A 57,180-nucleotide genomic window follows, 5' to 3' on the forward strand; every position below is an offset into this window, starting at 1 on the left:
CTCGTAGCGGAGCTACTAGGGCTTTTGACCGGTGCGGCGAGAGGGCGTGCCGGGCGTCGCGACGCCGCGGAGATCCATCAGAAGAGCCCTAGCCGGCCCGGTACCGCCCCGGCGTGACCCCGAACTCCCGGCTGAACGCGTGCGACAGGGCGTACGGCGTCCCGTACCCCGTCTCCCGCGCCACCGCCGCCAGCGGCGCGTCCGTCTCCCGCAGCCGGGTCGCCGCCAGCGTCAGCCGCCACCACGTCAGATAGGCCATCGGCGGCCGCCCGACCAGGGCCGTGAACCGCCGGGCCAGCGTCGCCCGGGACACACCCGCCTCCGCGGCCAGGCGGTCGTTCGTCCAGGCGGCGGCCGGGTCGGAGTGCAGGGCGCGCAGGGCCGACGTGGTCACCGGGTCGCTGAGCACGGAGGGCCAGGCCCCGGCGCTCGCCCGGTCCATCCACGCCCGGACCATGTAGATCAGCAGCAGGTCGAGCAGGCTCGGCAGGGCCAGGCAGGACCCCGGGCGCCGCTCGTCCAGCTCCCGCGCCAACAGGTCCACGGCGGCGCGGAGTTCGGGATGCGAGCCGACCCGGTTCGGCAGATGGACGACCTGCGGCAGCTCCTTCAGCAGCGGGTGCACACGGCTGCGGTCGAGCCGGTACTTGCCGCACAGCAGCTCCACCTCACGCCCGCCCGGCACCCCCTCCGGCCGCCGCATCTCCTCGAACGGCACCGCACGCGCCGTATCGCTCGGAGCGTCCGCCAGCACATGCCCCGCCCCGTGCGGCAGCAGTACGACGTCCCCCGCGCCCAGCGTCACCGGCTCACCGCCCCCGTCCGGCTGGAGCCAGCAGCCGCCCGCGAGGACGACATGGAACCCGGCGCCCTCGTAAGGCGCGAGCCGCGTGCACCAGCTGCCGCCGACCCGCAGCCGGTTCGAGGAGGGCTGTCCGATGCGTACGGCGGAGATCGCGTCGCTCACCACGTCCATGACGGCAGCCTACTCCGCGATGCGATCGGAAGTGAGACGCTTGCGTATCCGATCGAGCAGATGAGGCATTGGAATGCTCATCAGTGCCTCCTACCGTCATTGGCATGGCTGATGAGAACACGCAGAGCTTTGTGATCGGTGACGTCGAGGTCGTCCGGGTCGTCGAGTGGCAGGCGCCGTACGCGCCCGCCCGGGACCTCGTTCCGGGCGTCGGCCCCGAGGTGTGGCAGGCCCACCGGGAGCTGCTGGCCCCCGACCACTGGGAGCCCGACAGCGACCGGGCCGTGGTCGCGCTGCAGACGTGGGTGGTGCGCAGCGGGGGGCGCACCGTGCTAGTCGACACCGGGGTCGGCAACGGCCGCGAGCGGCCGGGCAACCCCCTCTTCCACCAGCGGGAGGGCGACTTCCCGGGCCGCCTGGCACGAGCCGGCGTACGGCTGGAGGACGTCGACGTCGTCGTCAACACGCACATCCACGGGGACCACGTCGGCTGGAACACCCAGGACGTGGAGGGTGGTTGGGCGCCCACCTTCCCCAACGCCACGTATCTCCTCCCGGCCGCCGACGACCGCCACTTCGGCCCCGACGGCGGCTACGGCGGCGGCGTGCGCCCGGACGACCAACTGACCTACGAGGACAGCATCGCGCCCGTGCACAAGGCCGGACAGGCCGTGCTGTGGGACGGCGAGTACCGAATCGACGACCACCTGACCCTGGAGTCCGCCCCCGGTCACACGCCCGGCTCCGCCGTTCTGCGCGTCGCATCCCGCGGTGAACGGGCCGTGTTCGTGGGCGACTTGCTGCACAGCCCGGTCCAGATCCTGCACCCCGAGTGCAGCAGCTGCTTCTGCCTGGACCCGCGGCAGGCGGTGGTCAGTCGTCGCCGGATTCTGGAACGGGCCGCCGATCAGGGCGAGTTGGTGATCCCCGCGCACTTCGGTGGAGCGGGCGTCGTGGAGGTACGGCGGCAGGGCGCGTCCTTCGACCTCGCCGACCGGACGCCGTAGGCCCTCGTCGACAAGGCCGCGTCCCGCACTGTACTGATGGGGCATGAGTGCAGGCGGCGAACATACGCGCGGCGGTCGGCTGGTCGGCGGGCGCTACCGGCTGACCGAGCGCATCGGCTCCGGCGGGATGGGCACCGTCTGGCGGGCGTACGACGAACTCGTGCAGCGGGACGTCGCCGTCAAGCAGCCGCGGCTGCCGGGCGACCCGGAGGACGAGGCCCACCGGCGGGCCGCCGGCCGCCTCTACCGCGAGGCCCGCGCCGCCGCCCGCGTCGACCACCCGGCCGCCGTCTCCATCCATGACGTCGTCGTGGAGGAGGACGGACTCCCTTGGATCGTCATGGAGTTGATCCGCGGCGAGTCCCTCCACCAGGTCCTCGAACGCGGCCCGGTCGACGCCCCCGAGGCCGCCCGCATCGGCCTCGCCGTCCTCGGGGCGCTGCGCGCCGCGCACGCGGTCGGGATCGTCCACCGCGACGTGAAACCCGCCAACGTGCTGCTCGGCCCGCACGGCCGCGTCGTCCTCACCGACTTCGGCATCGCGCATGTCCAGGGCGAGGAATCCCTCACCGTGAGCGGGGAGTTCATCGGCTCGCTGGAGTTCGTGGCACCGGAGCGGATGTCGGGGCGTGGCGCGGGACCAGCCTCCGACCTGTGGTCCCTGGGGGTGCTGCTCTACACGGCCGTAGAAGGAGAGTCCCCGTTCCGCCGTGCGACGGTGGAGTCCACGCTCGCCGCGGTCATCGCCGCCGAACCGCCCGAGCCGAAGCAGGCCGGGCCGCTGGGCCCGCTGATCGCCCGCCTGCTGGTGAAGGACCCCGAGCAGCGGCCGGAGGCGGAGGAGACGGCCGCGGCGCTGGAGGCGGTGGCGGAGGGCCGGCCCGTACCGGAGGCAGGTCCGGGCGACGGGGTGACGGAGGCTCAGGACACCTCGGGGCTACGGGCGTTCGCGGACGACGTGGGCACCGTACGACTGGGCGCAGCGGCCGTACCGGAGCCGGAGCCGACACCTTCCTCGGCGCCCGGACCCATGGCGGAGTCCACCCCGCTCCCGAGCCGGGGGCCGGGGCGCTTCGCCCCGCGCCGCCGCGCCGCCCTCGCGCTGCTCGGTGCCGTCCTCGTGGGCGGCACCTGGTTCGCCGCCTCCTACTTCGGCGACTCCGAGGGCAGAACCGCCACGGAACGGACCGCCACACTCACCGAGGCACCGGCCGCCACCTCCGCAAGCCCCACCGCGGCAACCTGGACCGCCCATCGCGAGAAGGCGATGAACGCCGTCCTCTCCCTTCCGAGCCAGTACCGCGAGTCGGCCCGGGAAGGCGGCGCAGCCGACCAGCCCCGCCTGGTGGAGTACGACGAAGTCGAAAGCGACCCCTATCTCCGCCTCACCCAGTGGGACAAGGCGCCCCGCTCCCCGATGGCCCAGGCGCAACAGGCGCACGCCGACTGGAACTCCTACGGCGACGCGCACACCCAGTACACCCGCACCTCCTTCCATGGCTACGAAGCGGTCCTCGCCGACACCACCTACGGCATGGACGACTCCCCGACCCGCGTGATGCAGCTGATGATCCTCACCGACGACGGACGCATGTACGAACTCCGCGTCGACATGCCCAAGGGCACCGCGGACGAGAAGAAGGGCACCGCACTCTTCAAGGGCGCCCGTGACCGCCTCGTGATCGGAAAAAGCTGAACCACCTCCGGTCGTGCCCGCACAACCCCCTGATCAGCGCAAACCTTGCCAGTGTCCACTGGCGCCGTGTGAGCACCCGGTGAAGCCGCGTTACCGACGGGTACCCAAAGCCCCCGTCGCGTCATACCCTGCGCCTCATGACGGAAGCGCATGCCCAGGCCAAGACCGGCACGAACCCCCTCGCCCCCGCCCCCGAGGGCGTCCGCACCGCCGCCGACGTGGTCACGCCAGAGCTGGTCGCCCAGCTCACCAAGGGCGTGGTCGGCTCCGGGCGCACCGCCAACCACACGCCGTTCACCGGCGAGAAGCTGGCCGACCTGCCGGAGTCCACACCCGAGGACGTGGCCAAGGCCTACGAGGCGGCCCGCGCGGCACAGGCCGTGTGGGCACAGACGCCGGTCCGGCAGCGCGCCGCGGTCCTGCTGCGCTTCCACGACCTGGTGCTGGCCCGCCAGGCGGAGGTCCTCGACCTGATCCAGCTGGAGACCGGCAAGGCCCGCCTGCACGCCCACGAGGAGGTCCAGGCCGTCGCGGTCGCGGCCCGCCACTACGGCCGCCGCGCCGCCGCCTACCTGAAGCCGAAGCGCCACGCGGGCGCCATGCCGACCCTGACGAAGGTCACCGAACTCCGCCACCCGCGCGGCGTGGTCGGCCAGATCGCCCCCTGGAACTACCCCCTGGAGCTCTCGGTCGGCGACGCGCTCCCGGCCTTCGTGGCGGGCAACGCGGTGGTGATGAAGCCGGACACCGAGACCTGCCTCACCGCTCTCTGGGCCCGCGACCTGCTCATCGAGGCCGGTCTCCCCGCGGACGTCTTCCAGGTCGTCCTCGGCGAAGGCCCGGTCGTCGGCCCGGAAGTGGTCCGGCACGCCGACTACGTCTCCTTCACCGGCTCCACCCGCACCGGCCGCGAGGTCGCCCAGGGCGCAGCCGCCCGCCTGGTCGGCGTCTCCCTCGAACTCGGCGGCAAGAACGCCATGCTGGTCCTGGAGGACGCCGACATCGAGAAGGCCGCCGCCGGTGCGGTCCGCGCCTGCTTCTCCTCCGCGGGCCAACTCTGCATCTCCATCGAGCGCTTGTACGTCCACGAGTCCATCGCCGACACCTTCCTGGAGCGCTTCGCGACGCGCACCAAGGCCATGCGCCTCGGCAAGTCCCTCGCGTACGGCGCCGACATGGGCTCCCTGGTCGGCGAACGCCAGCTGGAGACGGTCACCCGCCATGTCGAGGAGGCGGTGGCGAAGGGCGCGAAGGTCGTCGCCGGCGGCACCGCCCGCCCGGACATCGGCCCGTACTTCTTCGAGCCGACCATCCTCGACGGCGTCACCGAGCCCATGTCGGTGTGCACCGAGGAGACCTTCGGCCCGGTCGTCTCGATCTACCGCTTCAAGACCGACGACGAGGCGATCGAGCACGCCAACTCCACGCCGTACGGACTGAACTCCTCGGTCTGGACGAAGAACGGCAGCCGCGGCAGCGAGGTCGCCGCCCGCCTGCGCACCGGCACGGTCAACGTCAACGAGGGCTACGCCCCCGCCTACGGCAGCGTCCAGTCCCCGATGGGCGGCATGAAGGACTCGGGCCTCGGCCGCCGCCACGGCTCGGAGGGAATCCTCAAGTACACGGAGGCCCAGACGGTCGCCCAGCAGCGCCTGCTCCCCATGGCGCCCTCGCTGGGCATGAACGACGAGAAGTACGCGGAGTTCATGAGCCGCAGCCTGAGGCTGATGAAGGCCCTGCGCTTCAAGTAGAAACACCCGTTCTCAACGAGGAGAGCACGTGTCACAGGACACCTACGACTACGACGTCATCGTCGTCGGCTCGGGCTTCGGCGGTTCCGTAACCGCCCTGCGCCTGACGGAAAAGGGCTACCGCGTAGGTGTCCTGGAAGCAGGCCGCCGCTTCACCCGCGACTCCCTCCCCAAGAACTCCTGGGACCTCAGGAACTACCTCTGGGCCCCCAAGCTCGGCATGTTCGGCATCCAGCGCATCCACCTGCTGGGCAACGTCATGGTCCTGGCCGGCGCAGGCGTCGGCGGCGGCTCCCTCAACTACGCCAACACCCTCTACGTACCGCCGAAGCCGTTCTTCGACGACCCGCAGTGGCGTGACATCACCGACTGGCAGGAGGAGCTGAAGCCGTACTACGACCAGGCGCAGCGCATGCTCGGCGTACGGCTCAACCCGACGATGACCCCGTCCGACGTCCACCTGAAGGCGGCGGCCGAGCGGATGGGCGTCGGCGACACCTTCCACATGGCCCCCGTCGGAGTCTTCTTCGGCGACGGGAAAGACGCCGAGGGCAAGTCGAAGGCGGCGCCCGGCGGGCAGGTGGACGACCCCTACTTCGGCGGCGCGGGCCCGTCCCGCAAGGCGTGCACCGAGTGCGGCGAGTGCATGACCGGCTGCCGTCACGGCGCGAAGAACACTCTCAACGAGAACTACCTCTACCTCGCCGAGAAGGCGGGCGCGGTCGTGCATCCGATGACCACGGTGGTCTCGATCACGGACGACTCGCAGGGCGGATACGCGGTGGCGACCCTCCCGACCGACGACCGCCGCAAGTCGTCGAAGAGCCGCACCTTCAAGGCCCGCCGGGTGGTGCTGGCGGCCGGCACCTACGGCACCCAGACCCTGCTGCACCGTATGAAGGCGGGCGGCCAACTCCCGTACATCTCGGAGAAGTTGGGCGAGCTGACCCGTACGAACTCGGAGGCGCTGGTCGGCGCCCAGACCGACAACCGCCGCTACCGCAAGGCGACCGGCGAGCCGAAGGTCGACTTCACCCGCGGAGTCGCCATCACCTCGTCCATCCACCCGGACGAGAACACCCACATCGAGCCGGTCCGCTACGGCAAGGGCTCCAACTCGATGGGCAGCCTGTCCATCCTGCAGGTGCCGTACGCGGAGGGCTCGTCGAGGGTCATGGGCTGGCTCGCGAACGCGGCCCGCCACCCCCTTCTCGTGCTGCGCTCCCTCTCCAACCGCCGCTGGTCGGAGAAGACCATCATCGGCCTCGTGATGCAGTCGCTGGACAACTCCCTGACGACGTACCTGAAACCGGACGGCGTCGGCAAGGGCCTGCTCACCGCCCGCCAGGGCCACGGCGCCCCCAACCCCAAGCAGATCAAGGCCGCTTCGGAGAGCGCGTCCGTCATCGCCGCCGACATCAACGGCTTCGCGGGCTCGAACGTCGGCGAGCTCATGGGCACCCCCCTCACCGCCCACTTCCTCGGCGGCTGCCCCATCGGCTCCTCCCGCGAAACCGGCGTGATCGACCCGTACCACCGCCTCTACGGCCACCCGGGCATCTCCGTCGTCGACGGCGCCGCCGTCTCGGCCAACCTGGGTGTGAACCCCTCCCTCACGATCACCGCCCAGGCCGAGCGCGCGATGTCGTACTGGCCCAACAAGGGCGAGGAGGACCCGCGTCCGGAGCAGGGAGCGGCGTACGAGCGCCTGAAGCCGGTCGAGCCGCAGGCCCCGGCGGTCCCGGCGGAGGCGTTCGGCGCGCTGAAGCTGCCGTTCCTGGGGATGCCGGCGGTGCCGCCGAAGAAGTGACGGCAAAGAGAGAAGGACCCGCACCCCCCTCCGAGTGCAGGTCCTTCTCTTTCTTGCAGTGAGCTCTGGTTACGCGTTCGCGCCGGCCCTGCGGCGACGCACCGCGAACACCGCGCCGGCACCGGCGACGACGGCGACACCGCCGACGAGGCCGATCACGGGCAGTGCGGAGCTGGAACCCGTGTCGGCGAGGTTGCCGGTCGGCAGGTCGGAGACCTCACCCTGCGGCTTCTTCACCGAGTCCTTGCTGCCCTTGTCGCTCGGGGTGGCGGAGCCCGGGTCGGGGTTGGCCGAACCGGCCTTCAGCACCTCGAAGTCGTACTGTGCCCATCCCTCGGCGATGCAGTCCTGTCCCTCGACGTTGTCGAGGTAGGCGCCGGAACCGAAGGAGTAGGCGTCGCCCGCCGGGGCCTTGGAGCTGATGCTGACGCGCAGGTCGACCGACTGGCTCTTGCCGGCCTTCAGCTCGTCGACGTAGAAGAAGTAGTCACCGGCCCAGTCGTCCGAGCCGATGCGGTCCCAGGAACCCGTCTCGGGGTTCTTGAACTCCAGGTCGACGTACGGGCTCAGGAACTTCGACTCGTCGACCTCGTAGTTCTCCACCTCGGCGTAGAAGGCGACGCCGTCGATGGTGGTCTTCGACTCGTTGGTGACGACCAGCTTGAAGTTGTGGAACCCGTCACCCGCGACGATCTTGCCCGGCAGGCCCTTGATGTCCGCGGACACCTTCGCGTCGCTGAAGTCCTCGTCGAGGTCGTCGCAGTACGGGACGTCCGGGTCGCTCGGGTCCTCGCTCGGCTCGGCCGTCTCGGAGGGCTCGGGCGAGGTCGACTCGCTCTCGGTGGCGCTCGGGCCGGGCGTCGTGGACGTCGAGTCGGTCGGCGCGGCAGAGGTGGTGCTGTCGGTCGGCAGACCGGTGTCCGTCGGCGTCGCGGTGGCGGTGTCGCTCGGCGTCTCGGTCGGCGTCTCGGTCGCGGTCTCGCTGGCGGGCGCGGCGGGCGTCTCGCCGTCGGCGAACGCGGCGGGCGCGGACAGCAGCGCGAGGGGGGCGAGAACCGCGGTCGCGGCCGCGACACCCATGGCACGGCGAAGCTTCATGAAAACCTCAAGGGAGTCCAGTGTGGAGGGCTCCGCGTGTGGGGCGCGGGTGTGGCCCTTGGTTCGTCAGGTTGGATCCGTGAACCCTGTGAATGGTTGTGCCTGCCTTCACAGATTTTTTATGTGCCCTGCATCACGTACGCTCTGCTGCTCGACAGACGCCCCACAGTTCGAGTGACGCAGACGTGACGCAGAAAGGTGCCCGCGCCGTGGTCGACAAACCGTCCGACGAGCCGAGATCCGGTTCCGGCGAGGACCCCTCCATACCCGACGAGGTGTGGGAGCAGTTCCTCAAGGACCACGGCTCCGCGCCCAAGGAGCCCTCCGCACGCGCCCGCATGGTCACCGAGCGGCTGCGGCAGCAGGACGCCCGGGGCGAGTCGCCCGAGGGCTGGCGCACCGGACCGGCCCGGCAGGAGAGCGCGGGCCGGCGCCGCAAGGTCTGGGCGGTGCTCGGCGTCCTCGTCGCCGCCGCCGTGGCCGTCGTGGCGATCAAGCCGTCGCTCCTGCCCGGCGACCCCTTCGGCACCGGCAGTCCGGAGCCGGCCGCGGCCTCACCCCTCCCCGCCGAAACGGCCGCCCCCACCGCCCCGCCCTCCTCCGCCGACCCCCAAGTGCCCACCCTGGCCCGCCCGTTCGCCGGTTCCCCGGCCGAACGCTGGGCCGACGGCGCGGCGGGCATCGTCCTGCCGAAGGCGACCCCCGTCGGCTCGCTCTCCAAGGCGCAGGTCGAACAGGCCCTCCAGCAGACCCGCACGCTCCTGACCGACGCGAACCTCAACGCGGCCACCCTGCGCGGCCAACGCCCCACCACCGCGCTCGGTGTGATCGAGCCTCAGCAGAAGGACCTGCTGACCCGGCTGAACACGTCCCTGAAGAAACCGGACAGGAAGCACGATCCGCTGCTGATGTTCAGCCGCTTCGACCCCGCCGAGATCAAGCTCGTCGGTGACGTGGTCAAGACCCGCGGCCGCATGACCTTCAAGGCCGGCGAACAGGCCTCCGTCGCCGTCCACGCCGACTACACCTTCGTCTATCCGGTGGTGAAGGCCGACGGTTCGAAGGAGGTCACCCGCACCATCGTCCGCCGCGTCCTCGACATCGAGATGTCCGACCCGGCCAAGTACCGGGTCACGCCCGGCAGGATCGCCGTCGTCCGCTACGACCAGGAGATCGGCAACTCCGCCTGCGACGTCTACGACGGCTATCTGCACCCGCACTTCGACTCGGACGGCCCGTCCGGCGCGCCGTCCGGCCCGACGTCGGACCCGTACGACCGCAGCAAGGGCATCGACGACGACCGCACCGAGGGCTGCGGGACGGTGTCCCGGGTCTGACCGCAGCGGATGTGCGAAGGGCCCCGCGGAACTTGGCCGCGGGGCCCTTCTCCGTCAGCACCGACGTCAGGGCAGCGCCGGTGCCTGGGAGCGGCGCCGGGGGGTTGCGCCGCTTGTCCTGTGTGCCCTGGGTGGCCGCTCCGGCGCGCATGGGGCGCACGGATGGTCTTGACCTCTGGAGGTGCGGAAGTGCAGGGCAATGCAGTTGTCTGCGGGGGGACTTGGGGCTTTCTACGCATCGTGCTGGATGGCGGGGACCTCCGCAACCGTTTGACCCAGAGTTGTGCATTTTTGCATTTTCCGCCGGTCGGCCCCGGGCGTCCCCGGAGCCGACCGTTCTCTTGGGTGACCGGGCTGCTGTCCCCTGCCGTCCGGTCACAACCCTGGAGCGAGGTCCCACGACGTACGGCACGACCCGTGCGTCTCATCGCTCCAGCAAGCCACGCGTGGTTCTTTCGGGCCCGCCCCTGGCTGGCACGGACACCACCACCAACGAAGCGGTTCCCGGGGCGGTCACGCGCCGTACGGGTGAGAAGGGGCCCGAACTCAGATGCGACCGCGGCACAGTTCGAGGAGCGTCATGGCCAGGGACGTACCGGGCTTGCCGAGCGCCTCGCTGTAGTGGTTCAGGATGTCCATCTCGCGGGAGAGGTTGACGCGCCGGCCGCCGGAGGTGATCCGCGCCTCCTGGATCACGGCGGAGACGGCCATCCGTTCCTGGATCAGGCCGATGATCCGGTCGTCCAGGGCGTCGATGCGTTCGCGGGCGCCGGTGATCACGTCGGCGGCCTCGGGGGTTCGGGCGCCGGTCACGTCGATGGCGGTCATGGGGGCTCCTCGTCGGAAGTGGGTTTCGGGGAGGTGCCCCGGAGCGGCAGGGTCCGGGAGGAAACGACAGGCGCCCCGGACCTTGTCGGCCCGGGGCGCCTGGGAAGTCGCTTGTCAGTAGCTCAAGCAGCACGACCATGGCAGCCGGCGGGCCGGGTGCCATAGGTAAAGAGGAAGGTCGGGTGCGTGAGCATGGGAGCAGTATGCCGCGCCTTGCGAGGGTGTCCAACCCGGTTCGCATCCTGAGACGGGGCTTGGCCCGGAGGCGGTCCCGCCGAGCCCGGTAGACTCGGCCGCACACACACCCCTCGCTCACCGCCGGAAGGCAACCCGTGTCATCAGCGACCCACGCCGCCCCCGACACCGTCCTGGTCGTCGACTTCGGCGCGCAGTACGCCCAGCTCATCGCCCGTCGCGTCCGCGAGGCCCGGGTCTACAGCGAGATCGTGCCGAGCACCATGCCGGTCGCGGAGATCCTCGCCAAGAACCCGGCGGCGATCATCCTCTCCGGCGGCCCCTCGTCCGTGTACGAGGAGGGCGCCCCCCGCCTCGACCGCGCGATCTTCGAGGCCGGCGTCCCCGTGTTCGGCATGTGCTACGGCTTCCAGCTGATGGCGCAGTCCCTCGGCGGCACGGTGGACAACACCGGTGCCCGCGAGTACGGCCGTACGGATCTGCACGTATCGAAGTCGTCCTCCACCCTCTTCGAGGGCACCCCCGCCGAGCAGGCGGTCTGGATGTCCCACGGCGACGCCTGCTCCGCCGCCCCCGAGGGCTTCTCCGTCACGGCCTCCACGGACGTCGTCCCGGTCGCCGCCTTCGAGAACGACGAGAAGAAGCTCTACGGCGTCCAGTACCACCCGGAGGTCATGCACTCGACGCACGGCCAGCAGGTGCTGGAGCACTTCCTGTACCGCGGCGCGGGCCTGAAGCCGGACTGGACCACCGGCAACGTCATCGAGGAGCAGGTCGCCGCGATCCGCGAGCAGGTCGGCGACAAGCGCGCGATCTGCGGTCTGTCCGGCGGTGTGGACTCCGCCGTGGCCGCCGCGCTCGTCGCTCGCGCCATCGGCGACCAGCTGACCTGCGTCTACGTCGACCACGGCCTGATGCGCAAGGGCGAGACCGAGCAGGTCGAGAAGGACTTCGTGGCCGCGACGGGCGTGAAGCTGGTCGTCGTCGACGCGGAGGAGCGCTTCCTCACCGCGCTCAAGGGCGTCTCCGACCCCGAGGAGAAGCGGAAGATCATCGGCCGCGAGTTCATCCGCGTCTTCGAGCAGGCGCAGGCGGAGATCATCGCGGACGCGGGCCCGGCGGTGGAGTTCCTCGTCCAGGGCACCCTGTACCCGGACGTGGTCGAGTCCGGTGGCGGTACCGGCACCGCCAACATCAAGTCCCACCACAACGTCGGCGGCCTCCCCGAGGACCTCGAGTTCAAGCTCGTCGAGCCGCTGCGCAAGCTGTTCAAGGACGAGGTCCGGATGGTCGGCCAGGAGCTCGGCCTGCCGGACGAGATCGTCCAGCGCCAGCCGTTCCCCGGCCCCGGCCTCGGCATCAGGATCGTCGGCGAGGTCACGAAGGAGCGTCTCGACCTGCTCCGCGAGGCCGACGCCATCGCCCGCGAGGAGCTCACGGCCGCCGGCCTCGACCGCGACATCTGGCAGTGCCCGGTGGTCCTGCTCGCGGACGTCCGCTCGGTCGGCGTTCAGGGCGACGGCCGCACCTACGGCCACCCGATCGTGCTGCGCCCGGTGTCCAGCGAGGACGCCATGACCGCCGACTGGTCCCGGCTGCCGTACGACGTCCTGGCGAAGATCTCGACCCGCATCACCAACGAGGTCAAGGACGTCAACCGCGTGGTCCTCGACGTGACGTCGAAGCCGCCGGGCACCATCGAGTGGGAGTGAGCTGAGGCTCAGGTCCGCTTGAGAGTGCGCACCGGCTCTCCGGGCTTCCAGACCTCGACGACCAGGTACTTGTCGTCCTCGACGTAGGTCCGTACGACCTCCGTCAGCTCGGTGCGGAAGAGGTGGAACGGCTCCGGCGGTTCCACCTCTTTCATGTACGCCGCCTTCGTGCCGGCCTCCTCGACCCCGATCGCCCGTCCGCTGATCCGGACGTCACCGCCGCCCATCCCGGTGCCCGGCCCCGGGTTCGCCTGGAGGGCGAAGCGCGGGTCGCGGTTCAGGTCGAGCGCCTTGAGCGAGTTCGGCATCATGCCGAGCCACAGCTCGCCGTCGAGGAAGCGGACCTCGAGGCCGGTGGTGCGCGGGGAGCCGTCCTTGCGGAGGGTGGCGAGAACGTGGTGGGTGAAGGCGCCGAAGCGGTCCTCGACGGTCCGGGCGAGGTCGGGTTCGGCGGTGGCGAAGGTGTCCCAGTTTGCTGCCATAGGGCGAGTGTGGCGCCCATACCCGACATCTTCTGTCGGGTATTCGAGGTGGCGTCGGGGCCCCGGGCCGGTTGCGCACGTCATCTTTGCATAACAACTCTGTTCTCCTGCGCTGACCGACGGTAACTTCCGCCCCGTAAAACAACCCAGTCTGGAGGACCACATGCACGGCACCCCCGGGGTCGGGCCCACTCCGCCCGTGCCGCTGCCGAGCGACCGGCTGCGGTTCGCGATGCCGCCGATGCACGAATCGGTCGACGACGAGCGCCGCCACCGCAAGGAGCGCCTCGCGGGCGCGCTGCGGATCTTCGGGCGGCTCGGCTTCGAGGACGGCGTCTCGGGACACATCACCGCGCGCGACCCGGAGTACTCCGACTGCTTCTGGGTCAACCCGTTCGGGATGCCCTTCAAGCACGTCACCGTGAGCGACCTGGTGCTCGCCAACTCGGAGGGCCAGGTCATCGAGGGCCGGTACCACATCAACCAGGCCGCCTTCACCGTCCACGCCCAGGTCCACGCGGCCCGCCCCGACGTCGTGGCCGTGGCCCACTGCCACTCCGTGCACGGCCGCGCCCTGTCCGCGCTCGGCGACCTGCTCGACCCGATCACCCAGGAGAGCTGCGCCTTCTACGAGGACCACGCCCTCTACGACGCCTACACCGGCGTCGCCGTCGACGCCGAGGAGGGCCGCCGTATCGCCACCGCGCTCGGCTCCCGCAAGGCGCTCGTGCTGCGCAACCACGGGCTGCTGACGGTCGGCGACTCGGTCGACGCGGCCGCCTGGTGGTTCGTGTCCATGGAACGGTCCGCCCAGGTCCAGCTGACCGCCAAGGCCGCGGGCCGCCCCCTCCTCATCGACCACCGGCTGGCCACGGCGACCCGCGAGCAGCTCGGCGGCGACCTGGTGGCATGGATCAACTACCAGCCGCTGTGGCAGGACATCAGCCGGAGCGAGCCCGACCTGCTGAGCTAGAACCCTCTGAGCACGGCTGCCTTCGTCATCGCGAACTCCTCGTCGGTGAGCACCCCGTCCCGGTGCAGCTCGCCCAACTCCCGCAGCCTGCGCAGGAGTACGTCGTGGTGGTCGGCCGACGTCAGTACAGCGCCGCCGAGCTGCCGCCGCTCGGCGTAGTCGCCGCCGTCGGTGCGCGTGGACGGGTGCGGCAGCCGGGATGTGACGGCCGTGGCGACGAGCGCGGTGAGCAGATCGCGGCGGGCGCTGCCCCACAGGTCCAGGGCGTACGGGTCCTTCTCCGGCGGCAGTTTGGAGAACACCGTCTCGCGGGTCACGAAGCGCAGGAAGCCGTCCTCGTAACCGGAGTTGGGCAGCCACTCGACCTGCACGAGATCGCTGAGGGCCATGATCCGCGGCCCGGTCGCGCGCTTGACGCGGTCGGAGGTGTCGGCCCAGTCGATGCGCACCTGGGTGCCGTCGAAGGAGACGGTCCCGTCGGAGGAACGGACCGAGACCGGGACGGGCGGCCCGGGCAGCAGATAGGCCTTGGTGGGTTCCTTGGGGATCTGGTCCAGCATCAGCGCCCGGCGGATCTCCTCGGCCACGTACTCGGCGACCCCGGCCCGGTCCACGTCCACCACCAGCCGGTACGGATCGGCGGGGTCGGGCAGCCGCCCGCCGGTCGCCTGCAGCAGCGGATCGGCGCCCTCGCGCAGCCGCATCCGCAGCCGTCCGCGCTTGCGTTCGGGTTCGAAGACCACGCCGGCGATGGCCTCGAGGGGCACGGCGACCTCCCCGTAGGTCTGCCGGAACAGTGGCACGGAGCGGTGGAGACCAGGCGTGATCCTGACCGTGGTGCCGTCGAAGGCCCAGGTCCCGTCCCGCTGGATGATCTCGGCCATAGGGAAATTCTCGCAGCCGGGTCAACATGGCGGCCCCGCTTCACCCCGCGCTGACCAGACCTGCCGGACGGGGGCGGGGTGGCGTAGGGCACAATTCGCTGTCATCACACGGGAGTTGCGGGGCGGCGGCGGACTGCTGAAGCAGGGCCGCCGGCCGTCCAGGTCGCGGGGAAGGCAGGCGTCGGCGTGGCGGTGCAGGAGGCTAGAGGCGGTGCGGACGCCGGCGCGCCCGGAGGCGGGCACAGCAGCGGCTGCACCTGCGGGGACTGCCCGCACGGGGCGCGCGAGGGACACCGGCGGGCGGTCGCCGAGTTCCTGCTGCTGCGCGACGGGTTCGCGGCCGGTCAGGGGCTGCCCGCCGCGGTGGCCCACTCGGCCCAGGCCTCCCGCCAGTGGGTCTCGGAGGAGCTCACCCAGTCCGCGGAACTCGTCGCCGAACGCGGCCGCGCCGAGGGCGAGGCCTGGCTCGCCCGGCTGTGGCGCCGTACGGCGATCACCGTGTGGGCGCTCGTCGTCGTACTGCTGCTGGTGCAGGCGCTCACGGCGATCGGCACGGGCTGGACGGCGGCGCGCACGGCGGGGCTGCTCGCGGCCCTGGTCGCGGCCGGGGCGCTGACCGCGGCGGCGTGGTTCCACCGAGGGCGCGGCGGTGTGCTGGCGCCGCTGATCGGCGAGGACAACCGGCTGTCGACCTCCCGCACCGTGGCCGCGGTCTGGGTGCTGTTCGTCGCGTACGTCGTGCTGGTGCTGGCCGGCCGCCTGGCCGCGGCCTCCGGCCATGCGGAGCGTGACGCGCTGCTTGCCGGTCTCGAACTCGCCCGGGGCGCGGGCGTCGCGACCGTACTGGCCGTGGTGTGCGGGATCGCGGTGCTGGTGCGACGCGTGGTCGGGCTGCGGGTCCTCGGCCAACGGCTGCAGAAGGTGCGCGCGGACCGGCCGCGGGCCGCCGACCTGCTCACCGACGACGCCGGACGGGGCGCCTTCGCCGACATCCAGTACGTCGCGATCAGCGCGGCGGCCGTCCTGTTCGCGGCCGTACGGCTGGCCCGCCGCCCCGACCAGCTGCCGGACCTGCCGTGGGGCCTCGCAGTGGTGGTGCTGGTCTCGGCGGCGACGTACCTGGCCGGCAAGTACGCCGAGGGCGGTCGTCCGGTGATCCTTTCCGTCGTACGGGCGAGGGAGGCGGGCGATCTCGACGCCCCGGTCCGCACGGGCGACGACATCGAGATCCGCGGCGCGGGCTTCGTGCCCCCGGGGGCGCAGGGGGCGGACCGGCTGTCGCGGATGGTGGTCCGCATCGGCGCGGTGAACGTGCACGTCCCGCTGGTCCCGGTGACCGGAGGCTTCAGCAACCCGACGGACGCGGTACTGACGGTGCCGGTCCCGGCGGACGTGGAACCGGGGAGGGTCGAGGTGCAGGTGGTGACGGCCGCGGGGGTCGAGACCAATCGGTACGCGATCGACGTGACGGACTGAAGTTCGGCTCGAATGACCGGGTTGGTGCGACTGGTTGAAGTGACTTGGGGTTCAGGAGGGGTTGCGGGCCCCGGGACTGGGCACCAGGTCAGAAAACGGCCCGCACGAATTGAGCGTGCCGCCCTTTACGTACGTATCGTCTTTTGAGGGGTCCCGGCCCAGCGGGCGAGAGGCGACAGTGATGACTCACGGCATGCGCACGGACACGCACACCCCCTATCTGGACGGCGACCGGGGCTGGCGCGACACCGCCACCCGCTTCGCCCTCCTTCCTCTTCGCGTCTTTCTCGGCGTCACCTTCATCTACGCCGGGCTGGACAAACTCACCGACAGCGCGTTCATGAAGTCCTCCGGCTCGGGTTCGATCGGCGAGACGATGCGCTCCGTGCGCGACTCCTCCGCCATCCCGGCCCTGGTCGACCTGGCGCTGAAGAATCCCGTCGGCTTCGGCTACGCGATCGCCTTCGGCGAGCTGGCCGTCGGCATCGGCACCCTGATCGGCCTGCTCGCCCGCCTGGCGGCGCTCGGCGGCGCGCTGATCTCCTTCAGCCTCTGGATGACGGTGAGCTGGGCCTCCGACCCGTACTACTACGGCAACGACCTCGCCTACCTGATGGCCTGGCTCCCCCTGATCCTCGCGGGCGCCTCCGTGTTCTCACTGGACGCCGCACTCCGCGCGCGGCGAATGCAGCGGGCGGGAGGTTACCGGTAGCTCCCGGCCGGCGGGGGCTACCGGTGGCGTCACCCCGATGCGTCCAACCGGGGCTCCGCCGGGCCCTTCTGCGCCGCCACCGCTCGTCGCCGACGTATGCCCCGGCTCAGCACCCCCACCGCACCGGCGAGGCACAGCCCGCCGATGACGACGGGTATCACCGCGAACCAGGGCGTCTCCCAAAGGCCCCCCGCATCCCCGGCGTAGACGGCGCCGGCGAGGGCGAGGAACGCGCCGGCGACGAGCCTCCCGGGCTGGAACTCATGACGCAGCACGGCTCACCTCCGCCTGTCCGAGCCCGACCTGGAGGTCGAGGTCGAGCGTGCCGGTGTTCTTGCCGCCCGTGACCGGCGGCAGGGTGACGTCCTTGTGCTTGCCCGGCTCCACATCCACATCCTTCTGCTCGTCGCCCGGCAGCTGGATGTCGCCCACGCCCACGGCGATCGTCAGCTTCACGGTCACGTCCTTCGGCACGATCACCTTCAGGCGGCCCATGCCGACCTCCGCCCCCGTGCGCACCGTCTGCCCCTTCGCCAGCTGCAGCCGGGTCAGGTCCAGGGTGCCGACACCGCTGCCGACGTCGTACTTCTCCTGCACGTCCGCCACCGCGGCGGGCCGCCAGGTGGTGTGCGTCCAGTGCGTGGCGATGTCCTTGGGCAGCGCGGCCGACGCGGCGAGCAGGGCCGCCGTGACGACGGCGAGGAAGACCGACCCCGCCCCCGTACGCCCGAGGAACGAGCTGACCGCGATGCCCAGGCCGAAGACCACGAGCGCGGCGGCCAGGCCGGCCTGCAGGCTGGTGCCGAGCGCGTGGTCGTCCCACGTCAGCCCGGTGCCGAGGCCGCCCGCGAGCAGGGCGAGCAGGAAGATCCAGCCGCCGATCCAGCGGGGGCCGCGCGGCTTCGGCGCGGGCGCGCGCGGGGTCCGTGTGTCCGCGCGGTCGGTCCAGGAGTTGCCGAGGCCGATGTTGACCGCCGCCGCGATGTCCCGGTCGCGGGAGTCGCGGGGACCCCAGAGGTAGCCGGTGCCGCCGTCATGCGTGCCGTCCTTGACGATGGGGTCGCGCCACCAGGACGGGTAGGCGGCCGGGACCGGCGGCGCCTGGGCCTCCGGCGGGGCGTCGGCGACGGCCTGGGCGGCCAGCGGGTCGGGGTCGGGGGCGCCGCGCTGCCGCGACCAGTACCCGGCGCCCGCGAGGAGCAGGGACAGGACGACGGAGAAGGCCAGCACCCCGCCGTTCTTCAGCATCGTCAGGAACACACCGCAGCCGACCAGCGCGAACAGCACTGCGGTCAGGGCCTGGCCGTCGACCCGGCCGGTCAGCAGCTTGCGGACCTCGTTCTGCTCCTCGTCCCCGTACGGGACGAGGAGCCAGGCGAAGCCGTAGAAGATCAGGCCGATGCCGCCGGTCGCGGAGAGGATGACGAGCGTGATGCGGAAGATCACCGGGTCCATGTCGCACTGCCGCCCGAGTCCGGAGCACACCCCGGCCAGCAGCTTGTACCGCCGGTCGCGCCGGAGCCTGTGGGGAGCCTCGGCGGCCTCCGCCTGTGCACCCCCCTCTTCCCGCGCGCCCGCGGGTGCGGCATCCGCGGCGGGCGCGGCATCCTGCGGCCCGGCGCCCGAAGCGGGGCGCGGGCCGGAGCCGGGTCCCGGACCCGTCGCGGCGTGCTCGTGATCTGTCATGTGTCCATGGTGACGGGCGGGCGGCTCCGGCGGGAGTCGGAACGACCCTGGCCGGACCCTGATATCGCCCCTGAGCCGGCGCCCGGGAAGCGTTCGACGGGCCCGGCCGCCGAAGATCAGGGGAGTATCGGGGGTCGACCCTGATGCCCGTGTCCTTTGGCCGTGTGAGTATCGATGGCATGCCGGAAGCCGCTGCAGCGCCCCTCGTCGAACCGCGGCCGCCGCGCAAGCTCTACCGCAGCAGCGACGGACGCTGGCTCGGTGGTGTGGCGCGGGGGCTCGCCGGACACCTCGGGCTGCCCGTCATCTGGGTGCGGCTGGTGTTCGTCGGCCTGTTCATGGCGGACGGCCTGGGCGCGCTGCTGTACGCCGCGTTCTGGTTCTTCGTGCCGCTCGGCGTCGGCGGCGTCGGCGGTCAGAAGGCCCCGTCGTTCGTCAGCACCGAGACCTCGCCCGACGGCCGCCGCAGGCTCGTCGCCCGCAGGCCGGACCGGGGGCAGATCGTCGCCCTGCTCCTCATGGTCGTGGTGGCCATGATCTTCGTGGGCAACGTCAATCTGAGCGGCGGCGCCAAGGTCTACCTCTGGCCCGTGGTCCTCGTCGGCGCGGGTGTCGCCCTCGTCTGGCGCCAGGCGGACAACGCCCGCCGGGCCCGCTGGGCCGAGGTCGGCAGCCGCCGGCGCACGCTGACCCTGCTGCGTGCCGCGGGCGGCGTCCTCCTCGTCACCGCGGGCGCCTCCGGCATCTTCGTCCTGCAGGGCTCCGCCGCCCACCTCGGCTCCGTCCTGCAGGCGGCCCTCGCGGTCCTCGTCGGGATAACGCTCCTCGCGGGGCCGTACCTCGTCCGTATGACCCAGGACCTCTCCGAGGAACGGCTGATGCGCATCCGCGCCCAGGAGCGCGCCGAGGTCGCCGCCCATGTCCACGACTCCGTGCTGCACACCCTGACCCTGATCCAGCGCAACGCGGAGAACGCGAACGAGGTACGCCGCCTCGCCCGCGCCCAGGAGCGCGACCTGCGCACCTGGCTCTACAAGCCGGAGGGCACCGGCAAGGACGAGGCCGACGAACCCGACAACCTCGCCGACGCGGTGCGGCGCAACGCCGCCGAGGTGGAGGACAAGCACGGCGTCCCCATAGAGGTCGTCATAGTCGGCGACTGCCCGCTCGACGAGAGGATCGGCGCACAGATGCAGGCCGCGCGCGAGGCGATGGTGAACGCGGCCAAGTACGGTGGCGAGGGCGGCGCGGTGCAGGTCTACGCCGAAGTGGAGGGGAAGACGGTCTTCGTGTCGGTCCGGGACCGCGGCCCCGGCTTCGACCCCGACTCGATACCCGCCGACCGCATGGGCGTCAGAGAATCGATCATCGGCCGCATGGAGCGCCACGGCGGCACGGCGCGACTGCGCGCGGTGCCGGACGGCGGCACGGAGGTCGAGCTGGAGATGGAGAGGGCGGAGAAGACGTCATGAGCGACCCGACCGAGGCGAACGAGCCCGTGGAGTCGACCGGCGGGAGCGCCGGCGAGCGGCATGTGCGCGTGGTCCTCGTCGACGACCACCGCATGTTCCGTACCGGAGTGCAGGCCGAGATCGGCCGGACCGACGAGACCGGAGTCGAGGTCGTCGGCGAGGCCGCGGACGTCGACCAGGCGGTCACGGTCATCACCGCGACCCGACCCGAGGTGGTCCTCCTCGACGTGCACCTCCCGGGCGGCGGCGGGGTCGAAGTCCTGCGCCGCTGCGCCGCGTTGATGGCGGACGCCGAGCAGCCGGTCCGCTTCCTCGCCCTGTCCGTGTCGGACGCGGCGGAGGACGTGATCGGCGTGATCCGCGGCGGTGCACGCGGCTATGTCACCAAGACCATCACCGGCACCGACCTCGTCAACTCCGTCTTCCGCGTGCAGGAAGGCGACGCCGTCTTCTCCCCGCGACTGGCCGGCTTCGTCCTGGACGCCTTCGCCTCCACCGACGCCCCGCCGGTCGACGAGGACCTGGACCGCCTCACCCAGCGGGAACGGGAGGTCCTGCGGCTCATCGCCCGCGGATACGCGTACAAGGAGATCGCCAAGCAGCTGTTCATCTCCGTGAAGACGGTCGAGTCCCATGTCTCGGCGGTGCTGCGGAAGTTGCAGCTCTCGAACCGGCACGAGCTGACGCGTTGGGCGACGGCGCGACGGCTGGTGTGAGTGCCGCGCGGTCCGCTCAGGCCACGCGTGTGGCGCCCGCGAACGGCATCTCGTCGATCGGCGCGATCCGCACCGGAGCCGACGGGTTCGGGGCGTGGATCATCTGGCCGTTGCCGACGTAGATGCCCACGTGGCTGATGCCGGAGTAGAAGAACACCAGGTCGCCCGGCGCCAGTTCGGAGCGCGAGACGCGACGGCCGGCGCCGATCTGGGCGTACGTCGTGCGGGGCAGGGATATCCCCGCGGAGCGGTAGGCGGCCTGGACGAGCCCCGAGCAGTCGAAGGCGTCCGGGCCGGTCGCGCCCCAGACGTAGGGGCTGCCGAGCTTGGCGTAGGCGTAGGAGACGGCGGCCGCGGCACGGGAGTCGGGCGCCTGGGCGGTGGTGAAGCCGGGGGCCTCCAGGCCGATGCGCGCACCCGAGCCGGAACGTGAGGCGCGGTCCGTGCCGCCGCCGGCCAACCCGAGCCGCGCGCGCTCTTGCGCCGTCAGCCGGGACATCAGCTGCCGCGCCGCGTCCAGCTTCCCGGTGATCGTCTTCTTCTCCCGCTTCAGCTCCGCCTGCCGCGACTTGAGCGAGGCCAACTCGATGCGTGCGGCCCCGCGCAACTGCTCGATCTCCCGCAGCTGCTTGCGTACGCTCGCGACCGCGGCCGCCTGCCGGGTGCCCGCCCGGTCGACGAACTCGGCGCCCTCGAGATAGTGGTCGGGGTCGTCGGACAGCGCGAGCTGCAGCGCCGGGTCGAGGCCGCCGTCGCGGTACTGGGCCGCGGCCATCGAACCCAGCGCGTCCCGCGCCGAGTTGAGCTTGTCCGTCTTGCGTGCCGCCTCGTCCCGCAGCGCCGACAGCCGCTCTTCGGCGGCGTCCGCCTTCTCCTTCGCCCCGTTGTACTTCTCGGTGGCTTCCTCCGCCTCCTGGTACAGCTGGTCCACCTTCGCCTTGACCTGCGCCGGAGTCAGGTTCGGCGCGGCCTGGCCGGTCCCGTCGAAGGCCGTCGCGGTCGCCGCGCCCGCCAGGGCGATCGTGAAGGCGGTCCGGGCCGAACTGCCGCCGAGCGAAAGCCGACCGGGCTTGCGGTGCGCTGCCACGTGGACTGCACGTCCTTTCGTACGACCGTCTCGTACCGGGGCGGTGCAGAGGGACGCCCCCTCCGCGTCCGGCGGCCGCCCGCACAGGGGGAGCAGGCCGCCGCCGGACCTTCTCGGCGGTGGTGGCCGACTGCCGCCCCTGGCCCGGGCGGCGGTGGGGAGCCGGTCACCTGGTGGAGGACGCTAAACCTGCCCGTGTCGGCCCGGTAACGCGATGTGCGGAAGTGCCGCGAGGGGATCGCCGGGTGACCGCATCGGGCCGTGATCCAGGCACCACGCGGTCGACTTCACGCGGTGCGCTGACCGATGTGCCGGTTCCGGGACCCGGGTGGGCGACGGAGTGCTATGGAGCGCATTTGTGCAAGATCGACCCGCGTGGGACTCATGCACGGACGGCACGGACGGGGTGGGCCGGTGTCGGGCGCACCGTGCGCCCCTGTTTAAGCTCCGGCCTCATGGACGTACTCATCCATCTCTTCGTCGGTCTGCACATCGTCGGCATCGCCGCGCTCCTCGGCGGCTTCCTCACCCAGATCAGGGCGATGGGCCGCGACGAGGCCCGCTTCGTCCCGGCGATGCTGCACGGCGCGCTGACGATGCTGGTCACCGGCGCGATCCTGGTCGGCCTCAACCAGGCCGACGACCAGCACGTCAACAACATCAAGATCGGCGTGAAGCTGGCCCTGCTGATCGTGATCCTCGGCCTGGTCTATGTGAAGCGGGACGACGAGAAGGTGGACAAGAGCCTGTTCGGCCTGGTGGGCCTGCTCACCACGGCGAACATCTTCATCGCCGTGCTGTGGACGTGACCTGGGCGGCGGTCGGTTCGGCGGCTGCTGCGGCGTAGGCCCGGACCGCCCCGGCGGCGACGGCCAGCCACGCCGCCACCGCCATCCACAGCAGCACCTCCCCGGGCGTCTCGAGCCACGGGACGTCGAGCGCGGCGGCGACGGACAGCGTGCCCGCCGCGGTCATCCCCATCGGGAACACGGTCGCCCAGCGGCGCACGTCGTAGCGCAGCCGCGGCCGCACCGCCTCCGCCACGAGCAGGACGACGTACCAGGCCAGGTCCAGCACGAGCAGCATGACGGTGACGGCGCGCAGGACGCCGCGGTCGTCGTCGTTCCACAGATACAGGCGCGCGCTGTCGGCGGCGACGAGTTTCGCTCCGGCGAGCGCCGAGATGGCGAGCGCACCGCCCGCGATCCAGTGGTCCCCGGCCCCGTCGACGACCTGCCGAAGATCGAAACGGGTCAGCGCGAAGCCGTAGAGGACGAGCCCGAGCCAGAACAGCACGAGCGCCGTGTGCGCGAGCCACGCCGTCGCCTCGGCCCCGGCGAGCGCGGCCCCGAGCACGGCGAGCCCCTGAGTGGCCACGCAGCACAGGAACACTGTGCCCGGCATACGCCGCCGCCAGTGTCGTGCGACGCCCACGAGCAGCACCGGCCACAGCACGGCCGCCAGCGCGAGCAGGGCCTCGGCGAGGGTCTGCCTGCCCAGGGCGGAGAACCGGGTGCCGAGCACACACGTCGCCGCGACGGCGGTGAGCGCGCCCGGCGTCCCCGCCTCCGCGCGCCACCTCTCCCGCTCCCGCACCAGCCGCTCGACGAAGTTCGCCGCCAGCGCGACCCAGGCGGCAGCGGCCAGCCCGAGCGTCACCCGCGACAGCACCTCGTACCCGGTCAGATGCAGCCCGACCGACAGGATGCCGGTCGCCATCACGGCAGCCCCGGCCGCCGGCGAACGCCGCGCCCACCAGGCGCGCAAAGGGGAGAGGCGGGACGGGACGGACGGGCGGGAGAGGCCGGACATGGGGCCGATGCTATGGAGCCCGGCACGCCGCGCGAGCGGGGGCACGCGCGCGGGAGCGAGGAAATGCGCGCGGGCGCAGGGCACGGGACCTCTGCCCCGCCCTGCGCCCGCTCCGACGCGATCGTCGGGTCCGGTGCCCTACGCCGGCCGCACCACGCTGTGGATGATCGACTCGCCGCCGTAGTAGATCGACTCCTCGCGGACGTACGCGCCCGGCTTCGGTGCGTGGATCATCATGCCGTTGCCGATGTAGATGCCGACGTGGCTGATGTCGTCGTAGAAGAAGATCAGGTCGCCGGGCTGGGCGTCCGCGAGGGAGACCGTGGTGCCGGCATTCACCTGATCCCAGGTGGTGCGCGGGAGGGAGACGCCGGCGGCCTTCCAGGCGGCCTGGGTGAGGCCGGAGCAGTCGTAGGAGCCGGGGCCGGTGGCGCCCCAGACGTACGGCTTGCCGATCTGCGCGCGGGCGAAGGCGAGCGCCTTCTCGGCCTTGGTGGAGTAGGAGGAGTCCGAGGTGCCGGTGCCGGTGCCGGAACCGGTGTCGGAGGACGAGCCGCTGTCCTGGGCCGCGGCCTCCTCCTTGGCCTTCTCCGCAGCCGCCGCCTGCTGCTTCGCGAGCTCCGCGGCCTTGCGGGCGGCCTCCTCTTCCTTCTCCTTCTGGATCGCCGCGAGCCGCGCCTTCTCCTCGGCGGTCAGCTTCGACAGCAGATCGCGCGCGTCGGAGAGCTTTTTCTGCACCGTGGACTTGGCGGTCTGCAGGTCGCTCTGCGTCTCGGTGAGCGTCTCGAGGCTCTTGGAGGCCTCCTGACGCTTCTTCATCGTCGCGGACTGCTCGGTGAAGTAGTCGTCCACCGCAGTCTTCTGACGTGACGTCAGCCGTCCCATGAGCTGCGTCTGGTCGAAGTAGTCCTGCGGGGAGTCGGCGAGCAGGAAGGTCGCCGTGTCCGGCGCGGCGGCGCCGGTCCGATACTGGGCGGCGGCGAAGGAACCAAGCTGCTCCCGCTCTTCGTTGAGCTTCTGAGTGCGCTTGGCGACGTCGTCGAGGAGGGTGTCGACGCGCTTGCGCTGCTTGGTGGTCTTCTCCTTCGCGGCGTTGTACTTCTCGGTGGCCGACTCCGCCTGGCGGTAGAGGTCGTCGACCTTCTTCTCGACTTCCTCGAGGCTGGGCTTCCCGTCGGCGGCGGGGGCGGCGTTGGCCGACTGGGACAGCAGGGCCACCGAGGTGAGGGCGGCGGTGGCGAGAGCGGGGGTGCGTATGCCTGCTATGCGCGTACCCGAGGGGCGCGACTTGCGGTGCGACGCCAAGAGTGGCGACTCCTTCCATCTTCCGCCTACCGAGTTAGCTGTCGGGTTCGGGCGGGTGGTTCGGAAGGGTTGCCCTACGGCCCGTGCCCCGAAGGGCAGTTGGGCCGATTCACCCCAAGGTCGGTGTGGGTCCCCGGCTCCGGCTGCGCGGCGGCGCCCCGGACTCGGCGGAGGCCGCGCGGCCCGGCGAGGTTCGCCGGTGGGGGTCGTGCGGCCTGCTCGGAACGGTAGCCAACTCGTGTGGCCCCTGTGAAGGTTGATGTTCGATATGCCCGATACATTTTCGTGACCTTTGGTCAGAGTGTCGCTCGCCGTCGCCAATACGGAGTGATCTGCGACGACTTGTGCGTATTTTGACCGGAGTGGCGACGTCCGCCCGCTTCCGACCGCTAACTTCCAGCCAGCCACGGTCCGGTGCCGTGGCGGGTGAGAGGGAGTTCGGCCATGAGGAAGCGCACAGCACTCGTCGTCGGCACATCGGTCGCCCTCGCCGCCACCGCGGGCATCGCGCCCGCGAGCGCGGCAGGGGGCCACGGCGGAGGAAAGCCCGTGATCCGTGTGATCGCCAAGGGCCTCGACAACCCGCGCCAGCTCTCGTACGACAACGGTCACCTGTACGTCGCCGAAGCCGGCCGCGGCGGCAAGAAGTGCCTCGGCGAGGGACCCGAGGGCCCGACGTGCATAGGTCTCTCCTCGGCGGTCACCAAGATCTTCTGGGACGGGGGCGCCTGGAAGCACTACCGCCTGGTCGACGGCCTCCCCTCGGCGGGCGCACCCGACGGCGGCTTCTCGGTCGGCGTCGACGGTGTCTCGGCCCTGAACGGCTGCGTCTGGGGCGTGGAGACCTGGGCCCCGCCGGAGGCCGGCGTGCCCACCACCCCGCCCTGGAACAAGCTCGGCAAGCTGCTGTCCATCGAGCGGGGCAAGGCGAGGATCGCCGCCGACATCTCCGCCGTAGAACTGAAGTACAACCCGCACAAGGCGTCCGTCGACTCCAACCCGTACGGCGTCCTTGCGCTTCCGGACGGTCGCAGGATCGTCGCGGACGCCGCCGGCAACGACCTCGTCGAGGTCTCCCCGGGCGGCAAGGCCCGCCCCTTCACGGTCTTCAGGAACCACGACGGACACGAGGCCGTCCCGACCTCCCTGGCCCTCGGTCCCGACGGCAACCTCTACGTCGGTGAGCTCAACGGAGAGCCCAAGAAGCCCACCGCTCGCGTGTGGAAGGTCGATCCCCGGAGCGGCAAGGTCCTCGGCTGGAAGTCGGGCTTCGGCTCGATCACGGGCATCGCGTTCAACGGTGACGGCGACCTGTACGTCAGCCAGCTGTTCGCCGGCGTCGTGACCAAGGTCTCGGGCGGCAAGCGTACGAACGTGCAGGTGCCGTTCCCGGCGGGTGTGGCCGTCGACCCGTGGGACGGCAAGGTCTACGTCTCGGCCTGGTCGATCGCGGACCGTGACGGCACTGTCCTGGAGGGCAAGAAGACACCGGGCGGGCAGGTCTGGAAGATCCTCGGCTTCTGAGCGCGGGAGGCCGGAGGGCCGGGTGCCGGGAGGTCGGTTCCCGGCCCTCCGGGTCGCCGGATCCGACGATGTTCTCGGGGTGGCGGCGGGCTGTCAGTGGGGCGCCCTAGACTCGGAAGGCGATGAGCAGCCTCTTTGACGACAGCTTCCTGGCGAACCTCCAGGCCCCTCGCGGGCACGAGGAGGAACCCCCGCCTCCGCCCGAGGACGATCACGTACCGGAGCAGGTTCCGGACGATCTGTTCGGTGGGAAGTTCGACGTGCCGCCGGACCGGGACAGGTACTACCGCGACGGCGCCCCACGCCCGGTGATCGATGCGGCCGCGCTCCTGGACGGGCTGAACGAGAACCAGCGCGCGGCCGTCGTCCACTCCGGCACCCCGCTGCTCATCGTGGCCGGCGCCGGCTCCGGCAAGACCCGTGTCCTCACGCACCGCATCGCCCACCTCCTCGGCGAGCGGAACGTGCATCCGGGCCAGATCCTCGCGATCACGTTCACCAACAAGGCCGCGGGCGAGATGAAGGAGCGCGTCGAGCAGCTCGTCGGCCCGCGCGCGAACGCGATGTGGGTGATGACCTTCCACAGCGCGTGCGTGCGGATCCTGCGCCGCGAGAGCAAGAAGCTCGGCTTCACGTCCTCGTTCTCGATCTACGACGCCGCCGACAGCAAGCGCCTGATGGCCCTGGTCTGCCGCGACCTGGACCTCGACCCCAAGCGCTACCCGCCGAAGTCCTTCAGCGCCAAGATCTCGAACCTGAAGAACGAGCTGATCGACGAGGAGGACTTCGCCGCCCAGGCCTCCGACGGCTTCGAGAAGACCCTCGCCCAGGCCTACGCGATGTACCAGTCCCGGCTGCGCGAGGCGAACGCCCTCGACTTCGACGACCTGATCATGACGACGGTCAACCTGCTGCGCGCCTTCCCGGACGTCGCCGAGCACTACCGCCGCCGCTTCCGCCATGTCCTCGTCGACGAGTACCAGGACACCAACCACGCCCAGTACGCACTCGTGCGCGAGCTCGTCGGCACGGGCGCGCACGACGAGGACGTACCACCCAACGAGTACGACCTGCAGCCCGCCGAGCTCTGCGTCGTGGGTGACGCGGACCAGTCGATCTACGCCTTCCGTGGCGCGACGATCCGCAACATCCTCCAGTTCGAGGAGGACTACCCGAACGCGACGACGATCCTCCTGGAGCAGAACTACCGCTCCACGCAGACCATTCTGAGCGCGGCGAACGCGGTCATCGAGCGCAACGAGTCCCGCCGCCCCAAGAACCTGTGGACCAACGCGGGCGCGGGCGCGCGCATCACGGGCTATGTCGCCGACACGGAGCACGACGAGGCGCAGTTCGTCGCCGACGAGATAGACCGACTGACGGACGCGGGCGACGCGAAGGCGGGAGACGTCGCCGTCTTCTACCGCACCAACGCCCAGTCCCGTGTCTTCGAAGAGGTCTTCATCCGCGTCGGCCTGCCCTACAAGGTCGTCGGCGGCGTCCGCTTCTACGAGCGCAAGGAGGTCCGGGACGTCCTGGCCTACCTGCGGGTGCTGGCCAACCCGGAGGACTCGGTGCCGCTGCGCCGCATCCTCAACGTCCCCAAGCGCGGCATCGGCGACCGCGCGGAGGCGATGATCGACGCCCTCGCCCAGCGCGAGAAGATCAGCTTCCCGCAGGCGCTGCGCCGCGTCGACGAGGCGTACGGCATGGCCTCGCGGTCGGCCAACGCCGTGAAGCGGTTCAACACGCTGATGGAGGACCTCCGTACGATCGTCGAGTCCGGAGCCGGCCCGGCGACCGTCCTCGAGGCAATACTCGAACGGACCGGCTATCTCGCCGAGTTGCAGGCCTCCACCGACCCGCAGGACGAGACCCGTATCGAGAACCTCCAGGAACTCGCCGCCGTGGCCCTGGAGTTCGAGCAGGAGGCGGGCGAGGGCGAGGAGCCCCCCGGGCTCGCCGACTTCCTGGAGCGGGTTGCGCTCGTCGCCGACTCCGACCAGATCCCCGACGAGGACGAGGACGGCTCCGGCGTCATCACCCTGATGACCCTGCACACGGCCAAGGGCCTCGAGTTCCCGGTCGTCTTCCTGACCGGCATGGAGGACGGCGTCTTCCCGCACATGCGCGCCCTCGGCCAGACCAAGGAACTGGAGGAGGAGCGGCGTCTCGCCTACGTCGGCATCACGCGCGCGCGTGAACGGCTGTACCTGACGCGCTCGTCCCTGCGGAGCGCCTGGGGCCAGCCGTCGTACAACCCGCCCTCCCGCTTCCTGGAGGAGATCCCGGCCCAGCACGTCGACTGGAAGCGGACGGGCGCCACGGCACCGGTCTCCTCCGGCCCGGCCTCGGGCGTGGCGGCCTCCCTGTCGTCCTCCCGCTCGCGCTCGTCGGCCTCGGGAGCGTCCGGCTTCGCCACGAGCCGCGCCTCCGACAAGCCGGTGGTCTCGCTCGCCGTCGGCGACCGGGTCACGCACGACCAGTTCGGGCTCGGCACGGTCGTGGCCGTGAAGGGCACGGGCGGGAACGCCGAGGCGACGATCGACTTCGGCGACGCCAAGCCGAAGCGGCTGCTGCTGCGGTACGCACCGGTGGAGAAGCTGTAGCCCGCACGCAGTGAGCCCCCGCTCAACAGCGGGGGCTCACAAGGAAGTTGCAGGGAATCAGGTCGGGTCGAGCCCGTGGCTGCGCAGCCAAGGCAACGGGTCGATCGCCGAGCCGCCGCCCGGCCGTACCTCGAAGTGGAGATGCGGGCCGGTCGAGTTGCCCGAGTTGCCGGAGTACGCGATCGGGTCGCCGGCCTTCACGGTCGTACCGGAGGCGACGCGGTAGCTGGAGAGGTGGCAGTACCACGTCTCCGTACCGTCCTTCGCGGTCACGATCATCATGTTGCCGTAGGCGCTGTTCCACTGCGTGCGCACGGTGCCGTCGGTCGCGGACATCACCGTCGTGCCGTACGACACCGGGAAGTCGATGCCGGTGTGCACGGACATCCAGTTGATGCCGGCCTGGCCGAAGTAGGCGCTGAGCCCCTTCTGGGCCACCGGCAGGGCGTACTTGGGGCGCAGCCGCTCCTTGCGGGCCGCCTCGGCCGCCGCCTTCTTCTTCTCGGCCGCCTGCTGCGCCTTGAGGTCGATGCGCTCCTGCGTACGGCTGGCCCGGTCGGCGAAGTCGTCCGCGCCGGCGGAGAGACTCTGGATCTGGGTGTCCAGCTTGTTGTTGACGGCGGACGGTTTCACCGCCTGCGCGTCCGACGCGGTCGTCGAGGTGTCCTTGTCGCCGCTGAACGTGCCCACCGAGGCGGCGGCGATGCCCGCCACCCCCATCACACACGCCGACGGCACGGCGATGGTCAGCAGCGCGGACCGCTTGGGAGGCGTACGGCGCCGGGAACGCGAACCGCCGCGGGAGGCCGCGCGCGGCGCCGGGACCGGAGTGGCCTCTTCCTGGTCGTCGAGGAGCGGGGTGTCGTCGTGGAGCGCGGCGACGGCGGGCAGCTCGCCGGTGGCGTCCAACCGGCCGCCGTCCGGGCCGGGTTCGTCGTAGCCGGTTTCGTCGTACGAGACGTGGTCGGCCTGCGGCTCGTGGTCGCCACCTGCGGTCGCGTCGACCTCTGCGAGGCCGTCGGAATTCCACTGCGTGGCGTCGTACACCCCGGTGTCGAAGGTCTGCGTGCCCCATTCCCAGTGCTGGGTCTGGTCGGCCGCGCCGCCGGTCCGGTCGGGTTGGAGCCAGGCGCTCGCGTCCCAGTGGCCGGAGGTGTCGTGTCCGGTGGACTGCGGCGGGATGGCGGAGAGCTGCTGGTAGCCGGCGCCCCAGGCGGTCGTGTCGTAGGCGCCGGTGTCGTAGGCGGCGTGGTGCTGGGCCGCGTACACGTCGTAGTTCGGCGTCTGGTGGCCGCCCGTCGCCCACTGACCGGAGTCGTACGAGCCGGTGCTCTGCCCCGGGAGGCTGCCGAAGAGGGGGTCCGCGTCGAAGGTCGCGGTGGCGTGGCCGCCGGTCGCAAAACCGCTGGCGTCGTAGGTGCCGTACGTGGTGAAGTCGCCGTACTGGGCTTCCTGGGTGCCGTACGACGCGTAGTGCGCCGAGGCGGCGTCGGAAGCCGGAGCCGGGGTGGTCATGGTCCCCGACGGGTGACGGTCGTTCACCAACTTCTCTTTCGCCTCGACAACAGGGGCTGCCAGAGCAGTGCGGTGACTGTACCCGCCGGTATGCGGACTCGACAATCTTCAACAGGTTTCGTGCTCGCAGGAAACGGGCATTCGGCCGTGTTTCGGGGGAGTGCGGGCACGGGTTTGGCCCTGTGTTCGACGGTCGTTCGATATCGATCGGCTGTCAGTCGGCTGTGCGGGGTGCGGTCAGGCCACTGTCAGGCCGCCGGCGTGTGCGGCGGCTTCGGCTCCCGTCCGTTCGGCGTCGAGGGCCTGGCGTATCCCGGTCGCGACCGCGGGGTGCACGGGCAGGGCGAGATGTCCGATCCCGCTCACCCGCACGTTCTGCACCATCAGGTCGGGGTGGTCGATACAGGCGGTCTCCAACGGATCCATCAGGTGGTCGAGGTCGCTCCAGAAACTGACGAAGTGCGTACGGCAGCCCGGCGCCGGCCGGGTCAGTTCCTCGAGCAGCTCGGAGCCGGGGCGCATCTGGCGCACGATCGGGTGGGCGTTCGCCAGCGGCACCACCCGGGTGCCGGAGTGCGGGGTGCCGAGCGTCACCAGTGTGCGGACGCGGAGGTCGCCGCCGAGCCGCTGCACGTAGTACCGCGCTATCAGCCCGCCGAGGCTGTGTCCGACGATGTCGACCTGACTGCTGCCCGTGCGCTCGCAGATCTCCTCTATATGCCGGCCGAGCAGCTCGGCCGCGGTGCGGATGTCGCAGGTCAGCGGCGAGTAGTTGAGGGACTCGACCTGCTGCCTGCCGTGCTGGGCGAGGCTGCGGCGCAGCAGCACGAAGACCGAGCGGTTGTCGATGAAGCCGTGGAGAAGGACGACCGGGGGCTTGGCCTCGGTCGGCAGCTGTGCGGCGCCGTCCGGTGAGGGGAGCGGGACCGACGATCCCCGGCGCTCCTGGGTGATGCCGGACGGATAGAGGAGGAGGTGGCCCGCGAGGATCGCGAGCTCGAGGGCGGTCGCCTTCAGCAGGGCCAGGGAGAGACCTGCCAGTCTGCTCGGGAGCAGCCGCTGACAGAGCGGAAGAAAGGGCAGCGCTGCCCTGGTGACCTTCATGGCCGACCTCCTGTCGGCACGCAGGAGGACGCCTCTGTCCCCCGTGTGCCCTCGTGGGAAGCCGCGACGGAGGCGGTCGACGGGGCATGAGAGGGGCGCGTGGGGTGAGTCCGCTGTGCGGCGAATGCGGCGCGGGTGGTACGGGTTGTGCGAGTAGTGCTTCTGGTGCTCGTTGCGCCTGTGACGCCGCCGACCTGCCCTACGTGCCCTTCATGCCGGTGTCGACGCGCCGTACCCCCACGGCGCGCGGCTTGCGGCGCGGTGGTGCGGCGACCTCGTTGCGGCTCCCGTTGCGCGTGTTCCCATAGGAACGATGCGCGGTGAACGTGTCCCACCGTGTGATTTCCCCCTCGGTCTACAGCGCGAAACTGCCGGTTGCGGGATGCTGGCGATAACGTTCGTTCACTTCCCCGGCCGGTGCGGGTACTGCAGTACTTGTCGGTAGGGATGAATGCAGTCGCTTCATGGAGGCAGTGATGGGTGTGGCAGCCGGTCCGATCCGCGTGGTGGTGGCCAAGCCGGGGCTCGACGGCCACGATCGCGGAGCCAAGGTGATCGCGCGGGCGCTGCGCGACGCCGGTATGGAGGTCATCTACACCGGCCTCCACCAGACGCCCGAGCAGATCGTCGACACCGCGATCCAGGAGGACGCCGACGCGATCGGGCTGTCGATCCTCTCCGGTGCCCACAACACGCTCTTCGCCGCGGTGATCGCTCTGCTCAAGGAGCGGGACGCGGAGGACATCCTGGTCTTCGGCGGCGGGATCATCCCCGAGGCGGACATCCCGCCGCTGAAGGAGATGGGCGTCGCGGAGATCTTCACGCCGGGGGCGACCACGCAGTCGATCGTGGACTGGGTGCGGGCCAACGTTCGGCAGCCGGCGGGGGCGTAGGCCTCCGGCGGTGCGGCCGTCGTTCAGTGCGGGTGCGCCGAGGTGGCTGCCCCTGGGGGCTCCGCCCCCAGACCCCCGATCGGCCCGAAAGACCTCGTCCTCAAACGCCGGACGGGCTGGATGCAGCCGACCGGCGCTGAAGACGTACAGCTCTACGCCTCCAACTCCTGGGCCATCGCCGCCCGCAACCGCAACGTCGTGACCAAGCGCTGGAACGCCTCCGCCCAATAGCCGCCCGCTCCCGGCGACGCGTCCTCGGACTCGTCCGGTATCGCCAGCAGACCGTCCAGGCGGCCGGCCTCCGAAGGGTCGAGGCAGCGCTCGGCCAGGCCCATCACTCCGCTGAAACTCCATGGGTAACTCCCCGCGTCCCGCGCGATGTTGAGCGCGTCGACCACCGCCCGCCCGAGCGGCGCGGTCCATGGCACTGCGCACACCCCGAGCAGCTGAAACGCCTCCGACAACCCGTGCGCCGCGATGAACCCGGCCACCCAGTCGGCCCGTTCGGCCGCGCCCAGCGTGGCGAGGAGCTTGGCGCGCTCGGCCAGGGACACCGCCCCCGGCCCGCCGGCCTCCGGCGAGGAGGGGGCGCCGAGCAGCGCCCGGGCCCACTCGGCGTCCCGCTGCCGTACGGCGGCCCGGCACCACGCGGCGTGCAGTTCGCCCTGCCAGTCGTCCGCCACCGGCAGCGCCACGATCTCCCGGGGAGTGCGCCCGCCGAGCCGCCCCGACCATGTGCCGAGTGGTGTCGCCTCCACCAACTGGCCGAACCACCAAGACCGTTCACCCCGCCCCGTCGGCGCCTTGGACACGACACCGTCGCGCTCCATGCTCGCGTCGCACTCGCGCGGAGCCCTGACGGCGATCCTCGGCGCGTCCCGCGCGTCGTCGACGGCCACGCACGCGGCGGCCCTGACCGCCATCCGCCCCGCGAGCGCCGACCCCGGCAGGGCGGAGAGCAACTCGGCCGCCGTCGCCCGCACGTTGCGGCTGCGGTCGGACAGCGCCTGTTCCAGGAAGGGCTCGTCCCGGGGGCCGAGTCCCGTGCGCAGTGAGTCGAGGAACATCAGACGGTCCTCGGCCCGCTCCGTCGGCCAGGTCGTCGTGAGCAGTTCGCGCGCGGCGGCGGGCTCGCGGGAGCGCAGGGCGGACAGCAGCGCGACCCGTTCGGCGAACAGGCCCTCCTCCCAGAGCCGCCAGATCTGCTCCGTGTCCTCGGGGTGCGGCAGCGCTGCGCCTCCGCCCGGCGTGGCGCGCAGGGCGAACTTCCAGTCCGGGTTCAGCCGGGCGAGCCACACGGCTCGCGGCCCCGCGAACGCCAGCGCCGCCGGCCGCAGATCCGTACGGCCCCGGGCCGCGTCCAGCAGCGCGGGCAGCGCCTGTGGAGGTGGGGCGAAACCGCGGGCGTTCGCCGCCGCGAGCCACTGGGGCAGCAGTTCCATGAGGTCCGGTGCGGTGCCTCTGCGGCCGCCGCCCGCGCCCGGGCGGTCGGCGAGCAGCAGGGCGAGCCTGTGGGCCGCCGCGGCGGGCAGCGCGGGGCGCGGGTCCCCGGCGGCCGGCTCCGGCCGCCCGGCCGCCCGCGCGGGCCGCAGCCCGGCCCGCCGCCGTACGGTCTCCACGGCCGCCGCGTCCAGCAGCGCCACCGGTGCTTCCCGCCCGGAGGCACCGCCCGGCGGTGTGCGCCGCTCGGTCCCGAGCAGCGCCGCCGTGACGAGTTCCTCCCAGGCGCCCGGCGCGGGCGAACCCACGGGCGTGGACGTGCTGTTCATGCGGTTCCCTTCCGTGAGGTGCCCGTCCCGGCGAGCGTCGTACGGGGGGCCTTGGACCGTCGGCTCAGCACAGCGGCACCGCCTCGCCCGCGCCCTCGGGCCAGGCCGTCAGCGGGGTGAAGCCCCGGTGACCGCACTCGCCGAAGACCTTGACGGGGGCGCCGGCCGAGAGGGCGACCAGCCGCCAGAGGCCGGGGCGGGCCCGGGCGGCGGGGGTCAGCGGCAGCGCGGCATCCTCGTCGGCGTCCGCGAGCTGCCAGGAGTCGCCGTCCGGGACCGGTATGACCCGCTCCAGCGTGACCGGGACGGAGTCCAGCCACGGGTCGTCCCGCAACGCCTCGCCGTAACGGGCGGCCGCCTGGGCCGTCGTCACTCCCGGTGGCCGTGTCACCGACGGTGCCGGCGGGGCGAACTGCTCGCCCAGGGCCGCCCGCAACTGGCCGGCCCCCGGATAGGCGGACACCTCCGCGTCCAGGGCCAGCCCCATGGGCAGTGCCAGCTCGGGTGCGCGGCCCGCGGCGCCGTAGGAGAGGAGCAGGGCGGTGCGGCCCGAGTCCGAGCCGTGGAGCCAGATCCGGCGGGTCGTCAGGCGGGCGTCCGCCGTGTCGTACTGGGCGAGGACCAGCCAGCGGTCGCGCAGCGGCGCGCCGTCCGCCGTGCCGGGCAGGCCGATGCGGGAACGGACCGTCGCCGCGAGGCCGTCCGGCAGCTGCTCACGGCGCAGCCAGCCCTGGTCGAGGAGATGGAGCAGCGCGCACTCCTCCAACAGGCGCACCGGCCAGCCGGGGCCGGACGACGGGATCGCCCCCAACTCCCGCACCCGCGCGGCCAGTCCGGGCGCCTGAGCGTCGACCATGCGGGCCGCGGTCTCCTCCCACAGCCCGTACCCCGACTGTTCCGCGCTCGCCAGGCCGCCGCGCAGCAGGTCCGCCAGGCGCTGCTCCAGCTCGGTCGCGCCCGCGGTGACCCGCTCGGCCCGACGCTCGACCCGCCGTCGTGCCGCTTCCGGATCCGCGGCGGAGGACGAGGGACCGGCCGCGCATGCCGCCCGCTTCTGCTCCGTGCGCTGCCTTCTCCCCTCCAGCCACTGCTCAGCCCAGTCCGGCGCCTGCCCCGCCGGCACCGCGCCGTCCTCTCCCGCCCAGAGCAGCAGCAGCCCGAGGGCGTGCTTGCACGGGAACTTGCGGCTCGGACAACTGCACTTGTACGCGGGGCCCGCCGCGTCCGCGATGTCGACGACCGTCTGATACGGCTTGCTGCCACTGCCCTTGCACAGCCCCCACACCGCCCCCTCGTCGGAACTCCCCGCCTCGGACCACGGCCCCGCCGCGCCGAGTTTGCTTCCCGCTTTGCGTGACGCGGCGTCAGGCGCCAGTGCCAGCACCTGATCCGCGCTCCAGCGCACCCCCTGCTGAGTCATGTCCTCGACGGTAGATCCCAGCACTGACAATCGGCCTCGCGAGCGCGTTTGCGCAGGTCGGAACGCGTTGTCAGTGGCGTGGTGCACGGTTGGTGGCAGATCCGAACCGGCCGAGCTGGAGGGGGCCTCAGCCATGTCTGTGTCCGTGGAACCGACGTCCGTCGAAGTTGCCGAAGTACTCGCGAAGGAGCCGGCCGAGGCGTTGCGGCCGCACGCCGAGGACGCGTTCGCCGGTGAACTCGCCGCGCTGGCCGCGCAGGACGACCGCCCGCGCCCGGCCCGCTGGAAGCTGTCGCCGTGGGCGGTGGCGACGTATCTGCTCGGCGGCACCCTGCCGGACGGCACGGTCATCTCACCGAAGTACGTGGGACCGCGCCGCATCGTCGAGGTCGCCGTCACCACGCTCGCCACCGACCGCGCCCTGCTGCTGCTCGGCGTGCCCGGCACCGCGAAGACCTGGGTGTCCGAGCACCTGGCCGCGGCGGTCAGCGGCGACTCGACCCTGCTCGTACAGGGCACGGCGGGCACGCCCGAGGAGGCGATCCGGTACGGCTGGAACTACGCGCAGCTGCTGGCCAACGGCCCGAGCCGCGACGCCCTGGTGCCCAGCCCGGTCATGCGGGCCATGGCGGAGGGGATGACCGCGCGGGTGGAGGAGCTGACCCGCATCCCCGCCGACGTACAGGACACGCTGATCACGATCCTGTCCGAGAAGACGCTGCCGATACCGGAGTTGGGGCAGGAGGTGCAGGCGGTCCGGGGCTTCAACCTGATCGCCACGGCCAACGACCGCGACCGCGGGGTCAACGACCTCTCCAGCGCCCTGCGCCGCCGTTTCAACACGGTGGTGCTGCCGCTGCCCGAGAGCGTCGAGGCCGAGGTCGACATCGTCTCGCGCCGGGTGGACCAGATCGGCCGCTCCCTCGACCTGCCCGCCGCACCCGACGGCATCGACGAGATCCGCCGTGTCGTGACGGTCTTCCGTGAGCTGCGGGACGGGGTCACGTCCGACGGCCGTACGAAGCTCAAGTCGCCGAGCGGCACGCTGTCGACGGCGGAGGCGATCTCCGTGGTCACAGGCGGGCTTGCGCTGGCCGCCCACTTCGGCGACGGCGTGCTGCGGGCCGGCGATGTCGCCGCGGGCATCCTCGGCGCCGTCGTCCGCGACCCGGCGGCCGACCGCGTCATCTGGCAGGAGTACCTGGAGGCGGTCGTGCGGGAGCGCGACGGCTGGACGGACTTCTACCGGGCCTGCCGGGAGGTGAGTGCGTGAACGATCTGGGGTGGGGGCGCGCGAGCGGCAACAAGGGGTCGGGCGGATCGGGCGGGAACCAGGGATCGGGCGGCTCGGCGCGCATGACGTACGAGGACGGCCTGGGCGTCGGGTACGGCAGTGGCGGGGAGGGCGTCAGGAAGGCGCCCCGCGGTGGCAGTTGGTGGCGGCCATGACTAGGGGGACGGTGTGACGGGGCTCGGAAAGGGCGGGAGCGGGGCGGCCGGTGGCGGGCCGTTGCTGCTCGGTGTGCGGCATCACGGGCCGGGGTCGGCGCGGGCGGTGCGGGCGGCGTTGGACGAGGCTCTGCCCGGGGTCGTGCTGATCGAAGGGCCCCCGGAGGCCGACGCGCTGATCCCGCTGGCCGCCGAGGAGGACATGCGGCCGCCGGTCGCCCTGCTGGCCCATGTCGTGGACGAGCCCGGCCGCTCGGCCTTCTGGCCGCTCGCCGAGTTCTCCCCCGAGTGGGTCGCGATCCGGTGGGCCGTGGAGCACGGAGTCCCGGCGCGCTTCATCGACCTGCCGGCGTCGCACACGCTGGCGTGGGGGAGGGGAACGGCGGCCGAGCCGGATGAGGGACCGGGCAATGGGCGGGGCGGCGACGCCGATCCGGCAGCCGGTGACGAGGGCGATTCCGGGGGACCCGCCGACGGTCCGGCCCGGGAGGCCGACGTCCGTGTCGACCCACTTGCCGTGCTCGCCGAAGCCGCCGGTTACGACGATCCCGAGCGTTGGTGGGAGGACGTCGTGGAGCACCGGGGGACGGGTGAGGGAGACGTGCTCGCGCCGTTCACCGTGCTCGAGGAGGCCATGGGGGCCCTGCGGGAGGTGTACGGGAGCGGGGGGCACGACCGGGACCTCGTGCGGGAGGCGTACATGCGGCTCCAGGTGCGGGCGGCGCAGCGGGAGTTCGAGGACGGGGTGGCCGTCGTGTGCGGGGCCTGGCATGTGCCCGCGCTGCGGCAGAGGACGGCCGTCGCCGCCGACCGGGCGCTGCTGAAGGGGCTGCCCAAGGTCAAGACGGACATGACGTGGGTGCCGTGGACGTACCGGAGGCTGTCGCGGTTCAGCGGGTACGGGGCGGGGATCGACTCGCCGGGCTGGTACGGGCATCTGTTCGGTGCGCCGGACCGGCCGGTCGAGCGGTGGATGACGAAGGTGGCCGGACTGCTGCGGGACGAGGACCGGATCGTCTCCTCCGCGCACGTCATCGAGGCGGTGCGGCTGGCGGAGACGCTCGCCGTGATGCGCGGCCGCCCGCTGGCCGGACTGAGCGAGACGACCGACGCCGTGCGGGCGGTGATGTGCGAGGGCTCGGACGTGCCGCTGTCCCTGGTGCACGACCGGCTGGTCGTCGGGGATGTGCTGGGGGAGGTGCCGCAGGCGGCGCCCGCGGTGCCGTTGCAGCGGGACCTCGACCGGATCCAGCGCCGGCTGCGGCTCAGACCGGAGGCGCTGGAGCGGGAGTTGGAGCTCGACCTGCGCAAGGAGACCGACGCGGGGCGCAGCAGGCTGCTGCACCGGTTGCGGCTGCTGGGCGTCGAGTGGGGTGAGCCGGTGGCCTCGCGGGGCAGCACGGGGACGTTCCGGGAGACGTGGCGGCTGAGGTGGGAACCGGAGCTGTCCGTGCGGGTCGCCGAGGCCGGGGTGTGGGGGACGACGGTGCCGGCCGCCGCGACGGCCAAGGCGGAGGCGGACGCCGTCGCCGCGCAGGGGCTCGCCGACATCACCGCACTCGCCGAGCGCTGCCTGCTGGCCGAACTGCCGGAGGCGCTGCCCGTGGTGATGCGGGTCCTCGCCGACCGGGCGGCCCTCGACGCGGACGTCGGCCACCTCGCCCAGGCCCTGCCGGCCCTGGTCCGCTCCCTCCGCTACGGCGACGTTCGGGGCACGGACACCGGGGCGCTGGCAGAGGTCGCCGCGGGCCTCGCCGAACGAATCTTCGTAGGCCTCCCCCCGGCCTGTGCCGCCCTGGACACGGACGCGGCCGAGGAGATGCGCCGCCACGTGGACGCGGTGCACGGGGCGGTGGGCCTGCTGAGCGAGGCGTCACCACGGACGCACCGGGCGGCCGCCTCGCCAACTGACGCCGCGGCAGCGGGACATGGGGCGGGGGAGTCTTCGGTGGCAGATGCCCCCGACTCGGCCCGGGTCCCTGGCGACCTGCGCACGCGCTGGCAAGGCGTGCTGCGGGTGCTGTCCGGGCGGGACACCGTGCCCGGGGTTGTCCGGGGGCGGGCCGTGCGGCTTCTGCTGGATGACGGGGAGTTGGGGCAGGACGAGGCCGCGCGGCTCATGGGGCTCGTGCTGTCGCCGGGGACGCCGCCCGGGGATGCCGCCGCGTGGATCGAGGGCTTCGTCGGCGGCGGCTCCGGCGGCGGGATGCTGCTCGTGCACGACGAGCGGCTGCTCGGGCTGGTCGACGCCTGGCTGGCCGGGGTTCCGGCGGCGGCGTTCACCGACGTGCTGCCTCTGCTGCGGCGCACGTTCTCGGCGTACGAGCCCGGGGTGCGTCGCACCCTCGGCGAACTCGTCCGCCGCGGACCGGGTCAGCGCAGCGGCGTGACGGCGGCCGGCTCCGGCATACCCGGCTTCGCGGCCGACCTCGACCCCGGGCGCGCGGACGCCGTGCTGCCGGTGGTGCGGCTGCTGCTGGGGCTGGAGTCGGACGGAGCGGAACAGGACGCCGAGAAGAACGACGTCGACAACGACCTTGTGGGGGTGGCGGGATGACGAACGACGAGCTGCGGGAAGCGCACAAGAGGCCGGGCGTGGTGGCCACGGGCAGGGAGCGGAGCGGAGCCCGGGCGGAGGACCGTCCGGCGGCTGCCGTCGCGGTGATGCCGCTCTGGGCCCGGCCTCGCACGGGGGTGCGTCGATGACCACGCACGCCATGACCACGCACGCCATGAACACCGAGGCCACGGTCACGGAGTCCCTCAGCACGGACCCCGCCCAGGAGCGGCTGCGGCGCTGGCGGCTGGTGCTCGGGGGTGACGCGGCCGACGGCACCGGGTGTGCGCTGTCGGGGCGGGACGCCGCGATGGACGGGGCGTTGACCGCGCTGTACGGGAAGGGGGACCGGCAGGGCCAGGCGGGGAGGGACCGTTCGGCGGGGCTCGGGGCGTCGGCGCCGTCCGTGGCGCGCTGGCTCGGGGACATCCGGACGTACTTCCCCTCCTCCGTCGTACAGGTCATGCAGCGCGACGCCATCGACCGGCTCGGGCTGTCCGCGCTGCTGCTCGAGCCGGAGATGCTGGAGGCGGTGGAGGCCGACGTGCACCTCGTCGGCACGCTGCTCTCCCTCAACAAGGCGATGCCGGAGACGACGAAGGAGACGGCACGCGCGGTCGTGCGCAAGGTCGTCGAGGACCTCGAGAAGCGGCTCGCCACCCGCACCCGGGCCACCCTCACCGGCGCGCTCGACCGCAGCGCCCGTATCAACCGGCCGCGCCATCACGACATCGACTGGAACCGCACGATCGCGGCCAACCTGAAGCACTACCTGCCGGAGTACCGGACGATCGTGCCGGAGCGGCTCATCGGCTACGGGCGGGCGTCCCAGTCGGTGAAGAAGGAGGTCGTCCTCTGCATCGACCAGTCGGGGTCGATGGCGGCATCCGTCGTCTACGCGTCGGTGTTCGGCGCGGTGCTCGCATCCATGCGGTCGATCGACACGCGGCTCGTCGTCTTCGACACGGCGGTCGTGGACCTCACGGACCAGCTCGACGACCCGGTGGACGTCCTGTTCGGCACACAGCTCGGCGGCGGTACGGACATCAACCGGGCGCTCGCCTACTGCCAGTCGCAGATCACCCGACCCGCGGAGACGGTGGTCGTGCTCATCAGCGATCTCTACGAGGGCGGGATACGCAACGAGATGCTGAAACGGGTCGCGGCGATGAAGGCGTCGGGAGTGCAGTTCGTGGCGTTGCTCGCGCTGTCGGACGAAGGGGCGCCCGCCTACGACCGGGAGCACGCGGCCGCGCTCGCCGCGCTGGGGGCACCGGCGTTCGCCTGCACGCCCGATCTCTTCCCGGAGGTGATGGCGGCGGCGATCGAGAAGCGGCCGCTGCCGATACCGGACACAGCGTGACGGCGACGCGGGAACGGCGTGACGGGGACGTGGGAACACCGTGAGGATCGGCCGCCAGGGAGGGTCCGCTGACGATTTGTCGACCAGTCGTCGTCCGACTTGGCCCAGCAAAACGGACATGCCTACCCATCGGTAACGGAGGGCTTGCGCAACCTCGGGAGTGCCGTGCGAGTATCGACGCCTCATCAGCGGTGCGCCGTTGCTCCGCTCACCCGTACCGCGTCGCGCCGACTCGTAGCTCGTTGCGCGAAGTTCGCTCAGACCGTTCCGCCGCACGGGAGGACCCCTTCTTGACCTGGCCGGCAGCCTTGCCTGTTGCCGCTCTGCGCGTGATGCGCACGGCGGTTGGACGGCGTGCGCTGCGAGTGGCGGTCGTGGTGGGCGGGTTGTTCGCGCTCGGCTTCCTCTGTGGGGAGCAGGCGCATGCGGCGGAGGAGGCGCCGGTCGTCTCCTCGTCCGCGGCCGTGTCCGCCGTTTCGACGGATTCGGCGGTCGGCGTCAGATCGTTGACGGACAGTACGGTCGGCCGGCTGGTGAACGTTCCAGTGGCACCGTCCGGGCACCGGGCGGCGCCCGCGGCCAAGCCGAAGCCGGACGCTCCGGCCACGCCGAAGCCGACGCCTCCTGCCACCCCGGCACCGGCTGAGGCCGAGCCCGACGCAGCCGTTCCGGCCCAGGCCTCCGTCTCCACCACCCTGAACCACGTCACCGGCGCGGTCGGCGCGGTCGGGCAGCAGGTCGTCGGTACGGTCAACAGCGTTCCCGGCAAGGTCGGCCCGGTCGGTGACCTGGTGGAGACCGTGACCGAGGATCTGGGCAAGGCGACCGCGCAGATACCGCCGCTGTCATCCCTGCCGACCGTGCCCGAGTTGCCCTCCCTGCCTTCCTTCCCGACGTTGCCGTCGCTGCCCACCACACCCGGCTTCCCCGTGCTCCCCGGCCAGACGCTGCCGGCGCCGGTACCGCAACCGGGCTCGGCAGTGCAGTCGTCGACGCACGGCGGCACCTCCGGGAGCCGTGACGGGGCAGCCGGAGCAGAGGCGAGCGGCACGGCATACGGGCCGCGGTTCGGCACGGAGTCCGACGCCGTCCACAACCTGGCGCAGGGTGGTGGGCATCGGGCCACCGGTCCCCGGACCGCCCCCGCCCACCCGGCCCCCGACGGTGACCCGACCGGCGCGCTCGGCAGCCCGTCCGCCGTCGACAACGCCACGTCGAGGCACGGTGACGGACACGCCGTCGCCCTGAACCACCGGGCGCCCCTGCGGCTCGTGGCCGGCGCCGCCGCGCGCGCAGCCGCGGCCGAGACCCGGGACAGGTACCGGGACATTCCCGTTTCCCCCGCCTAGGGCAGGCACTACCCCCGCCACCGGACCTGCCGCGCGGGGGCGGAACAGGTCTGCCCGACCGTCCGGACACCCCTGACGAAGCCCGGACGCAAGCCGCCGACTCCCCTGGTCCTCCGGTTCTCAACTCACCGGACCACCACACCGGAGCCCGGCGCCGGAAATGTCACCCAAGCCCTCCGAAGAAGCCCCGGAACTCCCCGGATCTCCCCCGAGATCGCGGAGCTTCGGCGCCTCCGAGGATCCGAAGGATCTGACGCACGCATGAACAAGAACATCCGCCGCTCCATTGTCATAGCAGCCGGCGTGACCGGCGCATGGGCGCTCGGTTCCGCCGCGGCCAGCGCGGACGAACTGTCCTCCTCCTCCCTCTCCGTGTCGGACACGACGACCGACACCGACAGCACCGTCGGCACGCTCACCGACTCCGTCACGAGCACGGTCGACGGCGTCGTCACCGGCGTCCAGGACACCGTCTCGGGCGTCACCGGCACGGTCGACGGCACCGCCGCCAAGGCGACGTCCACGGCCACCGGCACCACCGACACCGCGAAGAAGACGCCGGCCGCAGGCACCGCCGAGCAGGCCCGCAAGTACGTCGACGCCAAGGTCTCCGTCCCGCAGGCCGCCAAGAAGGCCACCAAGATCAAGGGCGCCGCCGCCATCCAGGGCGCCAAGGCTGCCCGCGCCGCACAGGCCGGGGCGCAGGCCAAGGCCGCCGAGGCCACCGACACCGCACACAGCACCGCCTCCGACGCGACCGGTCGCTCCCCGCAGGGCGACATCGACTACCTCTTCGGCCCCCTCGCCGCCTTCGCGCCGGAGCTGGAGCAGGTCCTGGCAGCCGCCCAGACGAAGTTGCAGGGCGTGCAGTCGGCGGCCCGCACCCAGACGCAGGGCGTCGACGGCGTCGTGCGGACGAAGGCGCAGCAGACCGTCGCGGGCGCGGGCCGCACCGCCGCCGGTGTCACCGGCGCCACGCAGACTGCGGCGACCGGCGCCCAGGGCCGGGCCGCCGGAGTCGCCACCCTCGCGCAGGGCGAGGCAGACACCGTCGCCTCCGCCGCCCAGGCCTCCGTCGCGGCCGTCCCGAGCCATGTCACGGGCACCGTCGGCGGGGTCGCGCAGCAGGTCGTCGGCACCGTCAAGAGCGTTCCCGGCACGGTCACCCCGATCGTCGAGGAGACGGCCGCGGCAGCGGTTCCGCCGGTCGTGACCTCGGCCGTGAACGGCGTGACGCCGGTCGCCGGCCAGGCGGTCGCGGGCGTCGTCCCGGTCGCCGGCCAGGCCGTCGGCGGGGTCGCGCCCACCGCAACGCACGCCGTGGCCGGCGTGACGCCCCTCGCCACGGGCGCCGTCGGCGGCGTGCTGCCGCTCGCCACCCACACGGTCGACGGCGTGGCACCGGTCGCCACCGGCGCGGTGCACGGCGTGCTGCCCGTCGCGGGCGGCGCCGTGACCGGGGTCCGGCAGACCGCCGGTCACACGGTCGACGCCGCGACGGCGCTGGCGTACGGCGTTGCGGCCGACGTCCAGCCGGTCGCGGGCGGGGTCGTCCAGGGCGTCCAGCCGGTGGTCGCCCACACAGTGCGGGGCGTCCAGCCGGTCGCCGCCGACGCCGTGGCGGGTGTCCAGCCGGTCGCCGGAGGCGTGGCCCAGGGCGTGACGCCGGTCGCCGGAGGCGCGGTGTCGGACGTGCAGTCCGTCGCCGGCCACGCCGTGTACGGCGTGGCGCCGGTCGCGGCCGGTGTCGTCGCGGACGTGCCGTCGTACACCACCGGACTGGTCGGTCAGGTCACCGGCGATGTCACGGGCACCGTGCTGCCGCCGGTCGCCGACACCGCCGTGCACGGCGTGCTGCCGGTCGCCGGGCAGGCCGTGGCGGACGCGGGCGGGCTGGCGTACGGCGTCACGGGCGACGTGCGGCCCTTCGCCGGCGGTATCGCCGACGACGTGGCGCCGCTCGCGTACGGCGTGGCCGGTGACGCGACCGGCCTGGCGTACGGCGTGAGCGGCCAGGTGCCACAGTTCGCGCAGGGCGTCACGCAGGCCGCCCGGCCCGTCGTGGACCTCGTCGAGCCCGTCGTGCAGGGCGTCGGCGGCAGTGCGACGACGCTGGCGTACGGCGTCGCGGGCGATGTCACGCCCTTCGCGTACGGCGTCGTCGGCGACGTCGACCCGTTCGCCCACGGCGTCGTGGGCCAGGTCGCACCCTTCGCCGGCGACCTGACCGACACCGTCCGGTCCACCGGTGGCCCCCTCGCCGGCCACGCCGTCACCGGTGTCGACGGCGTCACCGAGTCCGTCACGCCGGGCTACGCGCAGGACCTGCACTACGGCAACCCGTACGGCGTCTGACCGCATCGACTCCGCGGGCCCATGGACCCGGACGGCCGAAAGCCGTCGGTCGTCCGGCCGCACTCCCGTGGACGGGGCCAGGTGATCCCCATTGGGGTGGGGATCAACTGCTCCGAGCCCCCCTTCGGGGCTTTACAAGGGGCCTCACCGGGTAAACCCCAGCCCGGTGAGGCCCTTCCCTGTGTCCGCCCCACGGCTCTCCGGCGCCTCACATCCGGCACGCCGTGCCAGTGAGCGCGGCATCATGTGACAGGTATCACCGCTCAGGTGTGACCCTCGATTTAGGGGCCCTCCGCAACCAGCGATAACCTGCGAGACGGACATGCCGCGCGCTCGGACACCGTGTGCGCCTCCCTTGTGACAGACGGCGGACGTCACGTTGCCCTTCGCGGCACGCCCACGCATCCAACGAACCGCGAGATCACTGATAGGGACGGAAGCGCGTGGACCTGTTCGAGTACCAGGCGAGGGACCTCTTCGCCAAGCACGATGTACCGGTGCTGGCCGGTGAAGTCATCGACACGCCTGAGGCGGCCCGCGCAGCCACCGAGCGCCTCGGTGGCAAGTCTGTCGTCAAGGCCCAGGTGAAGGTCGGCGGCCGTGGCAAGGCCGGTGGCGTGAAGCTCGCCGCCACCCCGGACGAGGCCGTCGCCCGCGCGACGGACATCCTCGGCATGGACATCAAGGGCCACACGGTCCACAAGGTGATGATCGCCGAGACGGCCCCGGAGATCGTGGAGGAGTACTACGTCTCCTACCTCCTGGACCGTGCGAACCGCACCTTCCTCTCCATCGCGTCCGTCGAGGGCGGCATGGAGATCGAGGAGGTGGCGGAGACCCGTCCCGAGGCCGTCGCCAAGACGCCGATCGACGCCAACGAGGGCGTGACCGAGGAGAAGGCCCGCGAGATCGTCGCGGCCGCCAAGTTCCCGGCCGAGGTCGCCGACAAGGTCGTGAACGTCCTCGTCAAGCTGTGGGACACCTTCATCAAGGAGGACGCCCTCCTCGTCGAGGTCAACCCGCTGGCCAAGGTCGCCAACGGTGACGTCATCGCCCTGGACGGCAAGGTCTCCCTGGACGAGAACGCCGAGTTCCGTCAGCCGGAGCACGAGGCCCTCCAGGACAAGGACGCGGCCAACCCGCTCGAGGCCGCCGCCAAGGAGAAGAACCTCAACTACGTCAAGCTCGACGGCGAGGTCGGCATCATCGGCAACGGCGCGGGTCTCGTCATGAGCACCCTGGACGTCGTCGCGTACGCCGGTGAGGCGCACGGTGGCGTCAAGCCCGCCAACTTCCTCGACATCGGTGGCGGCGCCTCCGCGGCCGTGATGGCGAACGGCCTGGAGATCATCCTCGGCGACCCGGACGTCAAGTCCGTCTTCGTCAACGTCTTCGGTGGCATCACCGCGTGCGACGAGGTCGCCAACGGCATCGTGCAGGCCCTGAAGCTCCTGGAGGACCGCGGCGAGGACGTCACCAAGCCGCTGGTCGTGCGTCTGGACGGCAACAACGCCGAGCTGGGTCGTCAGATCCTCTCCGACGCCAACCACCCGCTGGTGCAGCGCGTGGACACCATGGACGGCGCGGCCGACAAGGCCGCCGAGCTCGCGGCTGCGAAGTAAGGGAAGAGGGACTCAGACAGCCATGGCTATCTTCCTCAACAAGGACTCCAAGGTCATCGTCCAGGGCATGACCGGTGCCACGGGCATGAAGCACACCAAGCTCATGCTGGCCGACGGCACGAACATCGTCGGTGGCGTGAACCCCCGCAAGGCGGGCACGTCGGTCGACATCGACGGCAACGAGATCCCGGTCTTCGGCACGGTCGCCGAGGCGATCGAGAAGACGGGCGCGAACGTATCCGTCCTCTTCGTCCCGCCGGCCTTCGCCAAGGCCGCCGTGGTCGAGGCGATCGACGCCGAGATCCCCCTCGCCGTCGTCATCACCGAGGGCATCGCGGTCCACGACTCGGCCGCGTTCTACGCGTACGCCGTGTCCAAGGGCAACAAGACCCGCATCATCGGCCCGAACTGCCCCGGTCTCATCACCCCGGGCCAGTCGAACGCCGGCATCATCCCGGGCGACATCACCAAGCCGGGCCGCATCGGCCTGGTCTCGAAGTCCGGCACGCTGACGTACCAGATGATGTACGAGCTGCGTGACATCGGCTTCTCCTCCGCCGTCGGCATCGGTGGCGACCCGGTCATCGGCACCACGCACATCGACGCGCTCGCCGCGTTCGAGGCCGACCCCGACACCGACCTGATCGTGATGATCGGTGAGATCGGCGGCGACGCCGAGGAGCGGGCCGCGGCCTTCATCAAGGAGAACGTGTCGAAGCCGGTCGTCGGCTACGTCGCGGGCTTCACCGCGCCCGAGGGCAAGACCATGGGCCACGCCGGCGCCATCGTCTCCGGCTCCTCCGGTACGGCCGCCGCGAAGAAGGAGGCCCTCGAGGCCGCCGGCGTCAAGGTCGGCAAGACGCCGACCGAGACGGCGAAGCTGGCCCGCGAGATCCTGGCCGGCTGAACGACAGCAGGCTCAACAGCGGCTTTCCGGCTGTGAGTTGACGGGCCCGCTCCCTTCCCGGGGGCGGGCCCGTCCGCGTTACCCGGTCAGCGGTACGAGCCGCTGCGGCCCGGGCACCGTCGCCTGCCGCAGCTTGGCGCGCAGCTCCACCTCCATCGCCGACAGCGGGCCCTGCGCGGCCCGCGGTGGAACCCCTTCGATCCTCGCCCCCGGGGCCACCGGCGGCTCGTAGTGCGTCGGAGCCGTCCGCAGCGTGAGCGTCGTCGTACCGATCAGGGCCACCGTGAAGGCGATGGCGGCCCGCGCCCAGAAGCGGGCGCGGCGCTCGCCTCCGGTGCGCACCGCCGGCGGCCCGGCCGCGCGCAGCCGCTCCGTGGAAGCCAGTTCGGCCAGCCGCCGGTGCAGGACGTCCGGGTCGGCGAGTTCCGGCAGACGCGCGGCGAGCGCCTCGCGCGCATGCAGCAGCCGGCCCGCCGTCGCCGGTGTGCTCGCCTCCGCCTCGGCCGCTGTTTCCGGCAGATCGAGGCCGACACCGTCGTACAGCAGAAGCGTGCGGCGGTACGACGGCGGGAGTCTCAGCAGGACGTCCAGCAGCGCCCGCCTGTCCTTGTCGGCGGGCGGCGGGTCGGGCCGGCGGTGGCGCCGGCGGAACCTGTGCCAGGGGGAGAGGGCGTACTCGTACGCCGTCGCCCGCACCCACCCCGCCGGATCCCGGTCCACGGCCACCTCGGGCCAGCGCTGCCAGGCGAGTTGGAAGGCCCGCTCGACCGACTCGCGCGCCAGCTCGCGCCGCCCGGTGAGCAGATACGTCTGCCGTACGAGCGCGGGGGCGCAGAACGCGTACAGCGCGTCGAAGGCCTGAGCGGGCGTCAGGGGAGCGGCCGATGCGGGAAACGGACCCGCCGGCTGCTTGTCCGGACACGCCGTCACCCTGGCCCCGGTCCGGGAGAGTTCGGCCAGGAGTGCCAGATAGGCGGCCCGCTTCCGGCCGCGCGGGGTCGTACGGCCGGACTCCCACGAGGCGACGGTCCTGCCGGCGATGCCGAGCCGTGCGGCGACCTGATCCTGCGTCAGTGCGCCTGCCTCGCGAAGGCGTCGGCGTTCCGTGGGGGGCGGCAGCGGGCTCGAAGCGTTCGGCGTCACGGGGCGCCCTTCCGTGGGAAAAAGAACATAAACGTATATTGAGCGACACTTCGGAAGTTCGCCTGTTGCGACGGGAAAGCGCGTGTCGTTGGGAGCATGGCCGTCGTGACCCAGATGACCGCCCGCCGCTCACCGATGTCCCCCCTGCTCGCCCGGGTGCGCGACCGGCCGCCCGGGCTGGGCACCGGTGTCCTGAGCGGCGCGTTGGCCGCCGGGCTGGGGCTCGGTTCGTTCGCCGTACTCGTGATCGCGCTGTGGATCAGCTCGCCGTATCCCGACGGCGGACCCGGCGCCGCGCTGCATGTCGCGGCGGCGCTCTGGCTCCTTGCCCACGGCGCCGAACTGGTCCGCACCGACACGCTCTCCGGCGTTTCCGCGCCCGTGGGCGTCACACCGCTGCTGCTGCTCGTGCTGCCGGTGTGGCTGATGGACCGCGCGGCGCGGGACGCGGTGGACGGCGGCGCGGAGGACGGGGCGGACGCACCGCTCGTCCCGGCCGGCACGGCATGGGCGGGCGTCGTCCTCGGCTACCTCGGCGTCGGCGTGGCCGCCGCACTGTACGCCTCGGGCGGTGAGCTGCGGCCGTCGTGGGTGTGGACCGTGGTGTCCCTGCCGCTGGTTGTCGCGGGGGCGGCCGGGGTCGGGGTGTGGAGGGCGTACGGGCGCCCCCGCGAGGCCGTGGACGCGGTGCTGGCGCTGCTCCCCGCCGGTACGCGGTGGCTGGTGGTCGGCCCGGACGCCGGCGTCCGCCCGGGCACGGCTGCGCGGGCCGCGGCGGCCGGGACGGCGGTGCTGGTCGGGGGCGGGTCGCTGCTGGTGGGGGTGTCGCTGGTGTGGCACGGTGCGGCGGCGCGGGGCTCCTTCCTGCAGCTGACCGAGGGCTGGTCGGGCCGTTTCGCGGTGCTGATGCTGTGCCTGTCGCTGGTGCCCAACGCGGCGGTGTGGGGGGCGGCCTACGCCCTCGGCCCGGGGTTCGCGCTCGGCACGGGGCATGCGGTGGGGCCGATGTCCTCGGCGCCGGCGCCCCTGCTGCCGCCGGTTCCGCTGCTGGCCGCCGTGCCGGAGGCGGGGCCCGGGGGCTGGCTCAACTGGGCCGCGGGGGCGGTGCCGGTGGTCACCGGGCTGACCGTCGGATGGTTCGTGGGCGCGCTGGACGGAGGGCGGCCGGGGCGCGGTTTCCGGAAGGGTGCGGGCGACGGGGCCCGCATCGGGCGGACCGCCGCAACCGTCGCGCTGGCGGCTCTGTTGTGCGCGGTCGCCGTCGCCGTCCTCGCGGGCTCGGCGGGCGGCCCGCTCGGCGTGGCGGCGCTCGCCCGGTTCGGCCCGGCGTGGTGGGAGACGGGCGCCGCGGCCTTCGCATGGATCGCGGTGGTGGGCACCCCGACGGCGGTGGTCCTGCGGGCCTGGCGGTGCCGGAGGCGCCGGGCGGGCGGGGCGAAGGCCGCGGAGAGTGCCGCGAAGGGCGGGACCAAGGTCGTGGAGCCGAGGTCGGAGAAGGACACGCCGGAGGAGGCCAGGACTGCAGGGAAGTCCAAGTCGGGGAAGACGGGGTCGGAGAAGCCCGGGTCGGAGGCGCCGAAGTCGGAGGCCCCGGAGGACAAGGGCTCCGGCGGGGGCCCGCTCCGAGGGGCGTCGGCCTCGGCCGGCCGGTGGTTCGGGATCCGGAAGCGCGCCGGGAGCAAGGACGGGGCGGCGAAGGCGGCGGACACGGCGCCCTCCGCGACCCAGGACCAGGACAAGGTGCCCTACGACCAGGACGACGTACCCCAGCGCCGGGACGACAGGCACCGCACCGGCCAGGACGACGTGCTCCGTGCGCTGCGGGACCGGGACGACGACACGTTCGAGCCGTACGACTTCCTGCCCGTCGAGCCCTTTCCGGAGCCGCTGTCTCTCTGGCACGACGACGACGCCACCCGGGAGGCCCGCTGGGCGGCGCTGAAGAAGGCGTCCGACCCACAGCCCGAGTCGCCGGAACAGCCGTGAACCACGGTCATTCCCCGCACCGGTCGTCGGTCAGCTGTTGGTCCCCAGCAACCCACGCAGCTCCTTCGGCAGAAGCTGCGTGCAGGACTGCTTCGCCGCGTTCGTCAGGGCGTCGTTCGTGCAGGTGTAGTAGTCGCTGTAGACCAGCTGCGCGGTGAAGCTCGCGGCGACCAGGACGATGGCCAGGGAGGCCGTCACCAGGCCGCTCACCGCCGCCGTCGTCTGGGGGCGTGCGGACGGGTCGTGGGTCGAGGTCGAGTTGTCCGGGGTGCGGGACTTCGCGCGCAGGGCGCTGCCGCCCCAGTACAGGGACAGCGCGCCGAGCAGCAGGGCCACGTACGGCCAGCTGAAGAGGGCGAAGAAGAAGGCCCACATGCCGCACAGCAGCGAGTAGCGGGCGCGGCGCTGGGCGGGGTCGGCCGGGTCCCAGCGCATGCCCGAGCCGGGGGTGTTGCCGCCCTGGCCCTCGGGGCCGGGGGCCGGACCGCCGGGGCGCTCGCCGAAGCCACCGGGGGAGCGGCCCGGCTGGCGGTCGCTCCACTGGCTGCCCCAGGGGGAGCGGTTCTCGGAGCCCTCGCCGTCCTCACCGCTCGCCGGGCGGCGCGGCTTCCACGGGCGGTCCGGGGTGCCCTCCGGGGGCGGTGCGAACGGGTTGTCGTCCTGCGGGGTGCCGTCCTGCCCGTCGTCCTTGCGGTCCGAGGGCGCGTCCGGCGGCGAGGCCGGCCGCTCCCGCAGCAGCACGGTGTCCCGCTCGCCTCCCTGTGCCGGGAGCGGGGGGAGCGTGAGGAGTCGCAGGCTGCGGTCCGACATCAAGAGAGCGTCTTCCCCTTGGTGAACGTGGCTGGTGAACGTGGCTGGGTGAACTCGGCGAACGTGATGGATACGGCTGGTCCTGCAAGAGCTGTCACACCGTGAACGCACCGCACGACAGGCACGTTCCCGATCCGGCTCCTCCCAGACGCTACCTTCCGGCCCCGCCCCCGTCCCGAGGGGGCCGCCCGGTGTGCCGGTATCGTTGCTGACGGTCGGCCGCTTCGTAGACTTCCCCGTATCCCGGGGCGCGAAGCATTCGTACGAATGTACAAGCACACGGCGTACGCCCGGCCGTACGGAAACGCTCCCCCGAGAAAGGGCCCCACCGTGGCCGCCAAGCCCGTGGTCAAGCGCCTCGTCGTGCTGGTCTCCGGATCCGGCACCAATCTGCAGGCGCTCCTCGACGAGATCGCGGCCACCGGAAGCGAGGCCTACGGCGCCGAGATCGTGGCCGTCGGCGCAGACCGCGGCGGCATCGAGGGGCTCGCGCGCGCGGAGCGTGCCGGGCTGCCGACCTTCGTGTGCAAGGTCAAGGACCACGAGACGCGCGACGAGTGGGACGCCGCCCTCGCCGAGGCCGTCTCCGCGTACGAACCCGATCTGGTGGTCTCCGCCGGGTTCATGAAGATCGTGGGCAAGGAGTTCCTGGCCCGCTTCGGCGGGCGGTTCGTGAACACCCACCCCGCCCTGCTGCCCAGTTTCCCCGGGGCCCACGGTGTGCGTGACGCGCTCGCGTACGGCGCCAGGGTCACCGGCTGCACCGTCCACTTCGTCGACGACGGCGTCGACACCGGGCCGATCATCGCCCAGGGCGTGGTGGAGGTCCGGGACGAGGACGACGAGAGCGCTCTGCACGAGCGCATCAAGGAAGTCGAGCGAAGGCTGCTCGTCGATGTCGTGGGGCGGCTCGCCCGCAACGGCTATCGCATTGAGGGACGAAAGGTAGTTATCCAGTGACCGCCGACATCAACAAGCGGCCCCTTCGCCGGGCGCTCGTCAGCGTCTACGACAAGACCGGGCTCGAGGAGCTCGCGCGCGGGCTGCACGAGGCCGGTGTCGAGCTCGTCTCCACCGGCTCCACCGCGGCGAAGATCGCCGCCGCGGGCGTCCCCGTCACCAAGGTCGAGGAGCTCACCGGCTTCCCCGAGTGCCTGGACGGCCGGGTCAAGACCCTGCACCCCAAGGTGCACGCGGGCATCCTCGCCGACCTGCGGCTGGAGAGCCACCGGCAGCAGCTCGACGAGCTGGGCGTGGCCCCCTTCGACCTCGTCGTCGTCAACCTCTACCCCTTCCGCGAGACCGTCGCCTCGGGGGCGTCCCCCGACGAGTGCGTCGAGCAGATCGACATCGGCGGTCCGTCGATGGTCCGCGCGGCCGCCAAGAACCACCCGTCGGTCGCCGTGGTCACCAGCCCGGCGCGGTACGCGGACGTCCTCGCCGCGGTCAAGGACGGCGGCTTCGACCTCGCCACCCGCAAGCGGCTCGCGGCGGAGGCCTTCCGGCACACGGCCGAGTACGACATCGCGGTCGCGAGCTGGTTCGCGAGCGCCTACGCGCCCGCCGACGCTGCAGCTGACAGCGGCTCCGCCGCGGGCCAGTTCCCCGAGTTCATCGCCGCCGCCCTGGAGCGCAAGAGCACCCTGCGCTACGGCGAGAACCCGCACCAGCCCGCCGCGCTCTACGTCGACGGCACGGGCACCGGTCTCGCTGAGGCCGAGCAGCTGCACGGCAAGGAGATGTCGTACAACAACTACACGGACACGGACGCCGCCCGCCGTGCCGCGTACGACCACGACGAGCCGGCCGTCGCCATCATCAAGCACGCCAACCCCTGTGGCATCGCGACCGGTTCGGACGTCGCCGAGGCGCACCGCAAGGCCCACGCCTGCGACCCGCTGTCGGCGTTCGGCGGCGTCATCGCCGTCAACCGTCCGGTGTCGAAGGAGATGGCCGAGCAGGTCGCCGAGATCTTCACCGAGGTCATCGTCGCGCCCGACTACGAGGACGGCGCCCTCGAGACCCTCGCCAAGAAGAAGAACATCCGTGTGCTGAAGGCCCCGGCCGCGCCTTCCCACCCCGCCGAGGTCAAGCCCATCGACGGCGGCGCGCTCCTCCAGGTCACCGACCGCCTCCAGGCGGACGGCGACGACCCGGCCAACTGGACGCTGGCGACGGGCGAGGCGCTGTCGGCGGAGGAGTTGGCCGAGCTGTCCTTCGCCTGGAAGGCCTGCCGCGCGGTGAAGTCCAACGCGATCCTGCTCGCCAAGGACGGCGCCTCGGTCGGCGTCGGCATGGGCCAGGTCAACCGGGTCGACTCCGCGAAGCTCGCCGTCGAGCGGGCCGGCGCCGAGCGCGCGCAGGGCTCGTACGCCGCCTCGGACGCGTTCTTCCCCTTCCCGGACGGCCTGGAGATCCTGATCGAGGCCGGCGTCAAGGCCGTTGTCCAGCCCGGCGGTTCGGTCCGCGACGAGCTGGTCGTGGAGGCCGCGAAGAAGGCGGGCGTCACGATGTACTTCACGGGGACGCGGCACTTCTTCCACTGATCGGACACTGGTACGACCGCGGCCTCCGGCCCTCCCCCGAGGGAGCCGGAGGCCGCGGTGCTGTGGGGGTCAGCAGGCGGGCAGGCCCGGGATGGGGTCGTAGTCGTTGCCGCCCGACACCTTGTTCGCCGGGAAGTAGCCCCAGGCGTTGTGCTCGCTGCCGGTGTCGCCCTGGGTGTAGAGCCACCAGTCGTTGCGGGCGTCGCCGACGGGCGGGTTCGGGAAGTCCGGGACCTTCGTCTGGCAGACGAACCAGTTGTCGCCGGCGTTCAGGTACCCGATCGGCCGGCGATAGAGATACACGTTGCCGCCCTGGTAGTTGTGGCAGTAGCGGGCGGTGTAGGTCCGGCCCTCGGGGTCGGTCTTCGTGCCGGCGTTCCCCCAGCAGCCGCTCGGTGCCGCCGACGCGCCTGCCGGTGCCAGGGCGACGGCGCCCGTTGCCAGTACCGCCGCCGCGCCGAGCGAGGCGAGTGTGCGCTTCATGGTGGTGTCCCTCCGGTCCTGCCACCCCCGTTGGTGGACACGGCAACCGTGGCGCCGGGCGCCCACGGGCGGTACCTGGGAACTCTCAGGGTCACTTCTTGCCGGAAGGGGCGTACTCCTTGAGGTAGTGGGCGACGCGGGCGGCGTAGGCGCGGTACTTCGGGGGAACACCGCCCGCGGCGTTCACCTTCTTGTACGAGGTGCGGTAGGCGGCGGCGAGCAGCACGCGGCGGTCGCCCGGCAGGGAGGTCTCAAGACGCGGCTCGATGGCGCACAGGTAGCGGCCCATGGCCGGGATGGACACGGCGGGGGACAGCGGCGGGGTCGGGGTCGCCGACGCGGCCACGCCGTCCGGGCGGATCCACCAGCGCAGCACGCTCGGGGTCCAGCGGGCGATGCCGTACTCGCCCTCGGCGCCCGCGGAAGGGTCGGAGAGGTTCGGGTCGAAGTTGCTCTCCACCTTCAGCATCGCCGCGAGGAGGACCGGGGAGACCTCCCGCTGGAGGCAGTCGTGGGCGGAGTCGACGATTAGCCGGCGGTACTGGACTGGGACGCCCTTGTCCATACGGAGTTCGGAGGCGCCATAGGCCGACACCGCCCCGGAACCCTTGCCGCCCTTCGCCCCCGGGTCGGCCCAGCTGCTGATGCCGTATCCGAGCGCGGCCATCGCCACCGTCGCGACCGCCGAGCCCAGGGCCACCGCGGCACGGCGCCGGCGGGGCAGCAGGGTGCGGGGCAGGCGCGGCGAGCGGCCCGTCCCGGCCGCCTTCTCGACGCGACGCAGCAGCGCGTCCGTGCCGATGCGGTCGGCGTGCGTACGGGCGAGGCAGTCCCGCACGATCTCCCGCCAGGTGTCCGGGAGTTGGGGGGACAGCCGCAGTTCGTCGCTGCCGCGGGCGTACGCGGCAGCGGCGTCGCGGCGGGCCGTCGGGGTGCCGCCGGGCAGCGGGAAGGAGTCGGTCAGGACCAGGTGGGCCAAAACGCCGAAGGCCCAGACGTCGGCGGAGGGGCGGATCTGGCGGCCGCGGGCGCCGATCTCCGACCACAGCAGCTCCGGCGGGGTGTAGTCGGGCGTGGAGAACGCGGGCGTGTACGCGTGCGTGCCCTCCAGTTCCGCGGCCATGTTGAAGTCCGCGAGCCGTGCCGAACCGTCCTTCATCAGCAGCACGTTGGCCGGTTTCAGATCCCCGTGCACCCACCCGGCGCGGTGCAGCTGGGCCAGGCCCTCGCAGATCTGCGCGAGCAGCGCGGGCCCGGCGGCCGGGCGGGGCGCCGCGGACAGCTGCGCGGACAGGGAGCGTTCCGCCTTCTCCAGTACGAGGACGGTGGCGCCGTCGAGGACGGGGCGGGACGGGTCGTCGACGGTGAGCGTGTCGTACATCCGGATCAGGCGGGGGCGGCTGAGGCGGCGGTGCAACTCGACCTCGCGGTCGACGAGTTCGCGCAGATGGGCCAGTTGGCGCGGGGTGCCGGTGCCGGTGGGCAGGAACTTCAGGGCAGCCGTGCGGGGGAGCTCCTCGCCGACGAGGTCGCCGGTGCGGCGGCCCTCGTACACGCTGCCGAACGCGCCCGTCGCAATCGGTTCGCGCACCTCCCAGACACCGACCCGGTACCCCTTGGGCACCGGTACGGCGTACGGCTCGGTCACCGTGCCGTCCGGCCGGACTTCGCGGCGGCCAGGACGATCAGGTCGTCCTCGCGGACCAGGTCGAAGCGGAGCGCCAGCGAGACCAGCGACTCCTTCTTGCCGTTGAGGCGCGGACCCTGGTCCGCCTCCTCCGGGCCCGGCTTCAGACGCAGCTTCACCGCCAGGTAGTCGATGTTCCACTGCACCGAAGTGCGCGACGCGGCGGGCCAGTTGGGGCGCAGCCGGTCGACGACCTGGTCCACGGTGGGCAGCGGCGCGTGCGGTTCGCCCCGCAGCCGCGGTTCGCACAGCGCGGCGAGGACCGCGAAGTAGCGTTTGGTGCGGTCGACCGAGAAGGCGGGCGCGGTGGTGGCGCCGTCCAGGCCGCCCTCGGAGTGCAGATAGTCGTGACGCGGCGCCCATACCTCGATGGGCAGCAGATCGCCCGCGGCCGGCAGCACGATCCGCGAGAACTCGAACGGGACCGGTGCATCCAGCCGTCCGGGCCCGACCTTCATGTGCTCGCCCGCGCCCTCCGGGTTCTCCACGACGTACGTCTGCTCGCGGCTGAGGTTGCTGAGTATCCAGAACGCGCCCTGCGCGGTGATCTCACCGGCTCTGCGGGACACGCCCTCGTGCGGGATCGTCACGTCGACGTCCGGTGCGGATCGCCCGAAGGTGAGCCGCTCGCCGGGCGCGAGCCGGAACTGGGTGCGGTTTCGTTCGTCCTCCGGGGTCGGCGGAGGTACCACGATGATGCTGTACAAGGTGCGTCTCCCCGTGCCTGACGGCTACCCACGTCAGAGTAGGGGGACGCACCAGGGCCGTGTCCCCCTCGTACGGGTGAGACACGGCCCTGGAAGATTTATGGCGCGAACGCGACGCCCGCGAGGTCAGTTCTGGACGACCATCGTGGAAGCGGCCTTGTCGTGCCAGCCCTGCTGGCGGCCCGACTTGTCCCAGAACGGGGACAGGTACACCACGAGCTGGCCGATGCCGCAGGCGAAGCTGCCGACGACCGGGATGATCCAGCGGATGAACGCCGAGCCCAGGCCGGGCTTCTGGCCGGTGTCGGCCTTCACGACGCGCAGGCCGACCGCCATCTTGCCGAGGGTCGCGCCGACCAGACCGGTC

General features: G+C 72.1%; 46 protein-coding genes and 1 riboswitch (1 of these 47 only partly in view). Of the genes, 26 read left to right on the top strand and 20 right to left on the bottom strand.

The genetic code is table 11. The annotated features are described in order from the left end of the window. Positions 1–88: 88 nt before the first annotated feature. On the bottom strand, positions 89–976 hold the full coding sequence (locus ABZ880_RS24870) for an AraC family transcriptional regulator (protein ID WP_361266701.1): 888 nt from the start codon (positions 974–976) through the stop codon (positions 89–91). 104 nt (positions 977–1,080) lie between these two features. Here ABZ880_RS24870 and ABZ880_RS24875 point away from each other — a divergent pair, with 104 nt between their 5' ends. The 4 genes from ABZ880_RS24875 to ABZ880_RS24890 all read left to right on the top strand — a co-directional run bounded on the left by ABZ880_RS24875 (position 1,081) and on the right by ABZ880_RS24890 (position 7,240). Continuing rightward, positions 1,081–1,983: an MBL fold metallo-hydrolase gene (locus tag ABZ880_RS24875; protein WP_361266703.1), complete on the top strand. Its 903-nt coding sequence runs from the start codon at positions 1,081–1,083 to the stop codon at positions 1,981–1,983. Positions 1,984–2,026: 43 nt separating this feature from the next. Further along, the gene (locus tag ABZ880_RS24880) at positions 2,027–3,679 is read left to right on the top strand and encodes a serine/threonine-protein kinase (RefSeq protein ID WP_361266705.1); all 1,653 of its coding nucleotides are present in this window, start codon (positions 2,027–2,029) and stop codon (positions 3,677–3,679) included. A gap of 137 nt (positions 3,680–3,816) precedes the next feature. After that, positions 3,817–5,430, top strand: coding sequence for a succinic semialdehyde dehydrogenase (locus ABZ880_RS24885; RefSeq protein WP_361266707.1), 1,614 nt, complete (start codon positions 3,817–3,819; stop codon positions 5,428–5,430). A gap of 28 nt (positions 5,431–5,458) precedes the next feature. Continuing rightward, positions 5,459–7,240: a GMC family oxidoreductase gene (locus tag ABZ880_RS24890; protein WP_361266709.1), complete on the top strand. Its 1,782-nt coding sequence runs from the start codon at positions 5,459–5,461 to the stop codon at positions 7,238–7,240. A gap of 69 nt (positions 7,241–7,309) precedes the next feature. On the opposite strand, the gene ABZ880_RS24895 is transcribed toward ABZ880_RS24890, so the two are convergent. Further along, positions 7,310–8,338: an LAETG motif-containing sortase-dependent surface protein gene (locus tag ABZ880_RS24895; RefSeq protein ID WP_361266711.1), complete on the bottom strand. Its 1,029-nt coding sequence runs from the start codon at positions 8,336–8,338 to the stop codon at positions 7,310–7,312. A 209-nt stretch (positions 8,339–8,547) separates the two neighbouring features. Here ABZ880_RS24895 and ABZ880_RS24900 point away from each other — a divergent pair, with 209 nt between their 5' ends. Continuing rightward, positions 8,548–9,675, top strand: a complete 1,128-nt coding sequence (locus ABZ880_RS24900) for a hypothetical protein (RefSeq protein WP_361266714.1) — start codon at positions 8,548–8,550, stop codon at positions 9,673–9,675. Between the two features lie 546 nt (positions 9,676–10,221). On the opposite strand, the gene ABZ880_RS24905 is transcribed toward ABZ880_RS24900, so the two are convergent. Beyond that, a complete protein-coding gene (locus ABZ880_RS24905; protein ID WP_361266716.1) occupies positions 10,222–10,503 on the bottom strand; it encodes a chorismate mutase in 282 nt (93 codons plus the stop codon). Positions 10,504–10,835: 332 nt separating this feature from the next. On the opposite strand from ABZ880_RS24905, the gene guaA reads away from it, so the two are divergent. Continuing rightward, entirely contained in the window at positions 10,836–12,410 is a 1,575-nt protein-coding gene (gene guaA / locus ABZ880_RS24910; RefSeq protein ID WP_361266718.1) for a glutamine-hydrolyzing GMP synthase, read from the top strand. A gap of 8 nt (positions 12,411–12,418) precedes the next feature. On the opposite strand, the gene ABZ880_RS24915 is transcribed toward guaA, so the two are convergent. After that, the gene (locus tag ABZ880_RS24915; protein WP_361266720.1) at positions 12,419–12,892 is read right to left on the bottom strand and encodes a pyridoxamine 5'-phosphate oxidase family protein; all 474 of its coding nucleotides are present in this window, start codon (positions 12,890–12,892) and stop codon (positions 12,419–12,421) included. 163 nt (positions 12,893–13,055) lie between these two features. On the opposite strand from ABZ880_RS24915, the gene ABZ880_RS24920 reads away from it, so the two are divergent. Beyond that, complete coding sequence (locus tag ABZ880_RS24920; RefSeq protein WP_361266722.1) at positions 13,056–13,865, top strand: class II aldolase/adducin family protein; 810 nt, start codon at positions 13,056–13,058, stop codon at positions 13,863–13,865. Here ABZ880_RS24920 and ABZ880_RS24925 read toward each other — a convergent pair. Further along, on the bottom strand, positions 13,862–14,749 hold the full coding sequence (locus tag ABZ880_RS24925) for a DUF4429 domain-containing protein (protein ID WP_361266724.1): 888 nt from the start codon (positions 14,747–14,749) through the stop codon (positions 13,862–13,864). The genes ABZ880_RS24920 and ABZ880_RS24925 overlap by 4 nt on opposite strands. 186 nt (positions 14,750–14,935) lie before the next feature. Between ABZ880_RS24925 and ABZ880_RS24930 the strand changes: the two genes are divergently transcribed. Then, positions 14,936–16,225: a hypothetical protein gene (locus tag ABZ880_RS24930; protein ID WP_361266726.1), complete on the top strand. Its 1,290-nt coding sequence runs from the start codon at positions 14,936–14,938 to the stop codon at positions 16,223–16,225. A 181-nt stretch (positions 16,226–16,406) separates the two neighbouring features. Next, complete coding sequence (locus ABZ880_RS24935; protein ID WP_361266728.1) at positions 16,407–16,937, top strand: TQO small subunit DoxD; 531 nt, start codon at positions 16,407–16,409, stop codon at positions 16,935–16,937. 29 nt (positions 16,938–16,966) lie between these two features. Here the strand turns inward: ABZ880_RS24935 and ABZ880_RS24940 are convergent, their stop codons facing one another. Together ABZ880_RS24940 and ABZ880_RS24945 are read right to left on the bottom strand one after the other, a co-directional pair. Then, positions 16,967–17,212, bottom strand: a complete 246-nt coding sequence (locus ABZ880_RS24940) for a hypothetical protein (RefSeq protein WP_361266730.1) — start codon at positions 17,210–17,212, stop codon at positions 16,967–16,969. Then, entirely contained in the window at positions 17,199–18,623 is a 1,425-nt protein-coding gene (locus tag ABZ880_RS24945; protein ID WP_361266732.1) for a PspC domain-containing protein, read from the bottom strand. Before ABZ880_RS24945 ends, ABZ880_RS24940 begins: the two co-directional genes overlap by 14 nt. Before the next feature lie 143 nt (positions 18,624–18,766). Here ABZ880_RS24945 and ABZ880_RS24950 point away from each other — a divergent pair, with 143 nt between their 5' ends. Both ABZ880_RS24950 and ABZ880_RS24955 read left to right on the top strand, forming a co-directional pair. After that, positions 18,767–20,095, top strand: coding sequence for a PspC domain-containing protein (locus ABZ880_RS24950; protein ID WP_361266734.1), 1,329 nt, complete (start codon positions 18,767–18,769; stop codon positions 20,093–20,095). Beyond that, positions 20,092–20,811 carry a response regulator transcription factor gene (locus tag ABZ880_RS24955; RefSeq protein WP_361266736.1) on the top strand — a complete coding sequence of 240 codons (720 nt, stop codon included), beginning with the start codon at positions 20,092–20,094 and terminating at the stop codon, positions 20,809–20,811. The genes ABZ880_RS24950 and ABZ880_RS24955 overlap by 4 nt, the downstream gene beginning before the upstream one ends. A gap of 16 nt (positions 20,812–20,827) precedes the next feature. Here ABZ880_RS24955 and ABZ880_RS24960 read toward each other — a convergent pair whose 3' ends face one another. Continuing rightward, positions 20,828–21,898: an NlpC/P60 family protein gene (locus ABZ880_RS24960; protein ID WP_361266738.1), complete on the bottom strand. Its 1,071-nt coding sequence runs from the start codon at positions 21,896–21,898 to the stop codon at positions 20,828–20,830. A 455-nt stretch (positions 21,899–22,353) separates the two neighbouring features. Here ABZ880_RS24960 and ABZ880_RS24965 point away from each other — a divergent pair, with 455 nt between their 5' ends. Then, a complete protein-coding gene (locus ABZ880_RS24965) occupies positions 22,354–22,707 on the top strand; it encodes a hypothetical protein (RefSeq protein WP_361266740.1) in 354 nt (117 codons plus the stop codon). Here ABZ880_RS24965 and ABZ880_RS24970 read toward each other — a convergent pair. Together ABZ880_RS24970 and ABZ880_RS24975 are read right to left on the bottom strand one after the other, a co-directional pair. Beyond that, positions 22,685–23,710 carry a tellurite resistance/C4-dicarboxylate transporter family protein gene (locus ABZ880_RS24970; RefSeq protein ID WP_361266742.1) on the bottom strand — a complete coding sequence of 342 codons (1,026 nt, stop codon included), beginning with the start codon at positions 23,708–23,710 and terminating at the stop codon, positions 22,685–22,687. The genes ABZ880_RS24965 and ABZ880_RS24970 overlap by 23 nt on opposite strands. 138 nt (positions 23,711–23,848) lie before the next feature. Further along, complete coding sequence (locus ABZ880_RS24975; RefSeq protein ID WP_361266744.1) at positions 23,849–25,015, bottom strand: NlpC/P60 family protein; 1,167 nt, start codon at positions 25,013–25,015, stop codon at positions 23,849–23,851. 7 nt (positions 25,016–25,022) lie between these two features. After that, positions 25,023–25,195, bottom strand: a riboswitch (cyclic di-AMP (ydaO/yuaA leader). A gap of 264 nt (positions 25,196–25,459) precedes the next feature. On the opposite strand from ABZ880_RS24975, the gene ABZ880_RS24980 reads away from it, so the two are divergent. Both ABZ880_RS24980 and pcrA read left to right on the top strand, forming a co-directional pair. Then, positions 25,460–26,539: a ScyD/ScyE family protein gene (locus ABZ880_RS24980; protein WP_361266746.1), complete on the top strand. Its 1,080-nt coding sequence runs from the start codon at positions 25,460–25,462 to the stop codon at positions 26,537–26,539. Positions 26,540–26,661: 122 nt separating this feature from the next. Next, on the top strand, positions 26,662–29,148 hold the full coding sequence (gene pcrA, locus ABZ880_RS24985) for a DNA helicase PcrA (RefSeq protein WP_361266748.1): 2,487 nt from the start codon (positions 26,662–26,664) through the stop codon (positions 29,146–29,148). Positions 29,149–29,205: 57 nt separating this feature from the next. On the opposite strand, the gene ABZ880_RS24990 is transcribed toward pcrA, so the two are convergent. Next, positions 29,206–30,663: a M23 family metallopeptidase gene (locus tag ABZ880_RS24990; RefSeq protein WP_361267100.1), complete on the bottom strand. Its 1,458-nt coding sequence runs from the start codon at positions 30,661–30,663 to the stop codon at positions 29,206–29,208. 237 nt (positions 30,664–30,900) lie between these two features. After that, positions 30,901–31,767 (bottom strand): alpha/beta fold hydrolase, encoded by an 867-nt coding sequence (locus ABZ880_RS24995; protein ID WP_361266750.1) that lies wholly within the window; start codon positions 31,765–31,767, stop codon positions 30,901–30,903. Positions 31,768–32,243: 476 nt separating this feature from the next. On the opposite strand from ABZ880_RS24995, the gene ABZ880_RS25000 reads away from it, so the two are divergent. Further along, positions 32,244–32,660: a cobalamin B12-binding domain-containing protein gene (locus tag ABZ880_RS25000; RefSeq protein ID WP_361266752.1), complete on the top strand. Its 417-nt coding sequence runs from the start codon at positions 32,244–32,246 to the stop codon at positions 32,658–32,660. 152 nt (positions 32,661–32,812) lie between these two features. On the opposite strand, the gene ABZ880_RS25005 is transcribed toward ABZ880_RS25000, so the two are convergent. Together ABZ880_RS25005 and ABZ880_RS25010 are read right to left on the bottom strand one after the other, a co-directional pair. Further along, on the bottom strand, positions 32,813–34,429 hold the full coding sequence (locus ABZ880_RS25005) for a DUF5691 domain-containing protein (protein ID WP_361266754.1): 1,617 nt from the start codon (positions 34,427–34,429) through the stop codon (positions 32,813–32,815). 64 nt (positions 34,430–34,493) lie between these two features. Continuing rightward, the gene (locus tag ABZ880_RS25010) at positions 34,494–35,849 is read right to left on the bottom strand and encodes an SWIM zinc finger family protein (RefSeq protein WP_361266756.1); all 1,356 of its coding nucleotides are present in this window, start codon (positions 35,847–35,849) and stop codon (positions 34,494–34,496) included. Positions 35,850–35,982: 133 nt separating this feature from the next. On the opposite strand from ABZ880_RS25010, the gene ABZ880_RS25015 reads away from it, so the two are divergent. The 8 genes from ABZ880_RS25015 (at position 35,983) to sucD (ending at position 47,451) form a co-directional block, all read left to right on the top strand. Continuing rightward, positions 35,983–37,122: an AAA family ATPase gene (locus ABZ880_RS25015; RefSeq protein WP_361266758.1), complete on the top strand. Its 1,140-nt coding sequence runs from the start codon at positions 35,983–35,985 to the stop codon at positions 37,120–37,122. Next, a complete protein-coding gene (locus tag ABZ880_RS25020) occupies positions 37,119–37,298 on the top strand; it encodes a hypothetical protein (RefSeq protein ID WP_361266760.1) in 180 nt (59 codons plus the stop codon). Before ABZ880_RS25015 ends, ABZ880_RS25020 begins: the two co-directional genes overlap by 4 nt. A 13-nt stretch (positions 37,299–37,311) precedes the next feature. After that, entirely contained in the window at positions 37,312–39,855 is a 2,544-nt protein-coding gene (locus tag ABZ880_RS25025; RefSeq protein WP_361266762.1) for a DUF5682 family protein, read from the top strand. Between the two features lie 175 nt (positions 39,856–40,030). Further along, on the top strand, positions 40,031–41,218 hold the full coding sequence (locus ABZ880_RS25030) for a VWA domain-containing protein (protein WP_361267102.1): 1,188 nt from the start codon (positions 40,031–40,033) through the stop codon (positions 41,216–41,218). Positions 41,219–41,550: 332 nt separating this feature from the next. Next, positions 41,551–42,567: a hypothetical protein gene (locus ABZ880_RS25035; RefSeq protein ID WP_361266764.1), complete on the top strand. Its 1,017-nt coding sequence runs from the start codon at positions 41,551–41,553 to the stop codon at positions 42,565–42,567. Between the two features lie 261 nt (positions 42,568–42,828). Next, the gene (locus ABZ880_RS25040) at positions 42,829–44,922 is read left to right on the top strand and encodes a hypothetical protein (protein WP_361266766.1); all 2,094 of its coding nucleotides are present in this window, start codon (positions 42,829–42,831) and stop codon (positions 44,920–44,922) included. Positions 44,923–45,365: 443 nt separating this feature from the next. Further along, a complete protein-coding gene (gene sucC, locus ABZ880_RS25045) occupies positions 45,366–46,544 on the top strand; it encodes an ADP-forming succinate--CoA ligase subunit beta (RefSeq protein ID WP_361266768.1) in 1,179 nt (392 codons plus the stop codon). A 22-nt stretch (positions 46,545–46,566) separates the two neighbouring features. After that, positions 46,567–47,451 carry a succinate--CoA ligase subunit alpha gene (gene sucD / locus ABZ880_RS25050; RefSeq protein WP_361266770.1) on the top strand — a complete coding sequence of 295 codons (885 nt, stop codon included), beginning with the start codon at positions 46,567–46,569 and terminating at the stop codon, positions 47,449–47,451. 78 nt (positions 47,452–47,529) lie between these two features. On the opposite strand, the gene ABZ880_RS25055 is transcribed toward sucD, so the two are convergent. Continuing rightward, positions 47,530–48,594: a helix-turn-helix domain-containing protein gene (locus tag ABZ880_RS25055; RefSeq protein ID WP_361266772.1), complete on the bottom strand. Its 1,065-nt coding sequence runs from the start codon at positions 48,592–48,594 to the stop codon at positions 47,530–47,532. A gap of 96 nt (positions 48,595–48,690) precedes the next feature. Here ABZ880_RS25055 and ABZ880_RS25060 point away from each other — a divergent pair, with 96 nt between their 5' ends. After that, the gene (locus ABZ880_RS25060; RefSeq protein WP_361266774.1) at positions 48,691–50,580 is read left to right on the top strand and encodes a DUF6350 family protein; all 1,890 of its coding nucleotides are present in this window, start codon (positions 48,691–48,693) and stop codon (positions 50,578–50,580) included. Positions 50,581–50,610: 30 nt separating this feature from the next. Here the strand turns inward: ABZ880_RS25060 and ABZ880_RS25065 are convergent, their stop codons facing one another. Beyond that, entirely contained in the window at positions 50,611–51,390 is a 780-nt protein-coding gene (locus tag ABZ880_RS25065) for a hypothetical protein (protein WP_361266776.1), read from the bottom strand. 330 nt (positions 51,391–51,720) lie between these two features. Here ABZ880_RS25065 and purN point away from each other — a divergent pair, with 330 nt between their 5' ends. Both purN and purH read left to right on the top strand, forming a co-directional pair. Continuing rightward, positions 51,721–52,350 carry a phosphoribosylglycinamide formyltransferase gene (purN, locus tag ABZ880_RS25070; RefSeq protein WP_361266778.1) on the top strand — a complete coding sequence of 210 codons (630 nt, stop codon included), beginning with the start codon at positions 51,721–51,723 and terminating at the stop codon, positions 52,348–52,350. Continuing rightward, the gene (gene purH, locus ABZ880_RS25075; RefSeq protein ID WP_361266779.1) at positions 52,347–53,936 is read left to right on the top strand and encodes a bifunctional phosphoribosylaminoimidazolecarboxamide formyltransferase/IMP cyclohydrolase; all 1,590 of its coding nucleotides are present in this window, start codon (positions 52,347–52,349) and stop codon (positions 53,934–53,936) included. Before purN ends, purH begins: the two co-directional genes overlap by 4 nt. 69 nt (positions 53,937–54,005) lie before the next feature. Here the strand turns inward: purH and ABZ880_RS25080 are convergent, their stop codons facing one another. From ABZ880_RS25080 to ABZ880_RS25095, 4 genes are all read right to left on the bottom strand, one after another. Beyond that, positions 54,006–54,419: a hypothetical protein gene (locus tag ABZ880_RS25080; protein WP_361266781.1), complete on the bottom strand. Its 414-nt coding sequence runs from the start codon at positions 54,417–54,419 to the stop codon at positions 54,006–54,008. Between the two features lie 91 nt (positions 54,420–54,510). Then, positions 54,511–56,067: a protein kinase gene (locus ABZ880_RS25085; protein ID WP_361266783.1), complete on the bottom strand. Its 1,557-nt coding sequence runs from the start codon at positions 56,065–56,067 to the stop codon at positions 54,511–54,513. Continuing rightward, positions 56,064–56,813: an FHA domain-containing protein gene (locus tag ABZ880_RS25090; RefSeq protein WP_361266785.1), complete on the bottom strand. Its 750-nt coding sequence runs from the start codon at positions 56,811–56,813 to the stop codon at positions 56,064–56,066. Before ABZ880_RS25090 ends, ABZ880_RS25085 begins: the two co-directional genes overlap by 4 nt. A gap of 126 nt (positions 56,814–56,939) precedes the next feature. Continuing rightward, positions 56,940–57,180 carry the end of an RDD family protein gene (locus ABZ880_RS25095; RefSeq protein WP_361266787.1) on the bottom strand. The gene runs 434 nt beyond the window's last position, so 241 of the gene's 675 nt are visible here — the last part of the coding sequence; the start codon falls outside the window, past its right edge — the gene reads right to left on this strand; its stop codon occupies positions 56,940–56,942.

The organism is Streptomyces sp. NPDC047043 (assembly GCF_040644055.1).
Taxonomy (GTDB): domain Bacteria; phylum Actinomycetota; class Actinomycetes; order Streptomycetales; family Streptomycetaceae; genus Streptomyces.

What these genes read in the sequence shown, in the direction of transcription:
- ABZ880_RS24870 (WP_361266701.1), bottom strand. Translation starts at nt 976, where the DNA reads ATGGACGTGGTGAGCGACGCGATCTCCGCCGTACGCATCGGACAGCCC.
- ABZ880_RS24875 (WP_361266703.1), top strand. Translation starts at nt 1,081, where the DNA reads ATGGCTGATGAGAACACGCAGAGCTTTGTGATCGGTGACGTCGAGGTC.
- ABZ880_RS24880 (WP_361266705.1), top strand. Translation starts at nt 2,027, where the DNA reads ATGAGTGCAGGCGGCGAACATACGCGCGGCGGTCGGCTGGTCGGCGGG.
- ABZ880_RS24885 (WP_361266707.1), top strand. Translation starts at nt 3,817, where the DNA reads ATGACGGAAGCGCATGCCCAGGCCAAGACCGGCACGAACCCCCTCGCC.
- ABZ880_RS24895 (WP_361266711.1), bottom strand. Translation starts at nt 8,338, where the DNA reads ATGAAGCTTCGCCGTGCCATGGGTGTCGCGGCCGCGACCGCGGTTCTC.
- ABZ880_RS24905 (WP_361266716.1), bottom strand. Translation starts at nt 10,503, where the DNA reads ATGACCGCCATCGACGTGACCGGCGCCCGAACCCCCGAGGCCGCCGAC.
- ABZ880_RS24915 (WP_361266720.1), bottom strand. Translation starts at nt 12,892, where the DNA reads ATGGCAGCAAACTGGGACACCTTCGCCACCGCCGAACCCGACCTCGCC.
- ABZ880_RS24920 (WP_361266722.1), top strand. Translation starts at nt 13,056, where the DNA reads ATGCACGGCACCCCCGGGGTCGGGCCCACTCCGCCCGTGCCGCTGCCG.
- ABZ880_RS24925 (WP_361266724.1), bottom strand. Translation starts at nt 14,749, where the DNA reads ATGGCCGAGATCATCCAGCGGGACGGGACCTGGGCCTTCGACGGCACC.
- ABZ880_RS24935 (WP_361266728.1), top strand. Translation starts at nt 16,407, where the DNA reads ATGACTCACGGCATGCGCACGGACACGCACACCCCCTATCTGGACGGC.
- ABZ880_RS24945 (WP_361266732.1), bottom strand. Translation starts at nt 18,623, where the DNA reads ATGACAGATCACGAGCACGCCGCGACGGGTCCGGGACCCGGCTCCGGC.
- ABZ880_RS24950 (WP_361266734.1), top strand. Translation starts at nt 18,767, where the DNA reads ATGCCCGTGTCCTTTGGCCGTGTGAGTATCGATGGCATGCCGGAAGCC.
- ABZ880_RS24955 (WP_361266736.1), top strand. Translation starts at nt 20,092, where the DNA reads ATGAGCGACCCGACCGAGGCGAACGAGCCCGTGGAGTCGACCGGCGGG.
- ABZ880_RS24965 (WP_361266740.1), top strand. Translation starts at nt 22,354, where the DNA reads ATGGACGTACTCATCCATCTCTTCGTCGGTCTGCACATCGTCGGCATC.
- ABZ880_RS24970 (WP_361266742.1), bottom strand. Translation starts at nt 23,710, where the DNA reads ATGTCCGGCCTCTCCCGCCCGTCCGTCCCGTCCCGCCTCTCCCCTTTG.
- ABZ880_RS24980 (WP_361266746.1), top strand. Translation starts at nt 25,460, where the DNA reads ATGAGGAAGCGCACAGCACTCGTCGTCGGCACATCGGTCGCCCTCGCC.
- pcrA (WP_361266748.1), top strand. Translation starts at nt 26,662, where the DNA reads ATGAGCAGCCTCTTTGACGACAGCTTCCTGGCGAACCTCCAGGCCCCT.
- ABZ880_RS24990 (WP_361267100.1), bottom strand. Translation starts at nt 30,663, where the DNA reads ATGACCACCCCGGCTCCGGCTTCCGACGCCGCCTCGGCGCACTACGCG.
- ABZ880_RS24995 (WP_361266750.1), bottom strand. Translation starts at nt 31,767, where the DNA reads ATGAAGGTCACCAGGGCAGCGCTGCCCTTTCTTCCGCTCTGTCAGCGG.
- ABZ880_RS25000 (WP_361266752.1), top strand. Translation starts at nt 32,244, where the DNA reads ATGGGTGTGGCAGCCGGTCCGATCCGCGTGGTGGTGGCCAAGCCGGGG.
- ABZ880_RS25005 (WP_361266754.1), bottom strand. Translation starts at nt 34,429, where the DNA reads ATGAACAGCACGTCCACGCCCGTGGGTTCGCCCGCGCCGGGCGCCTGG.
- ABZ880_RS25010 (WP_361266756.1), bottom strand. Translation starts at nt 35,849, where the DNA reads ATGACTCAGCAGGGGGTGCGCTGGAGCGCGGATCAGGTGCTGGCACTG.
- ABZ880_RS25015 (WP_361266758.1), top strand. Translation starts at nt 35,983, where the DNA reads ATGTCTGTGTCCGTGGAACCGACGTCCGTCGAAGTTGCCGAAGTACTC.
- ABZ880_RS25030 (WP_361267102.1), top strand. Translation starts at nt 40,031, where the DNA reads ATGAACACCGAGGCCACGGTCACGGAGTCCCTCAGCACGGACCCCGCC.
- ABZ880_RS25035 (WP_361266764.1), top strand. Translation starts at nt 41,551, where the DNA reads ATGCGCACGGCGGTTGGACGGCGTGCGCTGCGAGTGGCGGTCGTGGTG.
- ABZ880_RS25040 (WP_361266766.1), top strand. Translation starts at nt 42,829, where the DNA reads ATGAACAAGAACATCCGCCGCTCCATTGTCATAGCAGCCGGCGTGACC.
- sucD (WP_361266770.1), top strand. Translation starts at nt 46,567, where the DNA reads ATGGCTATCTTCCTCAACAAGGACTCCAAGGTCATCGTCCAGGGCATG.
- ABZ880_RS25060 (WP_361266774.1), top strand. Translation starts at nt 48,691, where the DNA reads ATGGCCGTCGTGACCCAGATGACCGCCCGCCGCTCACCGATGTCCCCC.
- ABZ880_RS25065 (WP_361266776.1), bottom strand. Translation starts at nt 51,390, where the DNA reads ATGTCGGACCGCAGCCTGCGACTCCTCACGCTCCCCCCGCTCCCGGCA.
- ABZ880_RS25080 (WP_361266781.1), bottom strand. Translation starts at nt 54,419, where the DNA reads ATGAAGCGCACACTCGCCTCGCTCGGCGCGGCGGCGGTACTGGCAACG.